43 protein-coding genes and 2 pseudogenes (2 of these 45 running past the window's edge) are annotated in these 57,671 nt (G+C 43.6%); 7 read left to right on the forward strand and 38 right to left on the reverse strand.

Annotated elements, in window-relative coordinates; all coding sequences use genetic code 11:
* From DW922_RS06310 to DW922_RS06350, 10 genes are all read right to left on the reverse strand, one after another.
* Positions 1–917, reverse strand: partial view of a hypothetical protein gene (locus DW922_RS06310; RefSeq protein ID WP_118726129.1) — the 5' portion only. It extends 229 nt beyond the left edge of the window; 917 of the gene's 1,146 nt are visible here — the first part of the coding sequence; the start codon lies at positions 915–917; its stop codon lies beyond the left edge, outside the window.
* A complete protein-coding gene (locus DW922_RS06315; protein WP_118726130.1) occupies positions 904–16,194 on the reverse strand; it encodes a SpaA isopeptide-forming pilin-related protein in 15,291 nt (5,096 codons plus the stop codon). Before DW922_RS06315 ends, DW922_RS06310 begins: the two co-directional genes overlap by 14 nt.
* 99 nt (positions 16,195–16,293) lie before the next feature.
* Positions 16,294–17,154: a hypothetical protein gene (locus DW922_RS06320; RefSeq protein WP_118726131.1), complete on the reverse strand. Its 861-nt coding sequence runs from the start codon at positions 17,152–17,154 to the stop codon at positions 16,294–16,296.
* Positions 17,155–17,370: 216 nt separating this feature from the next.
* Entirely contained in the window at positions 17,371–18,681 is a 1,311-nt protein-coding gene (locus tag DW922_RS06325; protein ID WP_118696920.1) for an ATP-binding protein, read from the reverse strand.
* Between the two features lie 328 nt (positions 18,682–19,009).
* The gene (locus DW922_RS17470; protein ID WP_154106746.1) at positions 19,010–19,183 is read right to left on the reverse strand and encodes a hypothetical protein; all 174 of its coding nucleotides are present in this window, start codon (positions 19,181–19,183) and stop codon (positions 19,010–19,012) included.
* 89 nt (positions 19,184–19,272) lie between these two features.
* On the reverse strand, positions 19,273–23,484 hold the full coding sequence (locus DW922_RS06330) for a ZmpA/ZmpB/ZmpC family metallo-endopeptidase-related protein (RefSeq protein WP_118726132.1): 4,212 nt from the start codon (positions 23,482–23,484) through the stop codon (positions 19,273–19,275).
* On the reverse strand, positions 23,481–24,242 hold the full coding sequence (locus tag DW922_RS06335) for a hypothetical protein (protein WP_118585050.1): 762 nt from the start codon (positions 24,240–24,242) through the stop codon (positions 23,481–23,483). Before DW922_RS06335 ends, DW922_RS06330 begins: the two co-directional genes overlap by 4 nt.
* A gap of 28 nt (positions 24,243–24,270) precedes the next feature.
* On the reverse strand, positions 24,271–26,409 hold the full coding sequence (locus DW922_RS06340) for a DUF6273 domain-containing protein (protein WP_118726133.1): 2,139 nt from the start codon (positions 26,407–26,409) through the stop codon (positions 24,271–24,273).
* 177 nt (positions 26,410–26,586) lie between these two features.
* Positions 26,587–26,895: a hypothetical protein gene (locus tag DW922_RS06345; protein ID WP_118562481.1), complete on the reverse strand. Its 309-nt coding sequence runs from the start codon at positions 26,893–26,895 to the stop codon at positions 26,587–26,589.
* A gap of 48 nt (positions 26,896–26,943) precedes the next feature.
* Positions 26,944–28,053 carry a hypothetical protein gene (locus DW922_RS06350; RefSeq protein WP_118726134.1) on the reverse strand — a complete coding sequence of 370 codons (1,110 nt, stop codon included), beginning with the start codon at positions 28,051–28,053 and terminating at the stop codon, positions 26,944–26,946.
* A gap of 406 nt (positions 28,054–28,459) precedes the next feature.
* On the opposite strand from DW922_RS06350, the gene DW922_RS06360 reads away from it, so the two are divergent.
* Positions 28,460–29,524, forward strand: a complete 1,065-nt coding sequence (locus DW922_RS06360) for a tyrosine-type recombinase/integrase (protein ID WP_118726135.1) — start codon at positions 28,460–28,462, stop codon at positions 29,522–29,524.
* A 301-nt stretch (positions 29,525–29,825) separates the two neighbouring features.
* Here DW922_RS06360 and DW922_RS06365 read toward each other — a convergent pair whose 3' ends face one another.
* The 13 genes and pseudogenes from DW922_RS06365 to DW922_RS17975 all read right to left on the reverse strand — a co-directional run bounded on the left by DW922_RS06365 (position 29,826) and on the right by DW922_RS17975 (position 41,335).
* Positions 29,826–31,007, reverse strand: coding sequence for an RNA-guided endonuclease TnpB family protein (locus tag DW922_RS06365; protein WP_347560272.1), 1,182 nt, complete (start codon positions 31,005–31,007; stop codon positions 29,826–29,828).
* Complete coding sequence (gene tnpA / locus DW922_RS06370) at positions 30,907–31,347, reverse strand: IS200/IS605 family transposase (protein WP_118562934.1); 441 nt, start codon at positions 31,345–31,347, stop codon at positions 30,907–30,909. Before tnpA ends, DW922_RS06365 begins: the two co-directional genes overlap by 101 nt.
* Before the next feature lie 356 nt (positions 31,348–31,703).
* Positions 31,704–32,678: a 3'-5' exonuclease gene (locus tag DW922_RS06380; RefSeq protein ID WP_118562936.1), complete on the reverse strand. Its 975-nt coding sequence runs from the start codon at positions 32,676–32,678 to the stop codon at positions 31,704–31,706.
* On the reverse strand, positions 32,675–33,157 hold the full coding sequence (locus tag DW922_RS06385) for a YaiI/YqxD family protein (protein WP_118585038.1): 483 nt from the start codon (positions 33,155–33,157) through the stop codon (positions 32,675–32,677). The genes DW922_RS06380 and DW922_RS06385 overlap by 4 nt, the downstream gene beginning before the upstream one ends.
* 428 nt (positions 33,158–33,585) lie before the next feature.
* Entirely contained in the window at positions 33,586–34,776 is a 1,191-nt protein-coding gene (locus tag DW922_RS06390) for a type II toxin-antitoxin system HipA family toxin (RefSeq protein ID WP_347560273.1), read from the reverse strand.
* Positions 34,706–34,984, reverse strand: a complete 279-nt coding sequence (locus tag DW922_RS06395) for a helix-turn-helix domain-containing protein (protein WP_118542867.1) — start codon at positions 34,982–34,984, stop codon at positions 34,706–34,708. Before DW922_RS06395 ends, DW922_RS06390 begins: the two co-directional genes overlap by 71 nt.
* A 513-nt stretch (positions 34,985–35,497) precedes the next feature.
* Positions 35,498–36,883, reverse strand: coding sequence for a hypothetical protein (locus DW922_RS06405; protein WP_118726137.1), 1,386 nt, complete (start codon positions 36,881–36,883; stop codon positions 35,498–35,500).
* A gap of 56 nt (positions 36,884–36,939) precedes the next feature.
* Positions 36,940–37,182, reverse strand: a complete 243-nt coding sequence (locus DW922_RS06410) for an LPXTG cell wall anchor domain-containing protein (RefSeq protein ID WP_118542865.1) — start codon at positions 37,180–37,182, stop codon at positions 36,940–36,942.
* A 29-nt stretch (positions 37,183–37,211) separates the two neighbouring features.
* A complete protein-coding gene (locus DW922_RS06415) occupies positions 37,212–38,525 on the reverse strand; it encodes a DUF2812 domain-containing protein (protein WP_118726138.1) in 1,314 nt (437 codons plus the stop codon).
* 73 nt (positions 38,526–38,598) lie between these two features.
* Positions 38,599–39,504 (reverse strand): lysozyme inhibitor LprI family protein, encoded by a 906-nt coding sequence (locus tag DW922_RS06420; RefSeq protein ID WP_118726139.1) that lies wholly within the window; start codon positions 39,502–39,504, stop codon positions 38,599–38,601.
* Between the two features lie 420 nt (positions 39,505–39,924).
* Complete coding sequence (locus tag DW922_RS06425; protein ID WP_182436825.1) at positions 39,925–40,605, reverse strand: DUF4405 domain-containing protein; 681 nt, start codon at positions 40,603–40,605, stop codon at positions 39,925–39,927.
* Positions 40,598–41,002, reverse strand: a pseudogene (locus DW922_RS17970) (flavodoxin); the annotation flags it as partial. The pseudogene DW922_RS17970 and the gene DW922_RS06425, both read right to left, overlap by 8 nt.
* Before the next feature lie 12 nt (positions 41,003–41,014).
* Positions 41,015–41,335 (reverse strand): hypothetical protein, encoded by a 321-nt coding sequence (locus DW922_RS17975; protein ID WP_118585022.1) that lies wholly within the window; start codon positions 41,333–41,335, stop codon positions 41,015–41,017.
* A 135-nt stretch (positions 41,336–41,470) separates the two neighbouring features.
* Here DW922_RS17975 and DW922_RS06440 point away from each other — a divergent pair, with 135 nt between their 5' ends.
* On the forward strand, positions 41,471–41,890 hold the full coding sequence (locus tag DW922_RS06440; RefSeq protein WP_207664688.1) for a hypothetical protein: 420 nt from the start codon (positions 41,471–41,473) through the stop codon (positions 41,888–41,890).
* 184 nt (positions 41,891–42,074) lie between these two features.
* On the opposite strand, the gene DW922_RS06445 is transcribed toward DW922_RS06440, so the two are convergent.
* The 11 genes from DW922_RS06445 to DW922_RS06495 form a co-directional block, all read right to left on the reverse strand.
* The gene (locus DW922_RS06445) at positions 42,075–42,572 is read right to left on the reverse strand and encodes an isochorismatase family cysteine hydrolase (protein ID WP_347560275.1); all 498 of its coding nucleotides are present in this window, start codon (positions 42,570–42,572) and stop codon (positions 42,075–42,077) included.
* Positions 42,573–42,770: 198 nt separating this feature from the next.
* A complete protein-coding gene (locus tag DW922_RS06450) occupies positions 42,771–43,091 on the reverse strand; it encodes a helix-turn-helix transcriptional regulator (RefSeq protein WP_118585018.1) in 321 nt (106 codons plus the stop codon).
* 264 nt (positions 43,092–43,355) lie between these two features.
* Positions 43,356–44,276 (reverse strand): hypothetical protein, encoded by a 921-nt coding sequence (locus tag DW922_RS06455; protein WP_147353366.1) that lies wholly within the window; start codon positions 44,274–44,276, stop codon positions 43,356–43,358.
* A gap of 65 nt (positions 44,277–44,341) precedes the next feature.
* Complete coding sequence (locus DW922_RS06460; protein WP_147353367.1) at positions 44,342–45,043, reverse strand: hypothetical protein; 702 nt, start codon at positions 45,041–45,043, stop codon at positions 44,342–44,344.
* Between the two features lie 65 nt (positions 45,044–45,108).
* Positions 45,109–45,594, reverse strand: a complete 486-nt coding sequence (locus DW922_RS06465; RefSeq protein ID WP_118726141.1) for a hypothetical protein — start codon at positions 45,592–45,594, stop codon at positions 45,109–45,111.
* A complete protein-coding gene (locus DW922_RS06470; RefSeq protein ID WP_118562747.1) occupies positions 45,588–46,289 on the reverse strand; it encodes a hypothetical protein in 702 nt (233 codons plus the stop codon). The genes DW922_RS06465 and DW922_RS06470 overlap by 7 nt, the downstream gene beginning before the upstream one ends.
* Positions 46,273–47,694, reverse strand: a complete 1,422-nt coding sequence (locus DW922_RS06475) for a ThiF family adenylyltransferase (protein ID WP_118562748.1) — start codon at positions 47,692–47,694, stop codon at positions 46,273–46,275. Before DW922_RS06475 ends, DW922_RS06470 begins: the two co-directional genes overlap by 17 nt.
* Positions 47,684–48,142, reverse strand: a complete 459-nt coding sequence (locus DW922_RS06480; RefSeq protein WP_118726142.1) for a hypothetical protein — start codon at positions 48,140–48,142, stop codon at positions 47,684–47,686. Before DW922_RS06480 ends, DW922_RS06475 begins: the two co-directional genes overlap by 11 nt.
* Positions 48,143–48,158: 16 nt before the next feature.
* Positions 48,159–49,949, reverse strand: coding sequence for a Mov34/MPN/PAD-1 family protein (locus DW922_RS06485; protein ID WP_118726143.1), 1,791 nt, complete (start codon positions 49,947–49,949; stop codon positions 48,159–48,161).
* Positions 49,950–49,952: 3 nt separating this feature from the next.
* Positions 49,953–50,654 carry a hypothetical protein gene (locus DW922_RS06490; RefSeq protein WP_118542850.1) on the reverse strand — a complete coding sequence of 234 codons (702 nt, stop codon included), beginning with the start codon at positions 50,652–50,654 and terminating at the stop codon, positions 49,953–49,955.
* A gap of 13 nt (positions 50,655–50,667) precedes the next feature.
* A complete protein-coding gene (locus tag DW922_RS06495; RefSeq protein WP_118542849.1) occupies positions 50,668–50,928 on the reverse strand; it encodes a hypothetical protein in 261 nt (86 codons plus the stop codon).
* A 339-nt stretch (positions 50,929–51,267) separates the two neighbouring features.
* On the opposite strand from DW922_RS06495, the gene DW922_RS06500 reads away from it, so the two are divergent.
* Both DW922_RS06500 and DW922_RS06505 read left to right on the forward strand, forming a co-directional pair.
* A complete protein-coding gene (locus DW922_RS06500; protein WP_118542848.1) occupies positions 51,268–51,765 on the forward strand; it encodes a sigma-70 family RNA polymerase sigma factor in 498 nt (165 codons plus the stop codon).
* A 20-nt stretch (positions 51,766–51,785) separates the two neighbouring features.
* Positions 51,786–52,682, forward strand: a complete 897-nt coding sequence (locus DW922_RS06505; RefSeq protein WP_118542847.1) for an RsiV family protein — start codon at positions 51,786–51,788, stop codon at positions 52,680–52,682.
* 183 nt (positions 52,683–52,865) lie between these two features.
* On the opposite strand, the pseudogene DW922_RS06510 reads toward DW922_RS06505, so the two are convergent.
* Positions 52,866–53,186 (reverse strand): annotated as a pseudogene (locus DW922_RS06510) (glucose PTS transporter subunit EIIB); the annotation flags it as partial.
* Positions 53,187–53,223: 37 nt separating this feature from the next.
* On the opposite strand from DW922_RS06510, the gene DW922_RS06515 reads away from it, so the two are divergent.
* The 3 genes from DW922_RS06515 to DW922_RS06525 all read left to right on the forward strand — a co-directional run bounded on the left by DW922_RS06515 (position 53,224) and on the right by DW922_RS06525 (position 55,473).
* Positions 53,224–53,685: a hypothetical protein gene (locus DW922_RS06515; protein WP_118563758.1), complete on the forward strand. Its 462-nt coding sequence runs from the start codon at positions 53,224–53,226 to the stop codon at positions 53,683–53,685.
* Between the two features lie 112 nt (positions 53,686–53,797).
* Complete coding sequence (locus DW922_RS06520; RefSeq protein WP_118542845.1) at positions 53,798–55,168, forward strand: hypothetical protein; 1,371 nt, start codon at positions 53,798–53,800, stop codon at positions 55,166–55,168.
* On the forward strand, positions 55,060–55,473 hold the full coding sequence (locus DW922_RS06525; RefSeq protein WP_341460297.1) for a hypothetical protein: 414 nt from the start codon (positions 55,060–55,062) through the stop codon (positions 55,471–55,473). Before DW922_RS06520 ends, DW922_RS06525 begins: the two co-directional genes overlap by 109 nt.
* A 37-nt stretch (positions 55,474–55,510) precedes the next feature.
* On the opposite strand, the gene DW922_RS06530 is transcribed toward DW922_RS06525, so the two are convergent.
* The 3 genes in view from DW922_RS06530 to DW922_RS06540 are tightly spaced (at most 18 nt apart) and all read right to left on the reverse strand, a layout consistent with a single transcriptional unit that may run on beyond the window.
* Positions 55,511–56,098 carry an SOS response-associated peptidase family protein gene (locus tag DW922_RS06530; RefSeq protein ID WP_118542844.1) on the reverse strand — a complete coding sequence of 196 codons (588 nt, stop codon included), beginning with the start codon at positions 56,096–56,098 and terminating at the stop codon, positions 55,511–55,513.
* A 10-nt stretch (positions 56,099–56,108) separates the two neighbouring features.
* On the reverse strand, positions 56,109–56,423 hold the full coding sequence (locus tag DW922_RS06535) for a hypothetical protein (RefSeq protein WP_243032085.1): 315 nt from the start codon (positions 56,421–56,423) through the stop codon (positions 56,109–56,111).
* An 18-nt stretch (positions 56,424–56,441) separates the two neighbouring features.
* Positions 56,442–57,671, reverse strand: partial view of a DNA polymerase IV gene (locus DW922_RS06540; RefSeq protein ID WP_118542842.1) — the 3' portion only. 33 nt of this gene lie beyond the right edge of the window; the window shows 1,230 of its 1,263 coding nt (coding positions 34–1,263); its start codon lies off the right edge, out of view; its stop codon occupies positions 56,442–56,444.

Genomic DNA, 57,671 nt, shown 5'->3' on the forward strand with positions numbered 1-57,671 from the left:
GATCCCGATGATTTTGATGTGCTTTCCGACATAACAGAAGCATCCTTCGGCAGCAGTTCATACCGCGCCCGGATCTGATACCCCTCTTCTTCCGGCAGGGTGATCACATCTTCATACGAAATTTCCAGATCATAAACCAGCTTTTTCCCATAAGCGACTGCATTCCGATACAGGATCCCATTCTGCTCATACATGTCACCGGCCCAGGCCGTGTGATCAATCTGGTATGCGTCATTCGGCACCCCGATCAGCTCTAATAAAAGCCCTTCATTACCAGCAAACGGATCCACAGTCTGATTAAGTGATATCACCTCATTTCCAATCTGAAATAGTCCTGAGTCTGCATGTTCTACGACAATATCAAACGTAAAGGAATCTTCCCAGCGTTCATTTACCCGCTCTGCCTCTTTGATCGGCAACGTATATTCCGTTACGGTTTGAAACGGATTATCTGCAATTTCTACCTTATAGGTTTCCGGAATCTCATCGATCCCCTCATAATCTTTCAGTAGTAACGTATCCCGGATATGCTTCTTCCTTCCTGAAAGAGACTGTTCCTTCACCTCATAATCCACTAACCGGTATGTATCATCACCTTCCACATGCTCTTCCTCAGGCAGATATTGGTCCTGATCCGCATCCTTTGGAAAGACCTGTGAATAATATACATAACTTCCATCCGTCTCTCCTGAACCGTAATATGGCCGCTCTCCAAATACTTCTTCCACGGTGGTAATCGCATCATCTGCGCCGCTAACCTGCTTTTCTGCCTCAGAAGGCACCGCTACATTCACATTCTCTGCAATACTCTGCGTTTGGTTTTCTGATACCTGACTCGCCATGGTTTTCCCGGCGGGACTGGCAAATACCAGTACCGCCGTAAACATCAGGGCGCTAAAATATCTACGCCTCATCATCTTTTTTCTTTCCTTTCCTTCGTCCGATAAGCACCAGTCCCCCTGCGCCCATCGCAAAGATGGTTGCCAGTACATACCATTTGAATGAATCTGTAGTATCTCCTGCCTTCGGTTGCTTCAGCCAGTCTGGAACACCCAATCCATAGGATCCACTGCTTCCATTCGTACTTTCATAATGTGCATAGATCCGCCCGATACCAACCCTTTTATCAATCTTTTCATTATATAGCGTTGTTTCCCCAGCAATGGTTCCGTCATATGAAACAAGGAACTGCCATGGTGCTTCGGACCGCTCATATCCGTTTGCCGGTTCGATCTCCACGATACGGTAAGTTCCTGCCTTACCGGCCGGAACCTTGCACGCTCCTGCTTCATCCGTTCTGCCATGAAATACCACCTGGCCGGCCGGATCAGTCACCTGAAGCAGTGTATCCGGAACTGCTGTGCCGTCTTCTGAATCTTTCTTTTCAAGTATCACCTCCACATTTGGATAATCATACAAGGTCCGGTTTTCTGGATTTGTTACTTTACCATCCTTAATATAAAGGTACTGTACAGCCGGGTTCAGGTAATATCCAGCCGGTGCCTCTGTTTCCTGATATGTATAGGTTCCATCCGCCGGCATAGCAAATGTCAGATATCCGCTCTCATCCGTAATACCTTTTAAATACAGGCTTCCGTCCGCACTGTAAACAGTAAGCTTTGCTCCGGCCACGCCGATCTGGTTTACTGGATCGTACTTGCGAATGGACAACTGGCGTTTCCCCGGAGTGGTGCCACCTCCGCCACCACCGCCATTGATCGCAAAATTCACAAATCGGATTTCTTTTGTTTCCTGACCCAATGGCATAATAAACTCCTGATCCTCAGATACCCGGTATCCACCAGGAGCTGATACTTCGTGTATGACATAGGTCTCTCCGGCTTTCAGTACACCGTCAACCCGGTAAACCGTACCATCCGGCACGAAATCAACCAGTACATTTCCGTCCAGATCTTTGATCTGTATCTGGCCACCACTAAGAAGCGTGCCATTTGGATTTACCTTGCCAAATTCTACATGGGTTACATCATCAAACATTTCCACCATATCGACGCTGCCGTCTTTGGATACCGTAAATTCAATGCTCTCCGCAACCGAATAGCCATCTGCCGGCCGGATCTCAATAAGTGTATAAGTTTCTCCGGCAATCAGTTTTGCTACGATTTCGTGTGGTATCGTTGAAGAGGTCCATTCATCAACCACATTTCCATTCTTATCCTTTATCACCAGATGACAGCCCGGAAGTTCTTCTTTTCCCGTAATTTTCTTCTTGGATACAACCACATGCGTCGGCTTATCCTCCATTTTGACCTGATCGACCGTTCCGTCATGGCTTACTTTAAACGGAATATCTTCCGCATAGGCCCAACCGTCTGCCGGACGAACCTCCCGCAGTGTATATTCCTCGTCTGCGATCAGTTTCTCCTTAATTTCATGAGGCTGGTCGGTAGAAAACCACTCATCTACCACATTTCCATTCTTATCAATGACCTGCAGCGTACAGCCCGGAAGTTCTTTACTTCCCGTAATCTCCTGCTTGGAAATTACAACATGAGTCGGCTTGTCCTCCATCTTGACATAATCAACTGTTCCGTCATGACTCACCTTAAACGGCACATCTTCGGCATATGCCCAGCCGTCTGCAGGCCGAACCTCTCGCAGCACATAACTCTCGTCCACTACCAGTTTTGCAACAATTTCATGAGGCTTGTCCGTAGAGATCCACTCCTCTACTACGTTTCCGTCCTTATCCACAACCTGAAGCAGCGCTCCCGGGAGTTCCTCACTGTTTGTGATCTTCTTTTTAGATAACACGATGTGAGTAGGCTTATCCACCATAACCACACGGTCCACTGTGCCGTCCTCATTTACGGTAAAGGTGATATCTTCCGCATAGGAATATCCAGGTTCCGGGCTTTTTTCAACCAGTCTATAGGTCTTTCCCGGTTCCAGGAATTCTTCAAGGCTTTCCGCTACATCAGAACTGGTCCATCTGTGGATCAAATTATTTTCCTCATCGTATAATTCCATTTCACAGCCAGGAAGCTCTTTACCACCGCCAATTTCCGTCTTTGAGATCATAACTTTGGTTTTCCGGTCCGCGGCTGCAATGCCTTCAACATTCACAGACTGGCCCAGAATTGTACTGATCTTATTTGTCGGAAGGCTGTCCCCATTTGCGAATACGGTTTCTTCCGTAAGCACATAGGTTTCTCCCTGCTTAAATATCGTGCGTTTTGCCGTATCCTCAATATTTCTGGTAAATCTGGCTCCGTTTCCGTGAGTTACATCCACACTTCCGGATGTCATTTTCTCCGTATGGTGCAGGCCATTCTCGATCTTTTCAATCTCATAGGTCACATTTTTATAGTAACCAGGATCGATCTTGACATATTCATTACCAGAGAGGCTGATGGTATCGCCACTCTTTATCATGCCGGTCCTGCTGCCGCTGTATGAATAGGTCCCTGGAAGTTCCCTTCCTGTCGATGCGTCATAAAGTTTTACCCTAAATGATGTTTTCTGATCTTTATACCGCTCCTTTCCAGATCCCGTAAGTTCGTTGAACAATACTACTTTTCCATAGGTTAATACCGGCACTGTCTTCTGGGTTTCCCTTACAATTCCGTTATATTCTGCTTTCGCCTCAATCGTAGATGCCTCACCACTTACCTGTGTTGTAAAAGCAGCGTATGCAGCTTCACCCGGCGCCACGCTCTCAAAATGGAATACCAGTTTTTCTCCGTCGAAAGTTCCTGTTCCCGAATCAATAATGCTTGTATCTGCATCGACAGTCACGGTTAATACCATATCTGCCGTTTTGTGATCCGTATTGATCATTCGAATTCTTTCAAAAATTGCCTGATCCGGCGCTAATGCACTGGCACCATCCGCAGACAGTCTGGTTATTACCAGATCATCTTTCTGCAGAGGATTTTTCACCTGCTTTTCCTGATTATCCGCATCTGGAATAAACGCGGTAATCTTGGTTCCGTCCGCATAAGATAAGGTCTCATTTACATGGTCAATTTCTCTGGTTGGAATTTTAATCTCTCCATTTTCATCAAACCAGAATGTTTTGGTGAACCGATCCGTCACAAGAACCGTTCCATCGGAATACCTGCAGTACTCCGTGATGGTATAGGCCGATCCTTCTGACACAGAAGCGAACGGTTTTCTTATCACATGTTCCTCGCCAGCACCGATCCAGCTTTCTATCAGATCTTTGTTTGCGTCCGTCAGCTCATAATATATCTGGGTCACATAACGGCCCTTCAGTTTTACCTGCTCAATGCTTGTGGTATCACGATTGATCGTATCCAATTCATAATCATTCTTTGATACCCGCTGGATTTCAATACTCTCCATCTGGTTAGAAAGGCCCTGGATACTCCTTCCATCACTGGATACCGTAAACAGTACCGGCTTCATCAGATTCCACCCCTTCGGCGCAGTATCTTCCACCAGGATATAGGTATGCCCTGCGATAAGTCCGATAACCTTATGCCTCTTCTCCAATTTTCTGGTGGTCCAGGTCGTAAACGGTGCATCTTTATCATATACAGGCTGATCGTGTTCATCTTTTCCTGTCACTTCATAAATGGAAAGAATTGCCCCATCTATAAAAGCACCTTCTGTATTGTCATCCCCTAAAACATCGAAGTCCTGCTTACTAAAATACAGCCTGGTTTTCTGATCCTTTACGCTCTCCTGATGAATTACTACCGTCTCATGGGCAAAGCTCTGGCCGTCACCCTGTTTCGGCTCAAACTGCCAGGTGATGATTTCCGGATTTACACTATAACCCTCCGGCGCTGCGATCTCCTGTAACGTGTATGTATATGGAATGATGCTTCCATCTGGCCGCATCTCACCAACAGGAAGATCCTGCACGGTGATGACTGGCTCTGTTCCATAGATCATGTTTGTGGTGACCGGCTCATACAGATCATTTTCTTTATACGCTTTGATCTCAAATGTTGCTCCGGCAAGTCCCTGGCCGTCTTCTCCAGTCTTGGTGATAGAAAGCGCACCTTTCACCGCTTCATTGACTGCCCGAATCGTCTGTACCAAATCATCCAGATGATACTCAAATCGTGCCGGCTCTGCTAAGGTATAATAGTCCGGTGCTGACAGTTCCACTAAATAATAGATGCCTTCTGCCAGGCCCGTCTCGATGTGAATCCTTAAATCTCCCACCTGATATCCTTCCGGGATCCTGCCATTTACTTTATCTGTCACTGTATAAATGCCATCTGCTCCGGTTACCCACTGGCTGACCAGATACTCATCGGACTGGTTCAAATTTCCTGACTGATCTGCTCTATACAGGGCCATGGTAGCCCCAGCCATCTCCCCGGTCACACCAACAGCAGATTTAGAAAGCCAGATCTGTCCCTCCAGATCCTCGATGTGATACTGCTGGATCTCCTTCCGGTTCTCCACTACAATCACCTGGGCATCTGCTTTTAAAAATCCATCGGGTGCCTTGGTTTCTACAAGGACATACTTTTCCCCTGCTGGCAGGCCATTGATCCTTCTGGTGCCTCTGTCCGTAAGGTAAGTATCCGCGTAAGCATTTATATGCTCCAATTTCTGATAATCAAACTGGTAATCAAAGACGGTTTCCGGCAGGTTGCCAGATACTGCTACGCGTATAGTCTCCCCGTCGCTTGTAATCATGGTAAGGAGTGCTTTCGTTGCAAATCGGTCGTGACTTCCTCCGGCGCTTGTCGCATCCATTACCGTCTTAGCTGTGACGGTTGCAGATTTTTCCTGCCCATTCTCCTTCCAGCCAAATAGTGAAAGATCCACACCATAGGACGCATACGCTTTTTCAAATGCATCGCGGAAATTCTGATAATCCTCAACAGTGCCGCTCTTAAATGATGCCAGAACACGGGCATCATATACCGGCGTGCCATCCGCATCGTAAATAATTTCCCCTTCTGCATTGACCACTGCCTGATGAAGGCTAAATTCCGCCCCAGACAGCTGGACTTTCTCTCCGTGCTCATCTGTAAAGAATTTTTCAATCTCAACCTTTGTGGTATCATTTTTCATGCAGACGGTTTCAACTTCTGACTGATCTCCAACTGTAATTTCCACCGGATCTGCTGTTACAAATCCTTCCGGCGTTTCAATCTCTTCCAGCAAATAATCTCCCGCCGGGATCCGCTCGAAATAGGCCGGTTCATTTCCACTGATCCATTCCGCGGTATTCCATACCGGGTTGGAAGCGGTACTGTTTGTATCTTCCCAAACCAGCGGAGTATTCTGCGTTTTTACCAGATAATATCCCTTCGGATATTTCTCCGTATCCGCACTATATACCCGTCTGGCCGGATACAGCGCCAGTTTTGCTCCAGAAACAGAACTGTATGTATAGGAAGCAATATCACCAGTCACCACCTCGCGCTCATACGGTTTCTCTCCCGTTTCCGGATGTTCATGGTCCATATCCAGAACCGGCATTTTGGTATCCTGCGGCGCATGGATCTTACTAATTTCAATCTTTGTGGTCCGATCAACCATCTGAACATGCTGAAGCTCTCCCGTCTCCGCTACAGAAATGCCACTAGGCAGCCCCTTTACATAGCCCTCCGGTGCCTTTAACTCCTCCAAAATATAGGTTCCGCTCGGAAGGCGTTTTAAAACATCTGCCTGTCCGTCTGTTTGAAATGTATCGAATGGATCATTCGGAGTCTTGTCAGAGCTTAACCAGGTGTTTTCAAGGATATATCCCTCACCCAGCCGGTGATACAGATTTTTCCGCTCCGGTGTTTTCTTCTCCTGAGAAGCATCATACAGTTCATCGTGTTCATTGATACGATATGCGTTCAGATTGTATTCTTCCAGATTATCTGAATCCTGGTGTCGTACAAAATCTCCATTCCGGTCATAAAGATCCTCTCCCTTTTTGTAGGTTTCTGAACTTCTCTGGTAATACAAAACCAAACCATGGTCATCATAGACCGGATTGAGTTCATTTAGAAAATCACCATCATTGTCATCTACCAGGACAGAACCATTCATATCCTGATTAAAACGGTTCTGCTCAACGCTGCTCTCCTCGTGTGATTGCTCACCATTTCCTTTCCAGGTTCCGGTAATATGGCCAGACTCCGCATGGGTATACGACGGTTTATCCGCATCCGGTATCTCCGCGGTGGAATTATTTACCACATCCAGCGTTTCATCCTCTGCATATCCGTCCTTATTTTCTGCCACCGTAGCAATACGGGAAGTCGTGATCTTATCACGGGCAATCACATTTCCGAATTCATCTTTTCTTACATTAACTGGCCATACCAGAGTTCTTACCGTTCCGTCTGAACAGCCTTCTTCGATATATGCCATTCCTGTTGCCGGATCAACCAAAGCATCGCGGTACCCGTCTTTATCCAAATGATAAATTTTGGTGCCTGCCTCCACTTCAAGCTGCTTATCATTCTTTCGGTATTTTACCTTTGTAAAATCGCCTTCTGTAATCTCTAAATATGGGACTCCATCCTTAAAAACATACATCGAATGCTCTATATCAGTCTTTTCAAAGTTTCTGCGGTCCCGTTCTGCATCTTCCACAGGCGTCTGCTTATGCGTTTTATCATACACATAGGTAATGAACTGGCCGTCAATATACCGCTCCTGATATGGATCCAGGCCATCCAGATCATAATATAAGATATCTGTATCTGGCCGCTGTAACGTAACCGCAGACCATACTCCGCCGGTTGCCGAAATGGTGTTTCCGTCTTTATCAATACCGGCCGAAAAAGTCACTTCCAGTTCTTTACCCGCCTCGTCCTTTTCACGGACAAACTCTACTTTCTCTCCGGCATATCCCTGCTCGATATACATTCTGGTGATATTGTTCGTGAGATTTCTTTCAATCTTCAGTCCGTTATAAGCCTCATCTCCCTCAAATCCAGAACGCTCCACAGGGATTGCATCAAACAATGTCATCAATGCCCCTGCTACATAGCCATTTTCATCATCTGCAGTTTCAAGAGTCCTGGTAACATACCCATAGCCCGCAAATGTTCCGTGGGAATAAACGATTTCCACCTTTTCTCCTGCTGCCTTGCGTTCCTCTAAATACTCCAGGGTTCCTTTCTGCCATGCATATCCCAAATATTTTCCATCCCGATACGCATAAACCAGGTCCGGATTTTTTCCGATCTCGCTGTATTTTCCATCCACACGACCGGAAATCTTGTAGCTGACCGTCTTATCTGCCGTCGTATTGGCCTTTCCTACATAGGATTCTTTTACCTTTTCAACCTCCAGCCGGATCGGAGTATTCTCCACATAGACCTGCGCCACGTTTACCTTGTCTTCCGGTTTGTTTGCATTGGTTGTCTGGTGGTCCGCATCATCCTCATAAACGACTGCCAATACCCGGCTATCCTTTGTTCCTTCCTTATAATAAGTAATCTTGTCGCTGTAAACCTCGATCGCGATCGGCTTACTCCGCGCATATCCGGCCGGCGGATCTACTTCCGCCAGAACATAAACCCCCGCGCCCAAAGGCTGTGGCAGTTCCAGATAACCGACATTCTGGTCCTGATAGGACGCTCCCTGGTCTGTCATCTCATCCCGCATCAGGCCGTCCCTGGTTGTTGAATAGGTTTTAAAGGCCACGGTCTTATTCCCGTATTCATCTCCCAGGACAATCTGCTCATCCTCACTGCAGATCGGTGTACCCTCCGGCACGGTGCCGCTATACAGATCACCGATGCCATTCTCTTTTCCGGTAATACGATCAATCCACCTTGCAAGTCGGCCTTTTGCAATCGGCCGGATGTCGGTAGCCCCCATTGCCGTTAAGAATTCTTTTGTTCCGGTAAACTGCGTGGGTTCTGTCGTAAATTTTACTGTTCCCTGGCCACTCTCAATGTCATCACGGGATGCCGCATACAGATTGAAAAGTGCACCGTCGTGAAGGATATTCTCATGGGTTTCCGAGTCAATCTTCTCTATTCTAAGCTTTGCCGTAAAGAAGCGGTTCACAAACTTATCGTAAGCAAATCCCCGGTATGATGCACTTCCTCCCTGGCCCGGCTCTTCATCTGTCACCTCCGCCTGCTCATCCGTTGATGCAATCACGCTGTATGGAACCAGCATGGCAGCATATTTCCCCTCATAAGCTGTCTGCATTCCCGTCATTGTTGCAACATGATCCCGGTACTGGATTCCTAACCGGTTATCTGCAGTAATATCCGCACCCGGATATGGAACATCATCGGAAAGTCCCGCATCTTCAGACAGGGAACTATACCGGTAATTTTCCGAAATTCCTTTTCTACCGCTCTGCCCCTCCGTCAGATAATAGGTAACTTCGGCAGCAGAACGATCATTCTCCGGATTATAATAATTTTTCAGTGGCCGCCATGGGCTTTGCGTCAATGCAAAATAGTTACCTGCTTCTGCCAGAACCCCATTTGTGATCTCATTCAGATCAAGTCCATACTTATAAACTTCAAAATCCCCATGGTGATTATGGGCCTGGATTTTATGGTCCTCCTCACCAAACCGGATCTGATATTTCTGTTCCAGCTGCTGCATGGAATCAGAACAGTCATAATTATAGAAAGAATTGAGCGTTTCCGGAGTTTCCTGTGATGCATCATAAGATGCATACACACTCGGCAAGGTTACTTCCCTTGGCTGATCAATCTGATAATGTCGGTTTTTAAAATCCTTCAGTTCATCAACATGCGGCGGCTGCTCTGCCACCACATAGGTTCCATACGGTAAATATTTCGATAACCCATAGGCATACCCACCATCTTTTGAAAGATCTTTATCTCCATAAATCGTATTGGCAGCCAGTGTTGTTGTATCATGATCGTTGCCTCCGTTTGCCTCGCTATCCCAGTGAATTGCGTAAAGCTCATCAAGATCATACGCAAAGAATGGCTTCAAATAGTTTTCTGCCTTTATAATGGCCTGGCGGAGTGCCAGATCATACGTTTCTTCACTGTATGCTGTCGCACCGGCACTGGCCTCCTTCTCTCCAGTACCTGCGTCCACCTCCTGCACCAGTTTTTTTACCTCATTATCCAGGTACCAGCTGATTGCAAACTGACGCACCCGGTCAGATACCCTGGCATTATCCAGCTGCTCTTCGGTACGGTTCATGAGATTTCCAATCGGCTTATAACTTGTGTAGGTCGGATGATTTTCATCCCATTTATCTCCATTAGAAACGCTGATCGCATCAAAAAACTTCTCATAATTGTAATTTTTGACCGTTCTTGTGCTGTCACCGTCCTCAACCAGATAGTCTGCCGTTTCCAGCAGTCTCGTATAGCCCGTGTTTGCCTCATCACTGATCAGACCGTTATGATAATCATAAAGAGCCGTATTGGCAATCGCTGCATCATTGGATTTTTTAAACAGCGGATCCGTCTGATGAGGAACCTTTGTATAGATCTTATTGACCAGCATTGGAAATGCTTTATTTGCGGCAAGCTGCTCAGCATCCGTCCGGTCAGTTCCCATACGGTCCTGCCATACAATTTCTCCATTTTCATTCCGGTACAATGCTTCCAGATTTGACTTCAAATAGGTTTTGAAACGGAAATTATCAAGCTTCTGGGCCGAATGATCCGATGCTCCATTCCCTGCATGATTACCAAATAAGCGGCTCCACCAGTCCTCATGGACTTCACTGTAGGAGTTCGTATTGCGGTAACTCTTCTCATCAATCGTTTTTGTTACTTTGATCTGCTGACTGATGATCCTCTCTTCTACACCTACAGGTTCCTTTCTGGTGTTCGTACCCGGCCGCTCTGCACCATCCTGAAATACATAGTCCTGTCCCGGATAATCAAGAGCTACCGATTGTACATAAGAATTTTCCTGGCCTACTAAAAGGCTGCGATAGTTAAGGTATGCTTTTACGCTGGAACCTTTTGCCAGATAATAGGAGGCGCTACCAACCTGGGTGCCTGCAAGTTCTTTTGAAATTCCAAAATCTATGCAATCCTGCTCAGTCAGGGAAATGAACCGGGATGGAAGTTTCAGCGTATATTCATAACGTGCTGCTGCCTCGTCATTATGCTCCGTTCCATATCCATCCGTATAGTTACCATTTTGATGGGCGATCCACACATTACCTTCCTTTGTGAGAGGGATCTCCGTCCACTTGCATTCATTTACTTCCACGGAAATTTTCTCTGTCCGCTCCACATAGGTTACCTTCGGAATTTTATTGCCATTTTTATCCAGAGGTGTTTCCCCGGTTTTATAAAATTCAGTTTCGGTTACGACACCATTCACGATATCCCCATTCTCATCTGCCTGTACGGCCGGGGAAAGGATCGCATTAACGGTGCCGTCCTCGTTCACGGAAAAATTCTTCATTTCACCGCGGGGATCATAAATGGCATCCTCACTGTATGCAACATAAATGGCTCTAGGCCGTTTACTGTGGTCTGCAGGTGTACTTGCTACCCGGTAAAACATTGCATCTCCAGAAGAACTGTCCGCCGGAACATAAAAGAGCATCGGATAATTGGTCCGGTTTGCATATAAACCGACCGTCCAGCTGTCCGCATCTTCTTTGATATAGTCCACTCCACCATAATTGTAATAATCATGGGTATTGTAATAATCCAGAATCGAAACAATCAGTGAAGATAACGATACGGCCTCTCCGTCTGTTCCTTCCTTATTGATCGTCAATGTTACAAGAGGAGAACCGCATACCGTTTTATCAGCTGCGTTTCCACTGCTAACGCCGGATATACCATAGGTATCTGTCTCACCTTCCCATACACCGCGGTCAAATACCAGCTCATCCATGCTCGAATAAGCTGCAACTCCGCTTCTTTTATAGTTCGGTGAGCTTTTTCCATTTGTGCGAAGCGCCTGCTCCACCTTGATTTTAAGCAGCGCAAAGTCATTATCCACATCTGGTACAGATGCTAGTCTTAAAAGAAGGTCATCATCGGACATTCCTGGCACAGATGCAAGGATTACATCCGTAACTTTCGCAGGATCCAACCCTTTTCTGGTCACACGGATTACGTTTTTCGCAGTAAAATTCACGTTGGTCGTTTTGGTTTTAATGCTTCCATCTGCATTATATTTCGGGTACTGATGATCGTTTTCTGTCACAACATACTCCGGCAGGCCAAAAATATTTTTGACTGGCACTTCATCATAGATACCCGTACCGGCCTCTACCTCTTTCGTCGTAGAAATACTGTCCTTCCGGTAAAATTTTGCTCCCTCCGGCAGATTTCGGAATACAAGATCAAATCCCGAATCCCCTGTTTTTTCACTTTCAGCTGTAAAAAACAACTGGTTGTAGTCAGGATCTTCCACATCTCCGGTCGGTTCATCACTGATCTGCTCCTCCGCGGTAAGGATCCCCACAATTCCAGCATAACCGGTCAAATCGCCCGGAACTCCCGCATTTACATCCTGTCCCAGATTGGTCTGCTGCTGCATTCGGTTTCCAATCGACAATTCATATCCCTCAGAGCGAGTCAATTCCTTTACGTAATAGTCCCCCAGGATCAGCGGTCTTCCAATCCAACAGTTTCCATTCGCCAGTTTATAATCCGGATAAGTTCTTACCACATCTGCGTCTGCCGTATACTCATCGTATGTTTCTGCATGATCATAGAGATTTTGTGGAGATGCTGCATTCCAGCCCTGGCCGCGATCCACGATCTCACCCTCTTCATAGTCATAGATCATTCCTGGGGCTTCCGTAAAGGCCATAAACGAAGCATCGCCGTTTTTATCCGTTGTCGTGACTGCCACCAGATCATTTGCCATATAAACGGTTCCCGTTTTTCCGTCCGGATGAATGATATCCGCTGCTGCAAACAGGCCGTATACCGCTCCTTCTAAAGTGGCGTCTCCCTGAGAATCTCCATAGGAATCATATGCGTCGTTTGCCCCATTTCCCAGATCCAAATCCCGCTTATTGATATGGATTTCTCCCTCCGTCCGGTGGTCATAGATACGCCACATATTTCCGCAGCCATCTTCATCATTGCAGTGACTGAAATTGTCCGCCGAGCCTGGTGTAATAAGTACGCCCACACTCGGTGAACCTTTTGCCGTGCTGTAGGCACTTTCAAATAATTCTTTACCAGATCCTGAAAGCTGCGCATAAAGGGAAATGTCCGGTTCATCACTTCCGGATACAGTCAGACCACCCTCATCCCTCTGCTTTGTAAATTCCACATACGCCACATAGGTCGCATTGGAATCTGACGCAAGATCTACCTTCCTGCCGCCAAGAGCCTCTATCTCACTGATCCGTTCTTCATCCTCGATAAATTCCTGTTCATCTTCAATATCGTCATCAAGGAATTCTTCTGAATCAATGTCTGCCAATTCTTCTTTTGATGGATTTTCCTCATTTTTTAAATCACGATTATCTTTTACAACATCCTGAATTGGCGTTTCTTCTTTAGACGGTCTTCTTTCCTCTTCATCAGAAACATCCTCAGAATCATCGTCCTTTGTTTCCCTGGCAGAAACCGACTCTTTTTCTATATCACTGCCTGCAGCATTCTCTGTTGTCTCTGCGTAAACAGTCATAATACCGAAAATTTTTTGAATGCCTTTTTCAATCCAGCCGGAAAATACCTTTCCTTCAAAGGTTTCCAATCTCGCAGACACATCTCCCACCGCGCTGTCCGGCTCTTTAGAAGCTGCGTCATCCACACTGTCTGAATTTTCCAGATCTCCAGAGTTATTACCAGTATCGGAATCTTTCTCTGCTACGTCCTCAGAGCCTGTTCCAGAATCATTTTTCTCGGACTCATCTTTTGAGTCCGTATCTGACATTCCGCCGTCAGGATTCTCTACCTCACCTTTATTCTCCTGATCTTCCTCATCCTTATCCGAAGCTTCCGTGGAATCCAAAATTTCACCATCGGAATCCGATGAGTTTTTATTATCAATGTCGTCGGAATCTGTTGTTTCATCCGCTCCGTCCACTGTCTCATGCTCCTGAAACTCCTCATCATCTGATTTTTTTGTATCCGCAGCCGAGCCGTCCACACGCTCCGGTGCCTTTGTTTCTTCAAGCTCCACTTCTTTTTCGATCTTAAATATTTTTGTAAAAAATGAAATGGCCTTTGAAAGAATTCCTTCTTTCTTCTCTTCCTCCAGTTCCGGAACATCCAGATCTTCTCCCGTCAGCTCCGCATACTCGGACTCCGTGATACTATGAACGGCGCCCTGCTCCACTCTACTCGTGGAAGAATCTGCCTCTGGAGCTGCATCTTCGTTGATCTGGATATGATTGCTGTATTCATTCGCAAAAAATGAATTTGCACCATTTTCCGAAGAATCTGTTGTGATCACCTCAATTGGAAGGTCATCATTATGCAGATCGTGGAGAATATACCCATTTCGCGCGGTATCCTCCTGATAGGTATAGCTGTATTTCAAAGCAATAAATTTATTGTATGTCGCTTCCGCATCCTGCTTACAGCCAGAATTCACATAGGAATCCTCCCCGGATGCCGAACTGGTCGGTCCTGCATTCGGAGTGCTTCCCTCCTCGCCGCCGCTTGATGCAATGGAAGAGATTTCTCCCTGGCTGACTTCCGACATCAGCCAATGAAAGTGGACTCCCTCATAGGTACCTGCAGATGCAGTTTCGTCACACGCATCAAAACATTCCAACCAGCCACTTGCAAGTCTTCGGTTTTCTTCCTTTGCTTCATCAATTTCGTCCTGATTTGTAACTTCTCCTTCCTCATCTTCTTCCTCTTCCGGGACTTCGACAAAAGCCGGTGCCGGATGTCCATCACAGAAGGTTTTATCGTAATGATATTTGTGCTCTACAGTATTGGATGCATAGCCTTCTTCATTGGTCGTAACGGTCGCAACAAACCGATAATCATCCCATACAACCGGATTATCCAGGTATTTTGACAGATACGTTTCATGATCTGTTCCGCCATACAGTTCTACCGCACCGTCACGTTCCAGGTTGACCTGGTCCTTATCATCAAAACGCTCATAAAGCCGGAAACTCGATTCCTCCAGAGTTTCCCCTGTTTCGTGATCATACTTAGTCAGCTGTGTATTATAAGTAGAAGTCCAGTCCTCCTCATGCCGATAACAGTTAAATTCAAGGCTGCCACTGCTGGATGTTCCAGAAGGATACGATGGCGTATTTCCACCATTCCCACCAAAACCTTGCTGGCCCCAGAAAATTCCTGTACCAAAAACTCCTGATGCTCCCACGGACGCATAATATACACTACTTGGAAGAGCCATTTCCACGTATGCCAGTCTCTGATGCTGCTGCGCCGGCACTACCCCAATTCGCGGGAATTTCTTATGCTGGCCAGCACACTGCTGAAGCACCCACAGCTGCAGACACTGTTCATACAAATCTCTGGCCGAAGCAAATGTTCCCATTGCCGTTTCATACCTTGTTCCTATTGGATCAAACTGCACATATAACGGAGTCGGGCTGTTTCCAGGATTGGTAAAGATGATCTCCGTATCCGTTTTTACATACGTCCAACCATTCGGAATTTCAGATACATAGGAGCCAGCCTCCCCCGTTGCAGAAAATTTTAGCGGTACCGACTGGATAAACCCGGCATCTGAGCCGTCCTGCGCAAACTTAATACTCAGGGTGCCATCTGCTGCTACCGCTGTTTCCGGAGTGGTATGGCCTGCCAGAGTTGCCGGAACCAGTCCACCCATTGTAGATCCGGAGGAACTACTGCTTAGTAACCCAGCTGCTTCCAACAATTTATCTGCATTATCACTCCAGGCCTGTACCCACGGATATTTTGCCCTGGTGGCAGCGCTGTGCAAATATAGCTTTAAATCATCCTTTGACATAGTACGCCCCATAGGCGTCAATCCAATAGATGCTGCAGCCACATTTAGCTGATTTAACGCTTTATTTATATCCTGGCTACCGCCTTGACTCACCTCTAATGATAGCAGTGCAAAAAATATCTGCCCAGCCTCTGCTTCGCTCAGCGATGCATACGGACTTACATACACATATCGGTCTGCCACTCCCAATGCATTATTTGGTGACATTCCATCAATACAATACTGGCGAAATCCAGAGTCCTTAATATAAGCCTGCATCGTATCACCATACGTTGCAGCTTCACTGGAAAGAAAAAATGATGGGATATCATTTAATATTGGCGATGCGCTAAGAACAAACGCTAATATTCCTGCACAAATTCGTTTTTTATTCTTCCGAAATTTTTTCATCTCTTTATACTCCATTTTCTGATTGTTTTATAAAAAGAAAAAAGCAAGCTACCTTGTTTGATAGCTTGCTTTCCTATATCCATTTATAAAGCACTTTCACTACTTGTAAAGTTGCTCATATTCATCATATGTCATTCCGAGCCACGCCTGTCTTTGCTCGTCAGAAACATCTGGCCATATGGTACGATAATATTCGCGCCATGATATTTCCCCATTTTCAGCTTTTTTCTGTAAATCTAACTGTTGCTGCAATTTTTGCGCTTCTTCTGATGCAAAATACTCGTTTTTATACCGATCTCTCTCCGCCGCATAATCAACGGCCTTGCAGTTCTTCACCCCATTATTGGTTGGATCAACCACGTACCAGATTTCTCCAATCTGTACCAAACACCGCTTATGGTAGGCCGAGGACTGATATGCTTCACATCTGACGCCTACCAGCTTACAAAGCTCTGCCAGTTCATTGGAAAACTGTTCACACATCCCATGTCCGGTACGAAGAACTAACCACCGTTCTTTGCTGCGATTGTATCCCGCATCCGCATCATAGACATTTCCATGGTATGCTGCCCCGACTCTTTCAAAAGCTTTCTGGTATCTGGTATATTCATCTGCATGGATCCAGTCAAAACTATGAAGAAATTCCTGCAAAAGTGGATATGCCTCATCCATGTAATTGTTGTATGGTGTCTTATACTCTCCATGCGCATTTAAAATGCTCTGTTCCCTTTCTTCCGGAGAATTGTACCATTCTTTTAAGTAATATTCCGGATCCGTAATTTCCGGATGCTGATCGCTGAAAATAGCACCGCTGCCCATTACATCCGTTAAATCAGCTCCCGGTAAACATACAGTACCGGCACTGACTTCTGTTGCCACTTCTGAAGTCCCAGCGTATGCTGACATATTCATAAACATCGCTGCGGTCAAAGTCGCACACAAAATGGTTAGTCTTTTCATAAAACTTCTCCCCTCCTCTGTCTATAATCACTGTATACGATCCATGATGATATGTAAACTACCAACCTGATTCAAAAGCCCTTTTGAGCAAAAATCATGACTATCGAACATCAATTATAGAAATTTCTTTCTCTTCCCATGCTACGGAATATGAATACTTCAATCTGTTTGAATAAAAAGACAGGCCACCAAACGATAGCCTGTTTCTCCCATAGCCTAATTTACATGCACCATGTTCTTTAAATACTCAGCGAGCATATATAATGGAACATTAATAAGCCAGTCTTCTTTTTTATAATTTGCCATGCTGCTTCGAACCGCCATGTCCGGCTGATATTTATCACAAAAAGCTTTCAGGCTCTTTGCACGAAGATTTTGTTCCGCTTTTACTTCAATCGGGATGCAATCAAGATCTCCCTGCAGCATGAAATCAATTTCACCCGTTGAACGTTCTGTCGCAAAATAATAAAGTGGATATCCAGCTGCATGCAACTCCTGCGCGACATACTGCTCTGTGAGCGCCCCTTTGAACTCTTCAAAAATACGGCTGCCGTCAAGCAACAATCTGGCCGATAAACCGGCCTTCGCTGTTAATAATCCCACATCAAACATGAACATCTTGAAACTGTTCATCTCCATATATGCAATAAGTGGAATATCCGGCTTTGATACCCTGTAGCTTCTCAAAATCAATCCTGCATCTTCGAGCCATTGTATTGCCAGTTCAAAATCTTTAGCCCGTGCTCCTTCACGCAGCGCACCATACATGAACTTTCGGTTTTCCTTCGCCAGTTGGGACGGAATGGAATTCCAGACCATCATAATACGCGGAACAACCTCTTTGGGAGCATGCTTGCTGAAATCTTCCTCATAGTACGTGAGAAGATTGTTCTGGATCTCACGAACTTCATACAGATCATCGGAATCAATATAAGTCTGTACCACCTCTGGCATTCCGCCCACATAGTAATACTTCTTTAATAGATCCACGTATTTTCCTGCATATGCATTGATCAGCTCATAGTCCTGGGTCTTTAGTGTTTCATACAGCCCATTTTCACCAACCGCCAAAAGAAATTCACTAAAACTCATTGGACAGAGTTTCAAAAAATCCACCTTTCCCACTGGAAAGGATGTTCCCTGATGCAATGCAACACCGAGCAATGAACCGGCTGCAATAATAGAATACTGTGGCGCGTTCTCATAAAAATACTTTAATGATGCCAGAGCCTTTGGCGCTTCCTGAATCTCGTCAAAAATAATCAGGGTATTCTCTGCCTGAAAACTTTTTCCGTATTCTATTTTAATTGCCGACAGAATCCTCTTTAAATCAAAATCCAGTTCAAATACGTCCTTCATCGCCTTATTATTATCAAAATTGATATAGACTGTATTTTCATAGAATCTGGCACCAAATTCCTTCATGATCCATGTTTTACCGACCTGTCTTGCCCCCTGTATGATCAAAGGCTTTCTATTCTTTTTTCTCATCCACCGTTCCAACTTAGTAAACAGTTCTCTTTCCATAAAAAACCTCCTCCAAAACGCATATGTTTCCTACCGCCGTTTTAATTATAACATTTTTTCGGCTGTAATTCTAATTATTTTGACATTTTTTCGGACATTATTTTATAAATCTTAATATTTTTTCGGATGTTAATCTGGAATATAAAACACTTTTTTCGGCGCTTCCAGTATTTCAATTATAATCAAGAAACGTTATTCATATTCCGCAGCATGGGAATTTTCCATACTGCATATTCTTTTGCTATCATACTATTCAGTTTTCAAGGTACACACCGCACCTGCGGAAACTAAACCGTATCCCTTTGACAGCATACGATTCTCTGCATTGTTATTGCTGCTCATCCTTATTCTTTTCTTTCTCTGTCAAGCCAACTTTTCTTACATAATCCCGCATCTTTTCTTCCCTGGCATCAACCCTCTTTTTTAGAATTTCATACAATTCAAAAAGTAATTTCCAATCTTCCTCGAATTCTTCATCTTGCTTGTTTCCCGGCTTTTCCAACAGCAGCTCCCCCTGTGTATGGTCACTTATTTTTTAATGGCGGTGCCCTTAACAGGGCACCACCAAAATAATAAATACACCTGGTATATTTATTTTGTCTGAACTACTCCATTCACAACCCAGATACCATCTGCATTTAACTGATATCCGTCAATTTCACAATTTCTTTTCATGGCTCCTCTGGTTCCATCAGAGACTGGGTTAAAGTAATAACACATTCCGTCGATCCAGTACCATCCGGTTACCATACGTCCCTGTGTGCCATCCGATACCGGGTTCAAATAGTATCTGTTTCCATCGACATCTGTAAACCAGCCTGTCACCATATAACCGGATTCATCAAACCAGAACCAGGCATACTCCTGCTGACCTTTGGTTTTATCCGCATACGGATTATAAATTGCTGCCCATTCAGATGCATAAGTACGAGTATCATCGTGGAACGTCCATTTGTGCTGCTCTGTTTCTGTCCATGTTCCTCGCACAACATATTCCGGCAGACTGCTGGCAGCAGGTGTTGTTCCAGAAGTGGCTACTGTCTTTGAGCTGTGGCTTCCGCCACCGCCACCACCTCCACCGCCGCCGCTGGAGGATGATGAATAGGTTGTCTGGTCGGATACTGTAATTTTTAATGTCACAACGGTGCTGTCTGAACCTGTCGCATCCGTTCCGGTAATAACCGCCTGAATTGTTCCCGTATACGGACTTACGCATGCCTTTTTGATCCATTCCAGACCAGCATCCTGAACCGGCCGGATCGTTCCATCGGCAGATACCTGCAACACAGACGAATTAGAAGAACTGTAAGTAACCGGTCGTTTTTCCTGATATGTTGTTGCAATCACCTGTTTCTCCGACATATCACCAAACGTATGGGTTGGAGCGTTTCTTCTTCCAGTCATCGTGAGCACCAGATCCAGAGTTTCTGTTTCCGGCATCTCAATACACCTTGCAGCATAATTTAAAACCACCGTGGTTTCTCCCACCTTCTGACCGTCAACGGTTGTCGCAATCGCTTTGATCGTCTTGGTTCCGGTATACGGCGCTACATGCTCAGCATCCTTAATCCACTGTGCATTTGGATTCGGTGTCAGAAGACCGGTCTGGGAAATACTTGCCACATCCGTATCCGATACGGACCAAATCACCTCACGGTTATATGGCGTATGTAAAGCATCGGAATTGCAATCCGGCAATACAGTACAACTAAGCTGTACCGGCTCAAATCCAGTCCGCGTTTTCACTGCTGAATTAACATCACCCTCTTTGGTTGCCACAAGATCAAATTTCATCTGCTTCTGGCCCATCTGAACACTTTCCGGGTGAATGACGGTCTCATCCACAGTGACAAATTTCAACGTTACCTCGCAGTCTGCTCTCTGGTGCCCGTTCGTCGCATCTTCACTGGTAACGGTCACATGCTCTATCTGCGTTGCTGTTCCGGAGAGCTTCTCATAAGGATCTGCATCCCGTTTCTGATTATCTGCATTGATGACGTTCTGGATCCATGCAGGATTGTCAGCACCATTCGGATCATACTTTGCTTCCACTTTCAGCTCATGCTCAAAGCTTCCCTGCGGAGTGATCTTTAAATACTGTTTTGGATTCTCATCTTCCCAACGCACATTCTGGGTAAAACTCTGGGCCGGTCTGAGACTTGCCGCCAGGATCTGCGGTTCATCTGCAAAAATGGTTTCTGTCGGATTTTTCCGGTCTCCAGTGAGTTTTCTGGTAATGGTATAGGTAATATTGTTCTTGTTTAATTCCACTCCTTCAACGCGGAGCGTTGTCTCATCCACAATCTTAAAATCAACCGTAACGGTCACATTTCCGTAAACAGATTTATGATCCGGTGAGGTGTCCGCATTGGTCGAAGCTGTCAAAATTGCATTTTTGCTGGTTACCGTGGCCGGAATTGCGCTTAAGTAGTTATTATCCTGCTGCGCTTTTACCGCTTTATTTAGCAAGCCATTAATCCAACTACCAGCCATATTCGGTTTGATCTTTGCAGCTGTCTCCACATAACCTGCATCGGATGCATTTACCACAAGATCAGAATCGTCAATGCTCCAGCTGTGTGTTTTATCCGTACTTGCTCCGGTATCATTGTGTACGGCATTTACCGTAACCGGATTAACATTGATCGCGGAAAGATCATTTCCGGTATAAGTTGCAAGCTGATTGTTGTTGCCATCCAATACTACTGTCTGCACCGTCGGATTTTTCCGGTCCCCGGTCCGGGTCTGTACCACATGGAACGTCACATTAGCCGGATCCATGGAAAGTTTTGAGGTTGTTCTGATGTACTCTACATCCAGCTCTGTGCTATGCTCTGGCATTTCAAACGTATATCCTCCACCGGTCTGATACGTCATATCCTGCGGATTTCCGTCCTCATCCGTATAGGTTGGTGGCTTTACGCCGCCAGGTTCATTTTCATCCGTTACCATCTGATAAATGCTTCCATTTGTATTCTTGGCCGCGGTCGTTACATGGACCGTTTCTCCCGGTCTGACAGCAGAAGAACTATCTTTATCGATGATCCGGTAAAAACTGTTGGCACCTCCCGGATATGCCGTAAAAGTAGCCACATCCTGATCAAATGTGCCATTGGAATTTGCTACATCTACACGGCTAACCGATAATAAATAGCCTTTCACCGGCTGCCCATACGTTCCCGGTGCATAATGATCAATGGAAAATGGCAGGCCATTCTCGTAATCAGCTACCGTAAAATCCCGGTCCAGCCTGATGACTACAATATTGCGGATTCCGTCTTCCAGTTCTTCGTAGAAATATCTGCTGGCATCATAAGTTTCATTAGCACCATTTTTCAAATAGTAGTGAACTTCATTATCATTCCAGTATCCAATATGGGCCGCATCGGTAACCGTTGTATCCGATGATTTTCCACTTCCGACAATCGCCTTGGTCTTATTGGCCGCAGTCGTGAACCAGTACGCCAGGTTCTTCCCGGAGGTTGTGCCATATTTCATATCAACGGAATCTTTGCGGGTACCAATAAAGATGCCTTCTCTTGCTGTCCCTGCATTTGTCTTTCCGATCTCTCCGAACATACGAGCAACAACAATTTCTCCGCCTTCATAATAACCAGTGATACCGCCTACCGCGTAGGCACCGTTTCCGCCAATTGTTCCGTCCACAGACACATTATAAATGGACGTACCGCTGCTCATTGCGCCGACAATACCGCCTACATAATATCTTCCCAGGATATTATTTCCGGTCGCGGATACGCTGGTATCAACAATATAGGCATTGCTCACTTCACCAGCAATACCGCCTGTTTTACTGATGGCGCCGAGGTTCACTGTATTCACGGTTGCTGTTACATTTTCGATCGTAGCCCTGGAACCAGAATTGCTTCCGGAAATTTTTCCAACCAGACCGCCTACTGCTGCATCAGAAGCATATCCACCAGACGATGTGTTGGCAGCCGCCGTTCCTTCAACTGTCACGTCCGTGATCACAGACTCTCCTTTTATCTGGCCGGCCAGAATACCAACATGGTTATATCCATATACACGGGCATCTTCGATGGCCAGATTTTTTACCACCGCACCATCCAGGACTCCAAAAAGGCCAACATTCTGAAGATTTTTTGAAATATTTACAATTTTCAGGTCACTGATTGTATGGCCATCTCCGTCAAAAGTACCTTTAAAACTATTGGATACATTACCTGATAACTGTGCTGTATTCTGATACCAACCAATCGGGTTCCAGTTTCCATTATTAATGGTAAAGGAAAGATCAATATCATCCATTAACCGATAATGGGCAGTATCATAATTACCTGTACCGGCTGCAATCGCCTGTGTCATGATCATCAGATCCTCCAGATCTTCAATCTGATACGGATTGCTCTCCGTTCCGTCTCCGGTAAGATCAAAATTTCCATCGATCCAGTTATTCCAAAGATCACCTACGCTGCTCGCCATAAGTGCCGGGGCATTTGTCCCCAACTGCTTTGCAATCTGTTCCTGATTTTTTTCATACCAGGAATACAGTGCGCTGTAATTTTCGTTGGTATCATCCTCCATAACACCGTAAAACCAGTCCCACAGAGTTTCTTCTTCCAAATATGTAAAAAACCACTCTGAAAATGCATCACTGCCAATATCCTTCGGCCGACTCTCTTCAACCAGCTTTGTATTGAAGTCCTGATAATCTTCCGTGAGTTCCTGCAGTGGCATCGCAAGCGCGGTAGAAACATTGCAGGCACTGAACATCGCAGCAGTCAACACCGCAAACAGTCTTCGATATCTACGTTTTTTCATGTCAGTTCCTCCACCTCTTCATCCAGTACGGCCATGTTCTCTTCTGTTTCTGCATCTACCTCGGAAGATATTTTTTCATCTGGCTGCCCGTCTTTCTCCAGGATCTTCTGATAGGATTTAAACGCTTTATAATACAGCTTATCGTGTTCTACCGCCCAGGTAAAAAATGTGTCATCCTCTACATGCTCTGCCAGCATCTCCCATAAAAAATCTTCTTTACAGTTTTTCTTAAACCATGCTGTAAATTCTTCCGTTCCGATTTCCGGCATATCCCCGTATTCCTCTTCTGGCGCTTTTGACGGTTCTTTCTGGAGTTCATCCGCCAGCTCTGTCTCATCCACTACCTTCTCCTCTTCGGTTTCTTCTGTGTCCTCGTCCTCCAACTCATCTTCTTTCGATTCCATTTCCGCTGAGTCAGCATCCTCATTTTCTGATTCACCGCTCTCATCAGATTTTTCCGCTTCCTTTACCTCTTCCTCTGACTCTTCGGGTTCCGATTCTTCTGGATTAGATTCTTCCGTTCCTGCTTCTGCCTCATCCGTGCCCTTCAAATCCGTGTCTTCCGACTTTTCATGGTCTTCATCATCAGCTTCTTCTGTCTGATCCATGTCCACCTGACTGTCTTCATCAGCAACATCTTCCGAAGCAGCCTCCCCATTCAAAGCTATCTGACCGGCAAACTGATCAGCCAGCGCGGTTGCTGGAACAGAAGCGGTAAGTGCAGCTGCCATTAAGATCACAACGCCTCGTTTCCTCATTCAAATTCCTCCTACTAATTTTCTATGATCATCCCTGCGGTACCGCAAAGGCTGGTCTTACACCAATCGAAGTAGTTACCCTTAACTCTTCATCTGTACTGCCGCCATCCGGTTTCACTGCCTCTGGCCGAATCATTCCATTGACCAGATCCACGATATAGGCATACCCACTATTGGCATCTGCATTCCCCATAGGAGAACGCAGCCAATATCCATTGCAGAAATTATCGGTTACCACTTCCGGATTATCCGCATCCGTATCACCAAATTTCCAAAGATAATCTTTATACTTTAAGGCCTCTTCCACCGATAAACTAAAAAGTCTGGCTGTCAGTCTCTGATATCCGATACTATGCACAGTCAAATCCTGGTCGCTTAATTCACTGAACCGCCCCTTACCTGTGCTTCCGGTAAATGCACTGTCCACGCCAATATGGCAGTTAAAGCTCTGAAAAATTCTATTCTGATGCTTGCTCAGCCAATTATGTATCTTGGAATACTTATAATCACTTTCATCACCAAAATTTACTACCGGCCCCGGAAGAAATACCTGGCCCATAATGCCTTCTTTATCCGGTAAATAGGAATACTCACTCCCATAATTTGCCGGAATCACCTCATCACAAAGGAACAATGCCAGTTTCTGATGATTTTCGGATTTATCATAATAATTGGTATCTACACACCGAAATTCATAAGTTTTCTGATCGATCACTACTTTCTGTACATCTCCCACTGACCAATAGATTGGATCCGCGGTACCGGCATCCGGAGCACCGAGTACTACAGCCGGGCGAAGCAGCATATCATCCGTAGGTGTCACGAGACTTATTGATCCATTATCATGCACAACCACAAGTTGTCCATTTTCTACGGTTCTTGTAATGTAATCACCTTCTATCTGCCCACGATATGCAAGCACTTCTTCCTTAGACATAATAGCTGCATACGCAAGCGCACCATCTGCATCAATCGGCATCAGTGCCTGCCCTGTAATGCTGAAACAGTCCGCAAATGTACCAACAAAAGCCTGGTATGGATTGGAAAGCATATAATCAAGTGATCCATAACCTCCAAATTCACTTGCCGGTATTCCCGTATCCGAAATATAAAGATAGCCATTCTGAAAGTTTTCACTCACACAGACAAACTGCATCTGATATTCACTCTGGGATGGCCTATACGTTGCCGTGATCCGGTCTCCGTCATTCTGTTCCTCTGTGCGCTTCCCACACCTGTCACATAATGAGTCACCATTTTCATCCACATGCCCCAGGGCCGGTAACGTTTTTACTTCTGTCTTACTGCAGATACTGCAAACATATTTCTCTGACCCTGATGACAGGCATGTTGCTTCTGTTCGCTTCTCCAGTTTCCAGTTATGACTACAAGTTTCTCCAAATTTTTTATTTACGAGAAACACGTAAATTCTATATTCCGCTCCATCCAGCTGAATCGTATCCAGAAGATTTGTGCTGTACTCCACAGAAGTACTGTATAATTCCTTCAAAATCACCCCTGTTGCCGCACAGTCTTTCGCAATCACATAAACAGGAGTGGCAGCAGTATTCTTTATCTGCGTTGACAGACTTCGCAGACGATAAGAACATTTGGCGTTACTTTCACAAATTATCTGATCATCCAGAATCTCCTCTGCTTCCTTTCCAGTGATTGCTGCATCCGCTTTTTTAACCCTTTCAAGATACATTTCAAAGCGTTCCCGTTCCGACGCCTCTGGATCGTCTGCATCCCCGACAGATCCTTCATCCGAATAAGTGATATAGATGATTTTTTCACCCGGCCCATATACATTTATCCGGTATGGTGAGTCCTCATTTGCTAGCCAGCGATGCCCGTTTACGATCAGGCTGTTCGCATATGGTATAACCAGCTCTTCACCCTCTAAAATCGTTCCACTGCGCATTGCAGATAACTGGATTTGTCTGCTCTCTTCATCTACAAAATAAACCTTCCATGAAACCAGTTCCCTCGGATCAGCTTCCGCTGTTGCATTCTGTCCTGCAACCTCTAAAATATTTCCATATGCAGAAAGCTCAAATTCTATCGGCTGTTTTATCGTATAACCATAAGACAGGACCGGTTCCGACATAATCACGATTCCCAAAAGAAAAACCGCATAACGGCTAATTAATTTTCTTTTATTCATTGCAATTCTCCATCATTTCATCAATAAATTCTGTTTTCCCGGCAGCAATTAAAAAATGACATAATGAATTCTCTACCATACGGTCTTTTCTGCTTTTCTAACTGTCAAAGATCATCCCTTGTGATCTTTCTTCATGTCAGCTGCAGCAGTCGAAACCGTAAACTATAACAAGATAATTTACTCAATATCATCTCCAATTCCCGTCCCCATCAATGCCGATTCATCCGCTTCCAGTTCAATGCGATATTTTTTACAGAGGTTATTTATTTTCTTCTGCAGATCAGTTTGAACCGTTGCAATCATACTAACCAGATAGTTTTCTGAAATTGGAAGGCGCTGCATTCTTCCACCGCCAACACGATAGGTACAGCTCAGCGAAGATTCTGGATTTTTTGTACTGTTATCCAATATTTTAAGCTGCTGAAGCAGGTCAGCCACTTCCAAAAGAGCCTGTTCCTGCGCCGTGTCCTTCATTATTTTTGCCATAAATTTTCCTGCCTAAGTCTGCTGCCAGGCAGTCCACTCCCTCCCTTCTTATGCTTCCAGGAAATAAAAACCTGTCGCCCCAACGATCTGCCACCGGGCCTTCTCTGAATTGAATACCGGCTCTACAAAACATCCTGGTAAGACATCTGCTTTTGAAAGTGCGCTCCGTGATATCAATACCGTTCCTGTCGTAAAAATGCAATGCTTCATCAGCGGCTCATCAATACTCTGTATCATTGAAATTACTTTTTGTATGCCTTTAGCATCCTCGCATATGATGGCCGCAAACGTAGATCCATTTCCTGTAGTCTCATGGATTACCGCACGCAGCGCCGTACAAAAGCCTCTAACCTTTGAATTTATATAATATGAATGATCTTTTTCGGTTACGATCCTCTCATTCGTATAAAAATTGACTGCAAAGATTACCAGACGAGTGGGCATAACACCTTCTTTCTTAAAATCAATAATTGCTGGCAACTCATCTATACCCTTCACATTTTTCAGGCGATAAGAAAATATATATTTTGACATATACTTCTGCTTCAAAAAAACCGCCGCAAGTAACCCCGCATTAGCCCGCTCCATTTTTGTCATTTCATTAAGCCATATTGTTTTTGAATCAAACCTTAATTGCTGATCTGCCTCCAGCATGGTCCGAAAAGCGTATGTTGCATGGGCAGTAAGAGAATACATCTGCCTGGTCTGATGTGCTTCCGATTTTGCACTCTTCAAATATGCGTATACAGTTTCGTTGATCTGAAACTTTTCAACAATAACCAAACCACTCATTGCTAACGTATCAAGGCGTTCTTTCAGGGATCGTCGATCCAACTTTGGAATACAACGTATCGGCCGATTTTCTTCCTTAGCTTTTCGTTCTTCCTTTTCACGTTCTGCCATCAGCACTGTACAAATTGATAGCAGATCCGCATGCCCAAGCATTCGGATCACACGTAAAATATACATATCAGAAACGGTAAATGCTTTCTTTACCAATAACGCCTGCATTTCCGCCAATGACTGCGGATTTGTAACGCCCGCGACCTCAAATTTCATTTTGCCGGGATCCCATACAGAATAAGGAGATGGAAGAACCAATTCCGGCTTCAAATCTTCCAAAATCTGCTTTGCCAACACCTGTGTATCATGTTCCAATGCCACATTTCCCCCTACTTTCTACATAATTCGATTTATGAAACCATGTAGGTCCAAAAATAGCAACAATTTTAGTAATTTAATCAACAATATTTAAAATTTAATAAAATTATTAATAGTATCACAGTCAAAAACTTGAATCCACGTTGTTTTTAAGAAAAAATAATTGTAAAATAATGTCATAAATCGAATTATGTCATTATTTTGATATTCCATTATAAAATACCATATTAGGTTTGGGCATTTTCCCCAAAAAACGACCATTATAAAAGCAAAACAAAAGCAAAACTTCCATTCATTTATTTTCTGAACAAGAAGTTTTGCTTTTGTTTTCTTTGACATCAAACGCACGTTCGCTATATAATCGAACTATCCAATAAAACGGAAAGCGTATGAATGGAGTAATATGATGAATACAGTCGGTTCCACTACTGTTGATATAAAAAAAACCTTATTGCACTATATAAAAGCAGAATTTAAAGAAAAAGATCTCGATATGCTGAAGTCCTTACTTGGCAGCATTTATACAGAATTAACGAATACACCAGATATTCTGCCCCACTTAGAAAGCCCGAATTTTGCAGCTGATCCTCTGGATTGCTGTGACAGAACAAATTCTGATACCATTACTGACACGCCCTCTTTCTCTCCAGATAATTTGAAACCTTATCAGGATTTTTTAATAGCAAATGAGCGGTCCAAGAATACAATTAGCAAATACATTTCTGATGTAACTGGCTTCATAACTTTTTTATCCAGTGCAGAAATTTCGAAAGAACAATGCCTAGATTATAAAAAATATCTATTAAAACAAAACTATGCCGTTTCCACGGTAAATTCAAAATTGTGTTCCATTCATTCTTTTTTGACCTTTTTGGATCGCGCTGATTGTTTTGTTCAATTAGAAAAAGTTCAAAAGAAAGAATTAAAAGCTACCTATGCTATTCTTACCCCGGAAGATTACCATAAACTCCTGGAAGAAAGCAGTCGCCCTCAAAAAAGAAAGGTTAACCTTATGATCCGCGCCTTCGGACAAACTGGTATCCGTGTTTCAGAATTGCAGTTTATTACCGTTGAATCCATACAGCAACAGGAAATCACAATTAGAAATAAGAATAAAAACAGAAAAGTTCCTTTAATCCGGGAACTTCAGAAAATGCTTAATGATTATGTCATTGAAAAAAACATCCCATCTGGCCCTATTTTCACTGATAAAAATAAAAAACCATTGGAACGGCAAAATATTTATAATATGCTCCAGACCATTGCTGCCAATGCTGGCATTGATAAAAGGAAGGCACATCCCCATGCACTTCGCCACTTTTTCGCCAAATCCTTTTATGACAAGACGCATGATTTGGTCATGCTCTCAAATATTTTAGGACATTCCGATATCAGCACCACAAAAAACTATGTTACCGGTACGTTCGAAGAATTATGCAACGAAATGGAAGAAATAGGTATCTTATAATTTCCAAATCCGCCATTTGCATTAAGGGCAGCTCCGAGATATAGCTGCTCTCCGCATAATCTATCCCCAATATTTCATATTTTTCTGCACCATATAATTCACTATTCAATTTTGGGAAAAATGATACCCTACTACATAGATCAGGTATCATTTTCCTCAGTGACATGCTCCCACCACTTAGCTAACGCTTGAAGTGGGGGCTTCTCGTTCGATTGCCCGATAGGGCAAAGCATAAGCGAGCTATCCCCGTGTGTCCCACGGTTTTATCAGAATGATATTGTTGGAATTTTTGCTGCAAAGATCAGAAAATTTTCTTTTCTATATCAAGCATCATTCCGGATATTCGAATCCCTTCTCTGCATATATTGATTGCTGCGTTTTCGTCCCGATCCATTCGATTTCCGCATACACACTCATAAATGCGATCGCTCAGCTGCAAATCTTCTTTTACCTTTCCACAGCAGCTGCATGTTTTGGAACTGGGATACCAGCGATCAATGCGGATCAGTTTCTTACCTGCACGTTCCATTTTATATGTCAGAAAATCAGTAAACATTCCCCAGCTATTGTCATGAACACTCTTTCCCAAATGCATATCCTGGCTCATCTCTTTCATATTCAGATTTTCGATGCACACGATATCGTAGGAATTGGCTATCTTCTTTGATTCTTTATGCAAAAAATCCTTTCGCTGGTGTGCGATACGGGTATGAATTCGTGCCACTTTCTTCTTTTGTTTTTTATAACGGTTGCTCCCCTGTTCACAGCGGCTCAGTCTACGCTGCTCCCTTGCCAGCTTCTGCCGGGCTTTTTGAAAAAAATGAGGATATGCTGCATGATTTCCATTGAAATCTACATACAACTCCTTCATGGAAAAATCAAGACCAATTGCGGTTTCTGCTTTCCTGGTTTCATGCACCGGTTCCTCGCAGGAATATAACAGAGCAACGTAATATCGTTCATCTGCTTCCTGACTAATTGTTGCACCTTTCAGCTGGTAACATTCATCAATCTTCCGATGTTGTCTGATTCGGACCCAGCCAGCTTTTGGAAGTTTCAGTTTTCCATTTTGTAAGACGATGTTTCCATTCACATAATTGGTTGTATAACTTTTCACAGATTTCTTTTTTGATTTGAATTTCGGAAACCCAACTGAGGCATCACGAAAGAAATTTTTGTATGCAGTCTGCAAATGCAGCTGCGCATTACACAGTGCCAGACTGTCTACTTCCTTTAACCATGGAAACTCCGATTTATACCTGGCTGGTGTCAAGCTTAAGTTCTTCCCGGTTTTCTCATAATGCGCTTTTTTCTCAGCAAGCATCCGGTTATAAACAAGACGAACGCAGCCAAACGTTTTTGCAAATAATTCCCTTTGTGCTTTATTCGGATAAATCCGAAAACGGTACACGGTGTTCACTTTTACCCTCTCCCTGTGTTTCAATGTACTGACGGATGACCTCAATTGGGGCACCGCCAGCACTCAGCAGACAAAAACTCTGGCTCCAGAATGTTTCTTTCCAGAGCTTTTGCCGGACTTCCGGATACTCCTTTTTAATCAGGCGGCTGCTTGCGCTTTTATATGCATTGATGAACTTACTCAGTTCTGATTTGGGATGAGCACGGAACATGATATGCACATGGTCCTGATCATGATTCCATTCTTCCAGAGTAATGTGATAGTTCGGAGCAATATGCTCAAATATTTCTCTCGCCCGATTTGAAATCGGATCATTCAAAACCTTTTTTCGGTATTTTATAACCAGAATCAAATGGTAATATAATAAAAATACTGAGTGTGCATTGCTATCCAATTTTCTCATAATAATCAGCCTTCCCTATTATCTCGACTGATTATATTGTACCATATATTTTTCTATATGTCCATGTTTTATCGAACGTAAGTTCTCTTTATCCGCGCAGCTATGTGCAATATAGAATCATGCCAGTTATTGCAATATCAGAAATCAAAAGCAGGCAATTCATCCCACCCCCTAAAGAGGATGGGGGAATTCTTGCAGTGTTTAGTTAAAAGTCCAGTAATCCGCTTGATTTTATTGCACATTTTGAATGACCAAACCCCAAATTTTTCACCCATCTTGGATAGCAGAAAAATTTGGGGTTGTTTCCGATATAAATGAGGTATCATTTTCACACTGTAAGTAAGGTATCATTTTGCCTAAATCTGTTCTCCTTTCACCGTCTGATATGGAGCAGTCAATTCATCTAATATTTCTTTTTCCCGCTTAATTCTATTCCTAATATACAGTGTGGCTCTTGCGTCTTCCAAGGAATCATGCGCTTTATAGTTATACCCAAAATGTGCGGCGGCCGCTTCTAACGTCTGCCATCGTCGGGTTCCGTAGCGCTTATCATAATTCCCACAAATTTCGGCAAAATCATACATCACATCTTCTAATTCGGTATTCGTACCTGGTTCAATACCTACAAAAAATAAAAATCCGAGATCGAAATCACAATTATACGCGATCCATGTTTTCCCTGATGCAAAAACGCCCTTTATCTTCCCTATCAGTTCTCTGATGGTCTTACATTTTCTTACCCTCTCTGGTGTAATACCATTCACCCGTTCCGCGTCTGGCCATGACCTGATCAGCTCTGGTCGGACATACTCATTAAGAAGTAAATCCCCGTTTCCATCAACCGCACTGATCTGTAAAATTTCATTATCGTTACTGTTCAACCCCGTAGTCTCCAGATCAAACACAACAATTCCAGATGGATTATCACATGGTTCTGGGGCTACTTTCAGTGCATACTCTCGCAATTCCCAGAAGTATGTATAAATTTTTAAATGATCGGCCTCTCTTTCCCGGATCCATTTTTCTCTGCACGCGCTGCCGCAAAACTGCCCCAGCAGGGATTTGCTTCCTACAGATCGCATGGCCCAATATGGCGATTTGTAATTATATGTTTCTTCCAACTTTTTACAGCCGCCAATTTCTTCAAAATTTTTCTGTTCATCTATATTAGAAAAATACTTGCACTCCGCATGCTCATCCAAAAAAGCCTGTAATTCCTGCTGATCATTGCCCTCGTAACTTAATGCCTCATTTAAAATCAGTATTGGTGCTCCACACTGATCGCAGATGCCATGATTCCAATAATAATAAAGCTGATATTTCTCATTCACGCGTTCTGCCCTCTCTCTGTATCTTCCGAACAGTTTTTCATAGCCATTAATACCATTTTTTCCACAGACTGAAAAAATCTTTCATCATCTGCATCAGTGCGCTTTCTCGGCCCCTTTATATGATTTTTATGGCTGCTCCGCCGCGCTTTTTTGTTCAAGTGCCGTTCCATCAGCATCTGGTCAATATTTTCATTTGTATACCACTTGCCTGACTGATGAATTGCATAAGCCCCTTTGCCAAGAGCCATAGCTGCTACTCCATAATCCTGCGATACCACGATATCTCCTTTATGACAAATGCTGATCAGCTTATAATCTACGGCATCCGTGCCGGCTCCAACAACCACTACCTCACTATAATCAGAATACAATACATGGTTTGTATCGCATAGCAGCGTTACCGCCACCCTATATTTTTTCGCAACTGCTTCCACAATGGAAACCACCGGACAAGCATCTGCATCAACAAAAATCTGCATAGTACCACCCTTTATCTTGTTTAGTATATGGATTATACCACAAGTATATCATACACACGAAAAATAGGTATAACCCGGCACTCAATAACAAATAAATGTTGCTGACTTCTCAGCCTGACCAATAACTGATTTCCTTGCGAAAAAGCAAGTCGGTGACAGTTCATGAGATCAGCAACAACAACGTCCAAATCGTCTGGCCGTTGACGTGGCAGAATCCATTAAACTACACCATCCTGCTCCCAGCTATCTGCGCAATGATTCCGAACAGGAGAAAAATACAATTGCCGCCATTTGATGGCGGCAATGCAGCTTTAAAATTAAGTTAAATTATAGATATTTTACAATTCATCAAGATTTATTATGAAATGGCCATATGGGGTGAAAAATATTTGCGATACTTCCTTAAGTTGCAATTGTACTCCATTTTTCTAAGAAAGATACTGTCCCAGCATCTGGTTCACACAATCCTTGATCTGGTTCATAATTCTCCTGCATTCCGCTCTCGCCATCCCAGCGGCAATGCCAACTGCCAGAATCTCCTTTTCTCCTGGATTGCGCCCATTTCCATCCACTGTGGTTGTATGTTCTCCGTAATAGGTATTGCTGTAAGTGAGATCGTATGCAGGACTCAACCGCCAGCAATCCTCTGCCTCATGGTATAGATACGTAAAATTTTTAGAATGATCATCTCGGTTATGAGCGAACACATTAAAGCACATCCTGCGGAACATATTGTTCACATCTTCTGGATGATCCCTGGTTAAAATTTTCGTCAGCTTCATCAAACTGTGGTAATCCAGACTTGGCTGTTCGAAATCTAATTCCAAAAGAGCAGCGGCGGTTAACATATGGATTCGTTTTTGACTGCCATTATCCATCATTCTGTCAAATCGTTTTGTTCCAAAATACCCTTCGCATTTGTCTGATGGAAATAATCTGGCCTTACTCATGGCAATACCACATTGTCTGGCACAGCAGGAATAATCATATTCCATCTTTCCAGCATTTCTTCCATCTACATGGGCCGGAAATTTAATGATCCACTCTTCCCCCTCAATAGTTGTCATAATTTTGGGTCTAGCTCCACCGCTGGTACCTCCCAGGCGATATAGCTCATCCAGTTTATCAGAATACTCTGTATTCAACAGCTTCTGACATTGCTCCGCAAGTTCATCCAGATTACTATGGCCCTGTTTTTCCTGCATTTCCTTTTCTGGATAATAGGTAAGCGCCCCCATTCCTGATTTTCCAACGATAGCCAGCCGCTCCAAAACTGTAAGTTTATCCGGATTTTGTCCATGGGCGCGCAGTAGTCGGTTCAACAATAATCTTCCCCAGTTGTCTGGTAAACTGTCCGCAAATACTCCAAAAAGTCCATCAAAATAGTCTTTGTTTGGAACAAAAACCTGCCTTTTCAGTGGAAGAGAAAATGGACTGATCGGGAATCCATGTTCAAGCCATTCTTCGCTATATTGAAATGCCGCTTTATGGTCTGCAGTCATCGCCAGCGTTCCAACGAGCCTTTCATCGTAGAGAACCTGCAATGCATTATTTGGTTTCATTAATAACCTCCTGAATATTCTTATATGGCACCTGTGTAAAAATACTCCTAAGCTCATCTGCAATATCCAAGGCCATAGCAATCTTGGTCAGTGAGATCAGGGAGATCTGTCCGGTAGCTTCAAATCTTTTGATAGAGCCATAGCTTACACCACTCATAGAGGATAATTTTTCCTGGGAAATGGAACGCCGTTTTCGGATGTTTCTTACCCTTTGTGCCAGCTTCTGATCCAATTCTTCCGCTGTTTCCCATATCAGTTGTTCCATTCGTTTTCACCGCCTTTATTTACAAATAATATATTATCCAAAATAGCTTAATTTATACTATTTTAGATAATATCTTAACTACTTTTATTTTAGCATTTTTATTTTTAAATAACAACAGATTATACAGAATAAAATTGAACGAGCAAAAACTATTGTTCTCTATACTTTCTTTCAATACACAAACTGTAAACCACCATGATTACTATTGTTTCTATCATTACTCCCAATACTGACAGTAAAATAAATGGAGAATTCTGTCCTGAAAGCAGCGGTAATCCCAATGCAATCAATATTGCTCCATAAATAACAAACAGCTTACCAACCGCATGATTGTAGCCCATTATATCATTTACAGATATAGATTTTATGTTTGCCTAAAAGTCAGCCACTTTTCCTGAAAGATATGCTCTTATTCCAAGACTAATGATAATAACGCCAACCATCGCCCATATAACAAACCCTATCATATTCCCAGTCATAATATTTCTCCCAATAACATCCAATTTTTCGAGTTTATGAACCGATAGAGCCTTCATTTTCCCCCTCTGGAAGCACCTGCAGCGCATCCTGCACAGTACTGAACACACGCTCGTCCAGCCAGCCGCCCTGTCTTCTGTTCTGGGCTGCTGAGATGACCGGATACTGCCAGATGGTCTTTTGATGGGTATAATTTAGCCAGGAATCAATCCACCAGTCACTTTCCTTTGCCTTGATTTCATAGGCCACGTATCCGCGACAGTTTTCCCCACTCCGCGGCAAGGAAAATTCCGCGAAAATGCTGGCATTCTGTTGACTTCCGTAAAAGAAAGCATTCATGCCGGTATCGTAATTTTCGTCCTGCAAGATTTTATAATCTGCGGTGTAAGAAGTTTCATCCTTATCGTAAAGGACCTGACCGGTAAGTTTACCCTGGGAGGTCCAGCCCCCGTTCATTTCCTGATATGCCGGATTGATCTGTACTGCTTCTGTCCCGCGAAAGCCCGGATTTCCATTCCATAAGAAATGATGGATCACCTTCCACTGGCCTTCCTGTTCCAGTTCTACTGCCAAGCCGTCAAGCTGCAACTGCCCATCCCTGCCCCGCAGCGAATCATCGCTTTGATTCAGCAGAACCTGTCTGGCATTTTTGCACGCCAGAATATCTTCTTTCTTTAAGTCATGCAAGATATCTTCCGGAAAACCAAGGGATAACAGATGTGCTTTGGTTTCTTCACATGCCGGATCCTGGGTTTCATTTGCAGTTGTCCACTCCATATGATAAGCACCAAAACATGTATAGCTGACGAACAGACCTGCCGCAGTCAGAATTGCTGCTCCTGCTGCACATCTACTGTCTGAAATCCGCACCGAATGTTCTTCCAGTACATATCCGGCCTCTTCCAGTTTTTCTGCTATATTCTTTAACTCTACAAGGATTCCAATGTATGCAGCAACGATTACAAAACCAAGAATCCAGCCCTCATATTCCTGAATCGCAAGCACCGTCACCACCGCATACCAGATGATGATATGGAGCAGAACTTCACTTTTTATTTTTTCATCACGCTGTTCCAACTCCTCACGCATTCCAAGGAAAAGACAAATCATCAGCACGACCGGCAGGATTCCGCCACAGAAATCAATTCCTTTCCATGCGTACAAAGCATAGATTTTCTCTCGTTCGAGCACACTTCCAAGCACAATTGTCACAATGGTAATCACAACTTCGAGCGCGGCGCCTGCATATCCGGCTTTCAGCCAGCGGTTTTCTGATCTCAGTTTTCGAAATCCTGTAAACAGCAAAAGGGCGCCAATGAAGGGGAGAATCTGATTGAGAAAGAGAAATTTCAATGTAATCCCAAAGAGACCCATTCCAATCAGAATCTTCTCATACGTCTGTTTCCAGAAACTCTCTTCCATGTAATCGCCCCCTTTTCACACCGTTCCTGCTGCCAATACCATGCGAGCTGCTTTTCTTATGAATTTCCGCCATTTTTCTTCCAATAAACAATTGCTGCTACAGCCAACAATACAATTCCGATCAGAATCAGTATGATAGAGAAATCACCATTCAGTTTTCCGGCAACAAACACAGCGGTAGGACCGTCTGCGCCTCCAATGACAGTAACCGCTGTTTGTCCTTTCAGCTTCATCACAGCACCAGAAATAACCAGTACTATTCCGACCATACAGCTTCCGATTCCGAATACTTTTTTCATGAATATAATCTCCTTTGCACCATTTGCATTTACTCTGTTTGCCCCTGATAAAAAACGTCTACCGCTTCTTTCATGTCGGTAAGATTCATACCACCGCCATAATCCAGCACAACCAGACGATTTCTGTCTTTTAATATCACTTCATCAAGAGTCGGCTCATCCTGATAGAAATTTTCTTCCGAAACAGGCTCAGCCCCATCTTTGCGGACCATGTACCGGCACCAGGACACTTCTGTCCCCTCGGGAAGTTCCCCCAGCTCTGCCGGAAGTTCCAGTTCCATCTGATCCCACCACTTTGTCATATCCTTTGGATAGCATTTGCTGGTTTTCGCAATGATCCAGGAAATGGGACTGGTATATACGGTAACGCCTACTGACTTTCCAGAACTGCTCATCTGAACATCATTTGCCTGATAGCTAGCGAATACCGTATGTTTTCTCCCGGTATCCGGTTCATCTGCTCCCAGAAAGTGAGTTGCTGCCGCATTACACAAGGGAATCAGAATCATGCAAAGCACACCAACGCCAACCGCATATGACATCCAGTCATCCCGGGCATTTCCGCTGCCGTTATTTCTGAGCAGGTTCCTTACAAACAGGGAAATCACTACAATGAGAATGGAAGAAAGCATGGTTCCGGCCAGGGCTCTCATGGAAGAAGAAAATGCCAGCGCCAGAACTGCCAGAATCAGGATTTCATCTAATAGAATGATACGCTTTTTAAAGCTTACCTTCCGCTGCAGATTCATTCTCGGAAACGGCCTGCCTTCTTTTATAGCCATTGTATTCCCACAGTTCCATCGAAACAGCCGCGCATAGGTTACCGTCCAGGAAATGCAGATTCCAAGCAGCAGGGGATTTAGCATAAGCGCCACGGGATCCGCAAACATTTTTCCCGGATTCTGCAGATTGCTGTATAACGACCACAAACTTAATACTACCAGTACAGGATAGGAAATTTTCGCAGACCCGTTCCAGAAAAGAGATTTCTGAATCAGGAACTGCCTCTCTTCCGTCATATCTCCGGTCAGCTTCACGCTTTCATCGGTGGTATAAAATATCTGCCAGTAAGTTCCGCTGCATTGAAAATCCCATCCTGCTTCCTGGCACTCCTTGTGAAACTGTTCTGCCTTCCAGCTGTCCGCGCCGGTAAGGGAAGAGCTTCCCGGAACCAGAAGCGCCGCGTATCTTCTTTTTTCCGGCTGTGCCCTGTAAAATTTCATGACAGAACCGCCGACGTTTTCCAGGAACCAGCCCTGCAGCGCCATTTCTTCCAGATATTGCTGAAATGCATCTGCTTCCCATAAATTGAACGTCCACCAGATCCGTTTTTTCTGCTTCATATGGTCATCTCCTTTCCGGGACAGCTATGCCGAAATGCTCCATGCAGGAATTTATCTATGTACTTCATCCTCATCAGAATGCGAACGGAAATTCCAGTTCTTCCCCAACGGTGAAAGCGGAGTTACCAGTCACTTCCGTAACATGAAAACTTGCCCCCTTCCACCCGTCAATATGAATGATTCCCCGTACATTTCCATCATCCGATGCGAAGGCCAGTTCTCCATTTCCATGATCCGTAAAGGTTCCTCTTGTTTCTCCTATCCGGTATACCGAAATGACCGCTTCATTCTCTCCGTTCAATCCCTCCCTGGTTACCAATGCGCTATATACATTTCCTGTCCCCTGATTATCAACAAACAGGCCGTATTTGTTTGATCTGTCCGGCAGCATGAAATCTTCTCCTTTTATCCCAGCCAGCTTACTGGCAAGAATACAGGCTCTGTTTTTCGTAATTTCTTCCAGAAAAGAATTCTGAAGGAGAGGATAAATGCTGCCATTTTCTTCGCTGCTTCCGATACTCAGCAATGTTGCTTCTTCCTTCATGGCTACCCAGTTTCTCTGTTCTGCAAGAACGCTCTCCTTTGTCTTCTGGTCAGCCAAATTCATAAATCTGCTCCAGAGATTATTGAGCTCCGTATCCCAGATCACATAAAACCATCTGGAAGATGCATTCATTTCTCCCTGCGTTTCTGCTTTCTCTGCCAATGGAGTAAACTTCTGAATGATCGTATTGATCTGTTCCAGCTCTTTCTGCAGAGATTCCGACTTCGATACCACATCTTCAATATCCGCTTTGATCTCTTCCGAATAATCATGCGTGAAATCCACCTCTCCTGATGCATCTGCTTTCTCTGCCAGAATTTCGGTTTCAAGTACCTGCCACACTGCCGATTCCTGCGTTCCCACATTTCTGCTGCAGCCACTCATAAGGCCAGCTGCAATTCCTGCTGCCAACAAGATGCAAATCCATTTTCTCATAAATTTCCCCACTTCTCTTTCCATGAACAATTACAGATATAGCCAGCAATACTCTTTCTGCCATTATTATAGATAGGAATATTCCTGTCTGACAAGAACAATGGGCTTACCATTTTCTTACATATTTTTATAAATAATATAAGATTGATGAAAGCAGATTGACAATGCATAAAGGATTCTATAACATTAAAGATACATTAGATATTCTCTTTTTTACCAAACAGGGAAGGACGGTGCAAACGAAAAATGGCATTTGGTTTTATATCAACTTATCTCGGTGGTATTCTCATTCAGGCTATTGTAAATATTTTTGTCTATGCTCCGGCAATCATTGTGGCGCTGTACTTGTATGATCGATTTATAAAAAAATAGCATTAATAAAAGAGCTATTTTCTCTACAGTCTGAGCCACCGACAATTGTCAGTGGTTATATTTATGGATATGCTTAAGACATATAAGGTAAGTACAAACATATCCCAGAACTATAAATAAAATGCTCACAAGCAAATAATCTATAAGTGACCACACTACCGGTTGCGAAAAATCAACGAATACAAATTGTGTCCTCAAAAATAGATATAATCCGATTTTGTTTTTGATATAAGTATAAAGACCGCAGATTGCTAACAACACTATTATCATTCGCAAACTCCAAGTCCTGATTTTAGAGGTTTGCTGTGTAGTAGTGATTTTTCGGAATACTTCCATTATCCTATTGCCGTGCATACCGGCGTGGAAGCTCATTAGCACCAATCCCCAATAGGAAGCCAGTAGATGCACTGTCCTTGCTGTGGCTGCTCCACCAAGATGCAGAAAACGAAATACATAACGGGATAGAATCATGCCGCTGATTGGCAAAGCCAGCATAATAACTACCAGTGCCAAGTCTATCGCTGTTCCTAAAATACGGAGTGGTGTGTACTTTCCACGCAGCAGATGTTTCCACCATGCAACATTCAAAATATGATGGGCAACGAAAAGTAGAGACATTCCAATGCCGAGATATTCATGGGCGGTTTCTCCCACCAGAGAATATGCCATCAGCAAAGGCAAAAGCAAAACCATTCCACTGTCTACGGCAATTCTCAACTTTTTATTCAATAAATCCATCCTCTCTGAGCCAGTCCGTCACATTGTTTCTGGCTGTATCACGGTCATTCTGGGCAGTCGTGCCGGGAATTGCGAAACCGTCTTTCATTTTGCCTTCTGTAATATCGGCAATCGTAGATTCCGTATTGGAAAGCCCACTGCCGCCGTGGGTGCAAAACGGAACAATGGTCTTGCCCGACAGATTATATCTCTCCAAAAAATTGTAAACGATCATTGGCATATCGCCCCACCAGTTGGGATAGCCGATAAAAAGCGTGTCATAATTATCCATATTGTCCACCGTGTCGGCAATTTTCGGGCGGGAATTGTCTGCCATTTCCTGTCGGGATACATCCAGAAGCCCCTGATAGGTGGTCGGATATGGTGTTTCCGGTTTGATTTCAAATAAATCGGCTCCTGTTTACTCCGCAATCATGCGAGCGATAATGCTGGTGTTTCCTTCCTCTACTACACCAACACCGTACTGCTCACCGTCAAGAGAAAAATAAGCTACTAACATATTGCTGCCTCCTTCTATTTTTTCAGATTGTGCGGTGTCATCCGCTTGTAAAGTGTTCTGCTGCGTACTGTTTGCCGGAACTGCTGGTTCCGTTTGTATATCCTTATTATTAGATGTCCTTGTTTCACCTTCTGAAACAATTTCTGCCGAAGAACTATTTCCGCAAGCTGTGAGTGCCAATACCATAATACTCGATAGAATAAATATCAAAAATCGTTTCATAGTGTCTCCTTTACCAATCGCCCAGGCGCTCATTTTTATCCAAAGAAGCAATTTGTTCCATTTCATCCGGTGTAAGTTCAAAATCAAAAATATCAAAATTTTCCTGAATATGCTTTTCGTTATGAGAGCCTGGAATTGCAATGTGTCCATCCTGCAAATGCTATCTCAAAATCACTCACGGCTCTGCGGGAATTTGTTTACAACAGCACTGAGGACGCTTCTCCTACTGTAAATATTCCGATTTCAGAAATGAAAAAAGCAATTGTAGCGAAACGGATCACGATTGTGGGTGGTAATGAAAACTGGGTTAAAAAGCTTCGACAGGAGTTCCTAAACTGGAAATTTGTCAGCGCATCCGTATCAAGCGCCGTAGATAATATGTCCATTTTAAAGGCAGAACGGGTTATCCTCTTTACGGATACACTTGGCCACAGCAATTATTATAAATTCATGCAAACAATCCAATCCCACCATATTCCTTTCAGCTTTTTGCATGGCGTTAATATTGAGCGGAACATCATTCAAATCTATGACGATATATTTGAAAATAAATAGAAATATAATTTCAAAAACGCTTTCTCAGCACTGTTTCTAAATTTTAACCTGAGAAAGAGCCTTCTAAATGATTGCATACACATAATTTTTTTGTGCCTTTCGGCGGGGAGCAAAATGCCTATACAAGATTATTATAGAATACTTTCTGGCAAAGAACCACTATAAATTTTCCATGTACTCCCTTTTACTGTTCCTGTCTATACACATCAATCTGGCAGCTCTTCATCGTTTCCAGCGCAGCAGCTTGCTTTTCTGGTGTAACTCCGTCGCAGCAGCTTACATCCACTGAAATTATCGCCTCCGGATACTTAGCTTTCAGGATCAACGCATTGGAGACCACGCATATATCCGTGTAAACTCCAACCAGTTCAATCTCATCGTTTGATTCAAAGCCCTCCCAGTTAAGCCAGCCAAAGGTCGGTTTGTCTACATATTCGCAGTTTTCCACTTCCAGCTCCGGCACGATCTGCCAGCCTTCCGTTCCATTGATGCAGTGCTTCACTGGTAACTTTTTCCCCTCCGGCGTGTCCAGATAATTCTCCTCATGGGTATCCCTGGTAAAAATTATCCGATCCCCGCGGTCCGCATACTCTTTTACTTTTGCCTGCACATTTGGAACAATTGCCTGCGCTTCCTGATTGCCAAGAGTTCCTGTCACAAAATCGTTCTGCATGTCGATCACGATCAAAACCTTACCTATTCCTCTTTCCTCCCGTTTTCCTAAATTATGTATTACCCTGCTATAATCAGAACATTTCGACTTCTGATGAAAATCTGCAACACCCCGAATACGGTTTCCTCCATTATACTACCGATTTCCAATTAGCAAAAGAAAAAAGAGGATGCCCCTAAAGCATCCCTCTCAAGTTTCAAGCAATTTCTACTTTTCAATCCACCCTATAAAAGTATTAATCTTTTCAATATCCGATTCATTCATAGTCCGTAATTTTTCGCACACTTTTCTGTATGTGGTATCTCCATCATCCAGTGGTGCGAAAAACTCTGCCGGCGTCATATCTAAATAGGCAATTATTTTAAACAGTTCTTTCAGAGACGGTAAGGCCGCTCCGCTAGTTATGCCACGTATATATGATCCACTTTTATCCAAATCCAGACTCATTTTGTGCTCAGAAATGTTTTTGCTTAGTCTCAATTCCGTAATCCGTCTACGAACAAAATCCTCTTGCTGCGCATTGGCCATTTTCCCACCTCCCGTTTCAATTATTTTAGTATGAATTTGAAGATGGCGTTGGTTATAAAATTATCAATTTGCATTTAATATATTGCAATTCTAATATTTTTATTATCAATATATATTTTTAATTCATATTATCAATAGCAATACACAGCATTTTTTCAAATGAAGGTATATCTATTGGGAAGTATGGGCAATCCGACTCCTGAAAACATGACAATTAAAAACCCAGGCACGATCATCACTGATCTCTGTCTGGGTTTCTTCCTTTTATAATATAATCAATTTTGCCATAGTCTGGATAAACAGATTTCTCTCGTTTCCAAAAGAAATTTTCGTTCTGTTCATTGCCTCTATCAATATCGACATTACCGTATCCAATCGCTCTTCCGGTAACTTCCGATAGGCCCGTATTCCCCGCATCTGCTTTTCCGTAAGGCCTAAAAGCTTTAAAATTTCATTTTCCTTCATATCTGACAACAATAACGCTTTTTTCGCAACCCGGTAATTCCGAAGAAGCAGCCCATAAAGCTTAAGGCTATTATTCCCATGATCGAACAACTCCACCGCAAGCTTCATACCTTCCATAGGATCCAGTAAAAGCTTTGATGCCAATTCCCAGCTTTTCCCCACTGCTGCAGGAACAACCTGGTCAATCGTCTCTTTGCTCACTCCAGTATCCATGGACGCAAATGCAATCTGTTTAATGAAAATAGCTATCTGGTAAAGATCTATCGTCTCATCTTTCCCGTCTCTGCGTTCCTGGTATGCATAAGCGCTCCTGTCGATAAAATATCGTAGCATCGGCTCCGGTATTGGACAATCTAAGGACTGAAAAGCTTTTTGGATCCAACATTGATAAGACTTTCCATTCAGCTTATCACAACATATGCCATGCTTACTTTTCCATGCATTCCAGTCCTTGCTGTTGTCAGGCTTTTCCGTCCGAATGATCAAACAGGAACTTTCCGGACACTCTTCCATAAGATACAAGAGTTCCTTCCTCTCTTTTTTCACATCCTCCACCTTATAAATGGCACATGGTACACCAAAGAATGAAATGCTCTGCAGAAATTCTTTCACTCCATCCATGGCATCAAATATCTGCACATAATATGCCGTATTTTCCGTTAATTTCCGTACCTCATGATCAATGCGGTATGGTTCCGTTCCATATACAATTTTCACCATTTTCTCCACCCACTTTCTTAGTAATTCGTACTCAATGAAGCGAATCCGTTCCCTCATTGATTACGCTATAATGGCTGCGCTTCCTGTTCCATGACAGAATGTTTGAAAAATTCTTCGACATTTCCACTTAACTTTCCATACAGCATCTGTAATAATGGGATAAGATTCCATGACAAGAAGCCAATCCCATATGTGATTTCCACGTATCCATCGCAAAATCCAGTTTCTGAAGGATATATCATAATGAAAAAATCTTCAAATGAAATCACAAAATAATCCAGTTCCATGAAAATATCCGTTTCAGAAAGAAGCGGTGCATTTTCTCCTTTTATGAGTACAATGACAAACTCTCGCTCTTCTCCATAAAAATCGCATCGGAATTCATCAAATGCTCTGTAAAATGCCGCCTTCTGACCCCTGGACAATATATGATCCAGATTCTCCAATTCAGCAACTTCTAATAATTCAAACCCTAATGCCTTCATAATGGCATCAATCGTTCTTTTCCTCTGGCCATCTGCCACTTCCAATCCCCTAGAGCATTCATCACTGACAATACATAGAAGATTTTCAACCGGTACATCCTCCATTCTTAGTTCTGCCGTCTCATACTCACAAGTTATAATACCTGCTTTGATCAGCCGGTTTACTAAATGGCTGACCCACATCTGATAATGTGGATAATACCTGGCAGATCTGCCCATATTGGAATTTGCATACGCATATGCCTCTTCTTCGTTGCAACCACCCTGTTGAAAATAGTCCATCTGATCCAGATAACTCCACGGACAGAATGCACCTTCTATCCTTTTCATGAGCCGGATCACCTGTTTTAATACTTCCACAAGCGCTCCTCCTTTAGCCGATAACACATTTCCAATTTCGCAGCAAACAGACATGTTTTCCAGGCCGGCACATTATCTTTGTATGTACCATAGGAAATGTAAAGACCGCCTCCATTAAACACATTGCCAAATACATTTAAGCCTCTTTGATCGGTCTGCTGGTTATCTTGAAGCACTAGCATAAGGTATGGTTCATCCTGATCATAAAGTTTCAGTAAATTATGATACTGTTCATAATTCATTCTGCATTTTGCAAGAATAGGTTCCAGGATCTGTTCTGCAGATGTTGTCACTCCACAGAAAACAACCTGGTATCCTATTTTTTCAATCAGATACCGATAAGCTTTTGCAAAACTGTCATAATATTCGTATAAATTTTCTGGAAACGGTTCTTCCGCAAATTCATTCTCCCATGCGTACCGGAACAATATGTATTCACAAAAGTGTTCCTTATAATTGCTCAGATTTAGCATACTCCTCCTGCCTTTCCTAACACATAAAGAACAATCCCGCATAGGTCACATACCGGGGATACTGGAAACATGTCCTCCCAGCCAGTGTTCTCTTCTGGATTATATAACCAGTAGGAATGATCAGCAATCTGAATAAAGTCTGTCCCAGCCGAATACGAAACACTTAAAGACCGGCAAAACAGATCATATGCTTCAAATGCAATTTCACAAAGTCTCCGATCCTTACTTTTTTCGTACCAGCTTATTACCTGCTCCACAACGTCCAAAGTAAGTACCATCGTTCCACATTCCCCCAGATATTCCTTCAGCTCTGCTCTTACTTCTTCTGGAAAAAGTTCCAAGGTTTCTGTATCATCCTCACTGGCAGAAACTACATCAGTGAATCCAATAATTCCAGGATATGGAGTTTCTACACAAAAGAGTACTTCTTCATTTTCACTGATGAAGTCATCTTCATCGTCTGACTCAATCCATTCGATCGATAAATCATAAACTTCCCCCACTTCAATCCCATATTCCTGCAGGATGCGTTGTACCGCTACCTGTAAAAGTTCCATCTTCATGCAGTTATCCCGAAAAGAATAATCAAAGCATTTTTCATACTGCATCAGACGCTTTGCATAGGCAATGATCTTACGCAGTTCTTCCGGATGATCGAAGAGCTGCTGATAACGCTCTTTATTCACTATCTTCAAAAAATATTCCCCTTTCTGCCCCCGCATTTACCGGAATAACATTTCCCTTAAACACATCAAAATAAACTATTTTATATGGAAGGAACCCGTTTCTTAAAATTCCGAGAGTAGCTGATAAAGCCAGCATCGCCGCAGCCATATTGGTAATCCGATGCTGCGGTGAAGACTGGTTGATCACCCCACAGCTTAATTCACTTGCCCGTTTTTCCCGGCTTCGCATGATTTCCGGGAAATAATACGGCCTGGAAGGCGACAGCATCTTTCCATTCTTTTTGACTGCAGCTACAACCTCGCCAGTGTGAAATTCATTTGCCGCATCGATCCAGATACCAGTAGGTGTCTGACGGAACCATTTTTCCATTTCCTGTCTGGCCCGGTGATTATCAACTGACCCAATCAGGATCGGGACCGTGCGTCTATAATACGCTCCTGACATCTGTTTAAAGACCACTTTTAACTGCTCTGCGGAGTCAATGTACATTGGATATGCTCTTACTTCGATCCCATAATGGTCTCTAAGAGCTTGTGCCAGTACCATTGCCTTATGCTGGCCAACATCATCTTTCAGGAAATTCTGACGGTCAAGGTTCTTCTGCTCCACCCGGTCTCCATCGATTATGGACAATGCATAGGAGTTGCGTTCCTCCTTCGTTAAGGATGAAAGGATCGCCCCTAATTCCTTCAGATAATAAGAACCGGTCCCACCAGTGCCTACCACAACCAGTTGATAATGATAAACTTCGGTTGATTTCCGGCCCAGAGAAAGATCCAGCTTCTGGTCGTTATGAAGCTGTGGTCCTATTTGGGCCATTTTTTCATTCACACAAAATGTCCCGCATTCAATCTGTCCTTCTTCATAGACAGCCACAATCTTTGACATAGCAAGGTTCACCAAAAACATTCTTTCCAAATGCTTCCAGACAAAATCTTCGCTTTTCTCTTCCGTATTTGAAAAAAATAGTTTCTCTCCGCTTCCGTCATCCACATACAGCTCTGCATCTCCGAATTTCAGATACAGTTTTCTTTTCGCAGACAGTTTTTTCCATTCCATTCGGTAGTCTCCGGGAATACTCCCATCGCTGCAATCAATCATAAAAACATAATCCCGTTTGGAAATCTGTAGTACTGGACTGTCTACAGAAAAATCTCCCGGAACAGCCATTACCTCATAGTCATACTGTTCTTTCAAAAGTTCTGATAATAAAAGTGCCCTGTTCTGGCCAAGATCCTCCCGGATATAGACTGCGCCAAGGTCCTCTTTACCGATTGAACCAGGATCAAAAACCGTAATATCCGTCCGGATCAAATTTTCCTGTTTCATATGAAGATACGCAATCATTTCCTTTAAAAAGAAGGAGCCGGTCAAGCCAGCTCCTATCACAATTACATGCAGATTAATACGCATGTTTGTTTCTCCTTTCCCTGTTTACCATAAATTCTGGCAGTTTTAACACATCCGGCATCTCTTTTGTCCTTTCTTCAGATTCCAGAACGTATTGTAAAAGAAGCGCTTCCTGGCGCTTTTGGATCCTCCTGGCCGCTGCACGCTGCCGGGATCTCTTTTTCCTTGTGAGACAGCTATACCCCTTCGCCAAACATAGTCTGATCAGCTTCATCACACCATGCAGCAATAAGGATATAATAACCACAACGAAAAAGGCTTCCATAAGCACCAGAATACCAATTCCAATGATAAAAAGACTGCTATCCTCTAACAGTGCGATTTCTGTTCCTGTAAGATAGGCTCTCTCTGACTTTGCATTCAGGGATTCCTGCATTGTCATTTCGCTCTGCATCGCCCGGAATGCCCAGCCAAACAGAAACCGGCCATACTCCTCCAATTTTTCTATCATAAACATACCTCTCCGATTATAATAATGCGACCAACTGATCAGCATAACCACATCCACACAGCAAAGGATCTCCTTTTCTCCAGGTAAGCTCCTCTGCTGAGATCAGAAAATGATGATCCTGCGGACAGTAATCTTTTCGCAGGCCGCGGTCAATGGAATATACATGGAAAATACCTTCAAAAAATCGTGCCATTTCATACGATGGAACATAAATGGCCTTTGTCTTTTCCTGCCCCACCAGCACAATATAGTGGCTTCCATTTCCGATGCTCTTGTTGTAGACCTGATGAAACCAGCCCAAAACCCAGGACAGCCGATCCTCATCGGAATCATACACAACGGTTTTCATCTGTTCTTCTGTGAGAAAAATCTGTTTATCTGCCCCTAGTACGGCACGATAAACTTTCCTGTCATCGCCGCAGGATACCACGCCGTAAAGTCCAGGAAATGTTTCATCCTCATCATCTGTGGCAGAGAAAAAGGCCGGGATCCTGCCATGGGAATGAAATTCTCCAACCTTTACCAATCCTGAAACTTCATAACACTCTAAATAAGGCTCCCGTTCTGCTTCAACGGATGCATGATATACCTGCTGAAAGGGCACAAACCACTTAAAGTTGTTTCTTGTTGGATCATAAAAAAGATGCACAGCTACTTCGCTGTCACAGTTTTCGCAAAAAAACTGTGATATAGCTAACCAATAAGAAATATCCACTTTTTCAAGTTTCCAGATAAAGAGTTTCTGGTCACTTTCCAATGAACTTCCGCAGTAAAAGCATGGATGGTTCAGAATTTCATAGATTTCTCCCTGATACATCACCCGCTGTCTTCCGATAGAAAGCTGCATTTTATCCAATGTTTCCTTATCATCCGCACCTTTTTTGCTGCCCTTTGTTCCCACATACAGAATGTTCTTATCTTTTCCGAGCCAGGTAAATACTGCACCTGCCAGCCGGTATTCCAGATGTCCTTTTGCATCCAGGAAATTCAGCAGATCCTCTTCCGTGACGGACTTTTTACCGCCAAAATCCTCTGAAGATAAGTCATATGAGGTAAACATCAGGGATAACTTAACTCCGTCAATGGCATACTTGGTCACTTTAACCGTACTGGCACTGGATACACCAGCATACTTCGGGCCAAGATAGTATTTTTCGCCACACGGGTACAGATCATATAAGGATCCATAACCCTCAAGTTCCTTGAGCTGTTCTTCAAGTGTCTCTGCTTCTTCGCTGATTCCAATGGTAAGCTCTTCTCCTGCCTTCAGCACCCTGATCTCTTCTGTATCTTCAAATGGTACGGTGATTGCAGAAGATTCTGCCGGAAGGAGCACAACATTGTTTTCGTTTTTAAACAAAGTAAGCTTTAATCCGCTAAGCCCCTTGCTCTTTAACACATACTCAAACAGATTTGTAAGATCCACCTCACCTGTTAATGCCGTAACATCCACTGCTTCTGCCCCAAAGAACACCTGCATTCCGTCAACCGTGATGGTTCCTTTTTCCACTCCTTCATGGTTCTTTGGGCGGCACAAATATGCATCCTCTTTCTTTGAAACATCACAGATTGCAAAGAATGGGCCCTGCTCTGCCAGAAACTGCTTCACTTCTTCCTCTGTTCCCGTTCCCTCCGTCATCACCAGATCACCAGCAATACTCTTTAACGTAAGGGGCAGCTTGTAAACCGTTTTCGGCGCAGATTTTTTCTTCTGCTTTTCTTCCTTCTTCTTTCTCGGTGCCTCTTTCTTCTTTGCCTCAGCCTTCAGCTCATTAAATTCCTCAAAATCAAAAAAACTCATCTGCATAACCTATTTTCCTCCTCTTATCGCAACACATAAATTGCTTAATTGATTTCCATTTTCCTTCAGCCATTTCTGCGGGAACACTTCCATTTCCTTAAGTGTTTCCAAAAGACCGGACTGTTCTTTAAATTCCGGATGCTCCGCGATCCGGTTCTGGTACAGATCATTATTGGTTTCTGCATCAAAAAATGCCTGGATCAGCTTCTCCGCATCTTTGATCGAAGTCATTTTCGGAAATACCGTATTTCCCCAACATATTTTCCCATTATCATATACATTTCCAAATGGGTAATAACATAACCTGCTGGCCGGCCCGATCATCCCGGATTCATCCCGCTTTAAGGCAAAACAAAAAGAGGCGGATACCATCCCCTCTCTTACCTTAAACAGAAATGCCAGATCCGGAAACACAACCTGCTTTGGCACTCCAAACAGATAAATAACCCCCAGATGTGCCGAAACCGTGATGATCACATCAAAACTCTGTTCCTTATTCTGGATCAGTACCCCGTCATAAAATCCATTTGGTATCTGTCCAATTTCAAAGCATCTCTCCTGCTCTGCTTCAATCGTGCTCATGGCTCTGATGAAATCGGCCATCGTAACTGTTTTTTGAACAGCACTTCCGTCACCGAAGGAAAATTCCACTCGAACTTTTGCGAAAGTTTCCTCATCACTGACTGCTGCCCATTTTACAATATTGCTCACTTTCTCCCTCCTCTTACAGCATTCTCCGTCGTTTCACTACAGAACAGCGCTTGATCTGTTCAAAAAAGCTATGCACCAGTGCCTCCGAATTGTACCGCGTCTGATATGCCCATACTCCGGCATCAAGAACATCAAACAATTCTTCGATTGGAATTTCTCTGGTGATCGGACTCTCCGGTGAAAAAAATGCCGCTTCATTCCGTCGTTCCTTTTGCTTTTTTTCATCCCATCGCTCTTCATAGAGCAGTTCATACATCCGTGTAACCTCGGACATAGTTTCTCTCCTTTCCTGGTTCGTCTATAAAATAAAAAAAGCCAATGCACACTCATGCATTGACTAAAAAAATAGACTACCCCTTTTCAATGATCCATGAAAGATCTCATCCATGGCCAGAGGCCACTATCATCGAAAGAAATAATCTTGTTTTGATTATAACATTGCCCGGGCTAATTAACAAGGAACATTTCTCACTGCAGGATACCATTCCTGGCATATCCCATACATATACGAAGCCATTGCGCGAAAAATATAGATTAAGTTATAATTTCCTTGCAACTTTTTCTTCTCTTTATCCGTCTAATATATGAAAACAAAAAGAAAGGAAAATATGTAATGATCCATTCTAGCGCGCGGGATTCAATTACCGTACAGACCGAACAGGTCCTGATTGAAAAATATGACCGGCTATACCGGTTAGCTTACAGCTATGTTTACAATGAAGATGATGCCCTGGATATTGTTCAGGAAAGCGCCTGCAAAGCGATATGCCAGTGCAACTCCTTAAAAGATCCCTCCAAACTTTATTCCTGGATCTGCAGGATTGTAGTAAATACCACCATGGATCTTTTAAGAAGCAGAAAAAAAGAAGATCTGCCTGGAGAGCTTCCAGAACAGGCATCGGAAGATGTTTACCAGGAAACAGATTTAAAAAATGCCCTAGAGAGCCTGGAACCTCAAAACCGTACCATCGTCGTCCTACGGTATTGCGAAGATATGAAACTGGAAGATATTGCACTGGCTGTAAATGAAAATCTGAGTACTGTAAAAACCAGGCTTTACCGTTCTTTAAAAAAGCTGCGTATCAACCTGGAAGCACCTGACACCAACTAATTCGGAAAGGAGTTCTTACTATGAAAGAAAGCAATCACACTATTGATGAATTAAAGCAGGAATATGAACAGATCCCCGTTTCTCCACATGCCAAAGAACGTATTTTAGCTGGAATTGCACAGGGCAAGGCAGCAACCGCTGTCCAGTCACATTCCACAAAATCAGGCGAACGGAAAAAGAAATCACATATTATTTATATTTTACGGAACACCGGTGCAACTGCTGTGGCAGCCATGGCCGCGCTGGTAATCCTCACAAACATAAACCCTACCATTGCAAATGCCATGGAAAATGTCCCTATCCTTGGCCCAATCTCCAAAATCGTCACCTTCCGGACTTACGAAGACCAGACCAATCACTTTGAAGCTAAAGTGGATGTCCCAGAAATAGAGTCTGCACCGGCAGAGGTCAACCAGAGCATCGAAGAATATGCCAATGCCTTAATCGCACAGTATGAAAGCGACCTGCGCTCATCCCAGGGAGAGGGCAATTACTCGCTCACTTCTTCCTATCAGGTGGTAACGGATACCCCCAACTATCTCTGCCTGCGAATTGATACCACTCTGGTAATGGCCAGTGGAACCGAATATACCAAAGTTTTCACCATTGATAAACGCACCGGCAAAATGATTTCTTTGTCTGATCTTTTCCGCAACAAGCCAGAAATGCTCACTGCGATCAGCGACAATATAAAGGAACAGATGCAGGCACAAATGGCCGCCGATTCCTCTGTCACCTATTTTTACAACAGCGATATGCCAGAATGGGATTTTAAAGAATTACGAGGCGATGAAAGCTTTTATTTCAATGAAAAAGGCGAACTTGTGATCACCTTTGATGAAACGGATGTTGCCCCCGCTTACATGGGCGCGGTGGAATTCGCCATCCCGCAATCAGTAACTGGCACACTGGAATAAGCGGTAAAATACTCCTTCATTAATATAAGGAAGAAAAAGCTGTCGCAAAATCATCAATAGATGATAGCGCTGCAGCTTCCGCTTTCATACAGCAAAAGGGGCTGCGGTTCCATAGATAATCACTCATCTATGGAGCAACAGCCCCTTTCGTATGTCTATAGCATGAAACCAGGGAGGTCGTACTTATTTGCAGAGTTTCTTGAATTCATCTGCAACAAACTGTACCTGGGTTCCAATGATGACCTGTACGGAGGTCTTGCTTGGACGCATCACGCCAGCCACACCGGCGGACTTGATCAGCTTTTCATTGACCTTGGTATAATCCTTGACCTCAAGACGGAGTCTGGTAATGCAGTTATCAATAGAAGCCACATTCTCCGGACCGCCAACGCCTTCCAGAACGATCTTCGCTACTTCCGTGAAGTTGTTATTGGACAGAGTTACCTTGGTCTCATCTGCATCGTCATCCTCACGTCCCGGAGTCTTCAGATTAAACTTGGTAAGGAAAAAATGCATCCATATATTGCTGCTCACAGTCGGCATGATTGGTGTACTTACTGTTCTCTTTTTTACTGGCGAAAGTTGGCTGGGTGGCGGCTGGTATTACATACCTGACAGGGCAATCACCATCGCGCTTGTTTTCTGCATATTCTGGCAGATTGCTTTGATAACAGGGACATTTTTCTTATCAATGCGGGTAAATAAAATCTTCTGTGGGTGGAGGAAAAGAATTGTTATGATACCGATGTTCGCGGCCGCAGCTTTTCTTTTCCTGTTTCTCGCATGGAACTGGCTGCTTTATAGTTTTCAATTTGAGGAAAAGGTGGAGCAGTATGATGAACATATTGCTCTCTATGTAAATAATACGTTTGCAAGAACACGATTTAGATACCCCCATTATATGTACGAGGAAAACTGGCTGTTTATGAGAAACCTAGATGATGAGGAACAGCAAGAAGCAGTTCTGAAATACGGAGATCCAGATAATTATTACAATGACTAAAGACATTTTAACAAAATGCGTAAAGAATACAAATCGGGATTTTTACGACAAAATATGATATGATTTCTGTAAAAATAAACAGGATAACTTTCAATAGGGAGAAAATTGAAAAATGATAGAGACACTCTGGAATTTCTTTCGATTGTATACGGCGGATGCCGATTATTTACCGGACTTTTGGCTCACAATGATACTTCTTTATCTGAATGCAGGTCTGTATCTTAACGATCTATATAATCTGGTGAAGCGAAAGTCAAAAGCAGAAACATTCAGTCTGATGGCGATACCAGGAGTCTTTGCAGTACTCTTTGTGTCGGTGCTATCAATTTTTGCGCATGTGCCGAATCTTCAGAGCACAGCTTCACAGGCCAAACGCCTGAGCCTGATCATAACGACAACGCAGCCACAAACGAACCTTGCGCTGCTTCTTATTGTATTTCTTTATCCAATTCTATGGGGAATCGGGCTCTTACGACAGAGGAGGCATGAGCACGGCAGCCGCAAACGCTGGGTGCTGTCTTGCATTCCTGATTATATTGCATGGATCATATTGATATTGGGCATCGGTTATCACCTGTTTTTCGGGGAAAATATCCTGAATAGTGTTCTGGAAAATGCTAAGGTTGGAGATTTACTGGCCCTTTATGGCTCCTACGGAACCTGGCTCCATATATGGATGTATGGAATTTATATCCTTGCATGTAAGGAAGCGGTACTGCTTGTCGGCCTTTTATCTGAACTTTTGCTTATGCGGATTCCGCTTCGCTACCACAGTGGGCAGAATGCTGTTACCTTTGTCAGCTTTTATTATCTGTTTTGCCAGAATGCCATTTTTCGTGGTATCTCCCTACTGGAAGCTGCGTTGGTGATTCCGCTTTGTGGAGTGATGCTTCGGGAAGCGGCATCGCCTTTCAGCGATTACTCGTCGATTATGATATACGCAGCCTTTATGCTGCTGACAGGCGCAGTGTTTGTCGTTCTTATCGTCATTGGTCCAGTCATGCGGACACTTTCATACTTTTATTCATGGGGACAGCGCAAGCAGATCAGAGAGCTTTTCTGCACGGAATATTTTCTCATGCAGCCGGTTTCCAGAAACAGATCGTTCACGGTCACTTATCATTTTATCATTGATGAACAGGACGCCGCCGGTGTTTACTATCTTCCACTTCTCACAGACATCAGCGGATGGATCTCCCCAAAAAAGAAAGCAGGCAAATGGAAAATGCTCTCTTTCGCAGATGGCAGAACCTTTGAAGTATCAGAGCATGAGGCCGAAGCAGCCAAGGAAATGCTCTCTTATGCGTCAAACCGTCTCTATGCCCAGAAAGTAACTGGAGAAAATAGGAACAATATACCGGACGCAAAGGAAACATGGAACCCACTCATAAATCCAGCAACAACGATATATCAGAAATTGGTCAAGATATTTTTAGGCCTGATGGTTATTCTTTTTATGATGAGCTATCAGATACTGAAGTAATTAAACATCCGGTTTTCACTGCCGGAATAAATCAGGATTGGATTTATTCCGATGATGGCACAGCACAGTTCTGGCCGGTCGATAACTATTATCCGCCCGGAGAACGGCACACAAATTTTTTAGATTACGATGTTGTGAAACAACACCATACTTTAACGCAGATTTTGATGGGATTGCTACATAATGGCTTTACACTACAGGCTGTGGAAGAAGCTATGCCGTCCCCAGATATGCTGGATATTCCAGGCATGAAGGATGAACTACGCCGTCCCATGATGCTGTTGGTAAAAGCGCAAAAAAGATAATGGGCCCGTGAGCGGAGAATCCTCCTCGGAAATCCCCTTACTGCATATCAAATATAGACAACTGCTCGAATTCCTGCCTCTGCTCCAAAAGCGGAGGTGTCTTCGTCAGAAGTCTTTCTGCCGTGCTCCAGTCCTGGATCCATGGCTGTATTTCCTCTGGTGTCAGTACCAGTGGCATCCGGTCATGTACCGATGATACAGAGCTGTTAGGAACAGTTGTTATGATCGTAAACTGGCTTTCTTTTTCTGTTGGCTGCCAGACACCGGCCATGTAAAGAATATCTGACTGCGGCATGGTAAAAGAGATTTTTTCTTTTTCTTTATTCCATTCATAAAAACCAGCTGCAGGAATTACACACCGGCAATTCCGCACGCTGTTCCGAAATGCAGGCTTCGATAAAATACTCTCGGCCCTGGCATTAATAAGCAGCCAGTCTTGATACTTACTTGTAAATCCCCACCGCATTGCCTCCAGATGCACATTCTTCATTCCAGTCAGAACCATGGCCATATCGGTAGGACGCACATCTCCCACTGTCACTTTCAATTTTGCAGCATCAATCTGTTTGCAGATTTTCCTGATTTCCCGCCACATTTCATCATCTATAAAATATCTTCCACACATAAGCTGCTCCTCACACCAGCATCACCCATTTACAAGCCTCCAGGAAAAATATCAGTTTAAATTCCCGAATCAACCCACCAATTACGGCTTCGCATCCATATTCACGGCTCGGTATGCCAGAATAATTCTTTTCTTCCGTATATTTCACTAGGATGTCCTTTACTGTTTGAACCTCCCCGGCATCATCCTCAAACTTAAAATATCTTGGCATAGTCTGGCCAGTTGATGTAAACCATGCCGAACAGGCGATATGGTACATGTTTCCTTTAGGGATCCCGCTATCTACATCTATTCCATATTTTGTTGCTTGCGCAAATCTGGTCACGTTCATCAACCCCTTATATTATAATATTTTCTCCTGGGAATAATCAACCGTCCGCTTTTCCCGGCTGACGCCTCCACCCATATGGTCTATTTCTACAGATCCTGCAGATGGCAAAAAGCATGCCCTTTTTATGCTATCCATTCCAAACCTTTTCCGTATCTGATCCACAGTTTTCTCCATCTTCCGGTATTTTTCATAGTCGATCGTTTCAAAAAATTGCATCTGGCGAAAGGGATCTGATGATACACGGCTGGTATGGATCCCGAGATGCCGCAGCGGAATCCCATTCCACAATTCAGATAAACACCGACAGGCTGCAGCATAAATTTCCAGGGTCAGATCCGTTGGAACAGATAGTGTAATTTGATGTCCGTAAAAACGCAGATCCCAGTCTTTTAGACTGATAGAAACAACGCTAATCTTTACTCCATCTGCCCTTAACCTGGCTGAAATGGTTTCCGATAACGATAAAAGATACTGCCTGGCAGTTTCACAATCCATAACATCATAAGGCGTGGTGAGAGAATTTCCATAGCCTTTGGCCGGCGGAGGTGAGCTGATCACTGCAGATTCATCTATACCATTTGCATATTGCCAAATAAGTATTCCCTGTGACTTCATATGCGCGCGCAAAATTGCAGGATCCATAGCTGCCAGTTCTCCAATCGTATGAAATCCCAATTTTTTCAACTTGTATAAAGAGGCATGGCCCACATAAAACAGATCACCCACCGGAAGATGCCACATTTTTTCTGACATTTCTGATTTCCAGAGCGTATGAACGTGATCCGGCTTCGTAAAATCTGAAGCCATTTTTGCCAGAAGCTTATTTTCGGAAACACCAATATTTACAGTGAACCCTAATTCTGCATGCACACGATTTTTTATTTCATACGCAGTCGTTATCGGATCCTGGCAGCAGCCGGTCATATCCAAAAAAGCCTCATCTATACTATATTGCTCGATCTTGTCCGTATACTCACTTAACAGTTTTATCAGAGCTTTTGAAGATCGGTTATAGAGATCATAATTGGGCGGCACCAGAACCAGGTCCGGACATTTTTCCTTTGCAGAAACAACCGTTTCCCCGGTCTGAATATGATATTTCTTTGCCGGAATAGATTTTGCCAAAATGATCCCATGTCTTTTCTCCTGATCTCCTCCCACGGCACTCACCAGCTGTCGCAAATCCTGCTTTCCCCCCAGATGATGGATCCTGTAACACGCCTCCCAGGATAAAAAGGCGGA

It is taken from the genome of Clostridium sp. AM42-4 (genome assembly GCF_003480105.1).
Lineage (GTDB): Bacteria > Bacillota > Clostridia > Lachnospirales > Lachnospiraceae > Brotaphodocola.

Excerpts from the sequence above, each read along its gene's own strand:
- DW922_RS06520 (WP_118542845.1), top strand. The coding sequence starts at position 53,798 with ATGATAGAGACACTCTGGAATTTCTTTCGATTGTATACGGCGGATGCC.
- DW922_RS06395 (WP_118542867.1), bottom strand. The coding sequence starts at position 34,984 with ATGGAACAACTGATATGGGAAACAGCGGAAGAATTGGATCAGAAGCTG.
- DW922_RS06450 (WP_118585018.1), bottom strand. The coding sequence starts at position 43,091 with ATGGCCAATGCGCAGCAAGAGGATTTTGTTCGTAGACGGATTACGGAA.
- DW922_RS06500 (WP_118542848.1), top strand. The coding sequence starts at position 51,268 with ATGATCCATTCTAGCGCGCGGGATTCAATTACCGTACAGACCGAACAG.
- DW922_RS06475 (WP_118562748.1), bottom strand. The coding sequence starts at position 47,694 with ATGCGTATTAATCTGCATGTAATTGTGATAGGAGCTGGCTTGACCGGC.
- DW922_RS06410 (WP_118542865.1), bottom strand. The coding sequence starts at position 37,182 with ATGAAAAAAGTATTCGGAATCGGAAGCTGTATGGTCGGAATAGTACTG.
- DW922_RS06405 (WP_118726137.1), bottom strand. The coding sequence starts at position 36,883 with ATGGAAGAGAGTTTCTGGAAACAGACGTATGAGAAGATTCTGATTGGA.
- DW922_RS06480 (WP_118726142.1), bottom strand. The coding sequence starts at position 48,142 with ATGATAGAAAAATTGGAGGAGTATGGCCGGTTTCTGTTTGGCTGGGCA.
- DW922_RS06335 (WP_118585050.1), bottom strand. The coding sequence starts at position 24,242 with ATGAGGAAACGAGGCGTTGTGATCTTAATGGCAGCTGCACTTACCGCT.
- DW922_RS06515 (WP_118563758.1), top strand. The coding sequence starts at position 53,224 with ATGATTGGTGTACTTACTGTTCTCTTTTTTACTGGCGAAAGTTGGCTG.
- DW922_RS06485 (WP_118726143.1), bottom strand. The coding sequence starts at position 49,949 with ATGCAGATGAGTTTTTTTGATTTTGAGGAATTTAATGAGCTGAAGGCT.
- DW922_RS06315 (WP_118726130.1), bottom strand. The coding sequence starts at position 16,194 with ATGAAAAAATTTCGGAAGAATAAAAAACGAATTTGTGCAGGAATATTA.
- DW922_RS06390 (WP_347560273.1), bottom strand. The coding sequence starts at position 34,776 with ATGAGCTTAGGAGTATTTTTACACAGGTGCCATATAAGAATATTCAGG.
- DW922_RS06415 (WP_118726138.1), bottom strand. The coding sequence starts at position 38,525 with ATGAAGCAGAAAAAACGGATCTGGTGGACGTTCAATTTATGGGAAGCA.
- DW922_RS06495 (WP_118542849.1), bottom strand. The coding sequence starts at position 50,928 with ATGTCCGAGGTTACACGGATGTATGAACTGCTCTATGAAGAGCGATGG.
- DW922_RS06340 (WP_118726133.1), bottom strand. The coding sequence starts at position 26,409 with ATGAATAAAAGAAAATTAATTAGCCGTTATGCGGTTTTTCTTTTGGGA.
- DW922_RS06320 (WP_118726131.1), bottom strand. The coding sequence starts at position 17,154 with ATGAAAAGACTAACCATTTTGTGTGCGACTTTGACCGCAGCGATGTTT.
- DW922_RS06345 (WP_118562481.1), bottom strand. The coding sequence starts at position 26,895 with ATGGCAAAAATAATGAAGGACACGGCGCAGGAACAGGCTCTTTTGGAA.
- DW922_RS06465 (WP_118726141.1), bottom strand. The coding sequence starts at position 45,594 with ATGCTAAATCTGAGCAATTATAAGGAACACTTTTGTGAATACATATTG.
- DW922_RS17975 (WP_118585022.1), bottom strand. The coding sequence starts at position 41,335 with ATGAAACGATTTTTGATATTTATTCTATCGAGTATTATGGTATTGGCA.
- tnpA (WP_118562934.1), bottom strand. The coding sequence starts at position 31,347 with ATGAGAAAATTGGATAGCAATGCACACTCAGTATTTTTATTATATTAC.
- DW922_RS06455 (WP_147353366.1), bottom strand. The coding sequence starts at position 44,276 with ATGGTGAAAATTGTATATGGAACGGAACCATACCGCATTGATCATGAG.
- DW922_RS06505 (WP_118542847.1), top strand. The coding sequence starts at position 51,786 with ATGAAAGAAAGCAATCACACTATTGATGAATTAAAGCAGGAATATGAA.
- DW922_RS06530 (WP_118542844.1), bottom strand. The coding sequence starts at position 56,098 with ATGTGTGGAAGATATTTTATAGATGATGAAATGTGGCGGGAAATCAGG.
- DW922_RS06420 (WP_118726139.1), bottom strand. The coding sequence starts at position 39,504 with ATGAGAAAATGGATTTGCATCTTGTTGGCAGCAGGAATTGCAGCTGGC.
- DW922_RS06385 (WP_118585038.1), bottom strand. The coding sequence starts at position 33,157 with ATGCAGATTTTTGTTGATGCAGATGCTTGTCCGGTGGTTTCCATTGTG.
- DW922_RS06330 (WP_118726132.1), bottom strand. The coding sequence starts at position 23,484 with ATGAAAAAACGTAGATATCGAAGACTGTTTGCGGTGTTGACTGCTGCG.
- DW922_RS06525 (WP_341460297.1), top strand. The coding sequence starts at position 55,060 with ATGGAACCCACTCATAAATCCAGCAACAACGATATATCAGAAATTGGT.
- DW922_RS06325 (WP_118696920.1), bottom strand. The coding sequence starts at position 18,681 with ATGGAAAGAGAACTGTTTACTAAGTTGGAACGGTGGATGAGAAAAAAG.
- DW922_RS06360 (WP_118726135.1), top strand. The coding sequence starts at position 28,460 with ATGATGAATACAGTCGGTTCCACTACTGTTGATATAAAAAAAACCTTA.
- DW922_RS06460 (WP_147353367.1), bottom strand. The coding sequence starts at position 45,043 with ATGGACTATTTTCAACAGGGTGGTTGCAACGAAGAAGAGGCATATGCG.